Source organism: Mycobacterium sp. E3198 (genome assembly GCF_001667015.1).
In the GTDB taxonomy this organism is placed as follows: domain Bacteria; phylum Actinomycetota; class Actinomycetes; order Mycobacteriales; family Mycobacteriaceae; genus Mycobacterium.
Genome location: NZ_LZIS01000165.1, coordinates 1 through 54,163 on the forward strand (window position 1 = coordinate 1; position 54,163 = coordinate 54,163).

The 54,163-nt window shown below is 69.9% G+C and carries 58 protein-coding genes; 33 read left to right on the forward strand and 25 right to left on the reverse strand.

Going from position 1 to position 54,163, the window contains the following annotated elements; genetic code table 11:
* Nucleotides 1-1,176 (reverse strand): DUF349 domain-containing protein (locus A5673_RS18115; RefSeq protein ID WP_068235409.1); only part of this gene is annotated, 1,176 nt, incomplete at its 3' end.
* Nucleotides 1,177-1,625: 449 nt separating this feature from the next.
* Here A5673_RS18115 and A5673_RS18120 point away from each other — a divergent pair.
* From A5673_RS18120 to A5673_RS18150, 7 genes are all read left to right on the forward strand, one after another.
* Nucleotides 1,626-2,585: a DMT family transporter gene (locus A5673_RS18120; protein ID WP_082958821.1), complete on the forward strand. Its 960-nt coding sequence runs from the start codon at nucleotides 1,626-1,628 to the stop codon at nucleotides 2,583-2,585.
* 29 nt (nucleotides 2,586-2,614) lie between these two features.
* Entirely contained in the window at nucleotides 2,615-3,298 is a 684-nt protein-coding gene (locus A5673_RS18125) for a hypothetical protein (protein ID WP_068235246.1), read from the forward strand.
* Entirely contained in the window at nucleotides 3,295-4,209 is a 915-nt protein-coding gene (gene miaA, locus A5673_RS18130; protein WP_068235248.1) for a tRNA (adenosine(37)-N6)-dimethylallyltransferase MiaA, read from the forward strand. Before A5673_RS18125 ends, miaA begins: the two co-directional genes overlap by 4 nt.
* Before the next feature lie 4 nt (nucleotides 4,210-4,213).
* On the forward strand, nucleotides 4,214-5,086 hold the full coding sequence (dapF, locus tag A5673_RS18135) for a diaminopimelate epimerase (RefSeq protein WP_068235411.1): 873 nt from the start codon (nucleotides 4,214-4,216) through the stop codon (nucleotides 5,084-5,086).
* Between the two features lie 46 nt (nucleotides 5,087-5,132).
* Nucleotides 5,133-6,560 (forward strand): GTPase HflX, encoded by a 1,428-nt coding sequence (gene hflX / locus A5673_RS18140; RefSeq protein ID WP_068235252.1) that lies wholly within the window; start codon nucleotides 5,133-5,135, stop codon nucleotides 6,558-6,560.
* Nucleotides 6,561-6,653: 93 nt separating this feature from the next.
* Complete coding sequence (locus A5673_RS18145) at nucleotides 6,654-7,814, forward strand: acyl-CoA dehydrogenase family protein (RefSeq protein ID WP_068235254.1); 1,161 nt, start codon at nucleotides 6,654-6,656, stop codon at nucleotides 7,812-7,814.
* Nucleotides 7,815-8,258: 444 nt separating this feature from the next.
* Entirely contained in the window at nucleotides 8,259-10,418 is a 2,160-nt protein-coding gene (locus tag A5673_RS18150) for an LGFP repeat-containing protein (protein WP_068235257.1), read from the forward strand.
* A 6-nt stretch (nucleotides 10,419-10,424) separates the two neighbouring features.
* Here the strand turns inward: A5673_RS18150 and lexA are convergent, their stop codons facing one another.
* Nucleotides 10,425-11,114, reverse strand: a complete 690-nt coding sequence (gene lexA / locus A5673_RS18155; RefSeq protein WP_068235260.1) for a transcriptional repressor LexA — start codon at nucleotides 11,112-11,114, stop codon at nucleotides 10,425-10,427.
* Between the two features lie 302 nt (nucleotides 11,115-11,416).
* Here lexA and A5673_RS18160 point away from each other — a divergent pair, with 302 nt between their 5' ends.
* The 3 genes from A5673_RS18160 (at nucleotide 11,417) to A5673_RS18170 (ending at nucleotide 12,998) form a co-directional block, all read left to right on the forward strand.
* Nucleotides 11,417-11,914, forward strand: a complete 498-nt coding sequence (locus A5673_RS18160) for a LysM peptidoglycan-binding domain-containing protein (RefSeq protein WP_068235262.1) — start codon at nucleotides 11,417-11,419, stop codon at nucleotides 11,912-11,914.
* A gap of 100 nt (nucleotides 11,915-12,014) precedes the next feature.
* The gene (gene nrdR / locus A5673_RS18165; RefSeq protein WP_068235264.1) at nucleotides 12,015-12,494 is read left to right on the forward strand and encodes a transcriptional regulator NrdR; all 480 of its coding nucleotides are present in this window, start codon (nucleotides 12,015-12,017) and stop codon (nucleotides 12,492-12,494) included.
* Between the two features lie 9 nt (nucleotides 12,495-12,503).
* Nucleotides 12,504-12,998, forward strand: coding sequence for a peroxynitrite isomerase (locus A5673_RS18170; RefSeq protein ID WP_068235267.1), 495 nt, complete (start codon nucleotides 12,504-12,506; stop codon nucleotides 12,996-12,998).
* 7 nt (nucleotides 12,999-13,005) lie between these two features.
* On the opposite strand, the gene A5673_RS18175 is transcribed toward A5673_RS18170, so the two are convergent.
* From A5673_RS18175 to A5673_RS18185, 3 genes are read right to left on the reverse strand one after another with little or no spacing between them, the layout of a single operon-like run.
* Entirely contained in the window at nucleotides 13,006-13,701 is a 696-nt protein-coding gene (locus tag A5673_RS18175) for a PhzF family phenazine biosynthesis protein (protein ID WP_068235270.1), read from the reverse strand.
* Between the two features lie 33 nt (nucleotides 13,702-13,734).
* On the reverse strand, nucleotides 13,735-14,766 hold the full coding sequence (locus tag A5673_RS18180; RefSeq protein WP_068235273.1) for an alpha/beta fold hydrolase: 1,032 nt from the start codon (nucleotides 14,764-14,766) through the stop codon (nucleotides 13,735-13,737).
* 46 nt (nucleotides 14,767-14,812) lie between these two features.
* Nucleotides 14,813-15,787 carry a proteasome assembly chaperone family protein gene (locus A5673_RS18185; protein ID WP_068235275.1) on the reverse strand — a complete coding sequence of 325 codons (975 nt, stop codon included), beginning with the start codon at nucleotides 15,785-15,787 and terminating at the stop codon, nucleotides 14,813-14,815.
* A gap of 154 nt (nucleotides 15,788-15,941) precedes the next feature.
* Between A5673_RS18185 and A5673_RS18190 the strand changes: the two genes are divergently transcribed.
* Nucleotides 15,942-16,766, forward strand: a complete 825-nt coding sequence (locus tag A5673_RS18190; RefSeq protein WP_068235281.1) for a serine protease — start codon at nucleotides 15,942-15,944, stop codon at nucleotides 16,764-16,766.
* Between the two features lies 1 nt (nucleotide 16,767).
* Here A5673_RS18190 and sthA read toward each other — a convergent pair whose 3' ends face one another.
* Complete coding sequence (sthA, locus tag A5673_RS18195) at nucleotides 16,768-18,174, reverse strand: Si-specific NAD(P)(+) transhydrogenase (protein ID WP_156748362.1); 1,407 nt, start codon at nucleotides 18,172-18,174, stop codon at nucleotides 16,768-16,770.
* Between the two features lie 114 nt (nucleotides 18,175-18,288).
* Here sthA and A5673_RS18200 point away from each other — a divergent pair, with 114 nt between their 5' ends.
* Nucleotides 18,289-19,344: a DUF4192 domain-containing protein gene (locus A5673_RS18200; RefSeq protein ID WP_068235291.1), complete on the forward strand. Its 1,056-nt coding sequence runs from the start codon at nucleotides 18,289-18,291 to the stop codon at nucleotides 19,342-19,344.
* A 12-nt stretch (nucleotides 19,345-19,356) separates the two neighbouring features.
* Here the strand turns inward: A5673_RS18200 and A5673_RS18205 are convergent, their stop codons facing one another.
* The 3 genes from A5673_RS18205 to A5673_RS18215 form a co-directional block, all read right to left on the reverse strand.
* A complete protein-coding gene (locus tag A5673_RS18205; protein ID WP_068235295.1) occupies nucleotides 19,357-20,052 on the reverse strand; it encodes a metal-dependent transcriptional regulator in 696 nt (231 codons plus the stop codon).
* Between the two features lie 136 nt (nucleotides 20,053-20,188).
* A complete protein-coding gene (sigB, locus tag A5673_RS18210) occupies nucleotides 20,189-21,148 on the reverse strand; it encodes a sigma-70 family RNA polymerase sigma factor SigB (protein ID WP_066909888.1) in 960 nt (319 codons plus the stop codon).
* Nucleotides 21,149-21,297: 149 nt separating this feature from the next.
* Entirely contained in the window at nucleotides 21,298-21,726 is a 429-nt protein-coding gene (locus tag A5673_RS18215; protein WP_082958822.1) for a DUF3099 domain-containing protein, read from the reverse strand.
* A 45-nt stretch (nucleotides 21,727-21,771) separates the two neighbouring features.
* Here A5673_RS18215 and A5673_RS18220 point away from each other — a divergent pair, with 45 nt between their 5' ends.
* Entirely contained in the window at nucleotides 21,772-22,011 is a 240-nt protein-coding gene (locus tag A5673_RS18220) for a DUF3039 domain-containing protein (RefSeq protein ID WP_066909891.1), read from the forward strand.
* Here the strand turns inward: A5673_RS18220 and A5673_RS18225 are convergent, their stop codons facing one another.
* The gene (locus tag A5673_RS18225; protein ID WP_068235301.1) at nucleotides 22,012-22,995 is read right to left on the reverse strand and encodes a YihY/virulence factor BrkB family protein; all 984 of its coding nucleotides are present in this window, start codon (nucleotides 22,993-22,995) and stop codon (nucleotides 22,012-22,014) included.
* Nucleotides 22,996-23,060: 65 nt separating this feature from the next.
* Nucleotides 23,061-23,246, reverse strand: coding sequence for a hypothetical protein (locus A5673_RS18230; protein ID WP_068235416.1), 186 nt, complete (start codon nucleotides 23,244-23,246; stop codon nucleotides 23,061-23,063).
* Nucleotides 23,247-23,379: 133 nt separating this feature from the next.
* Here A5673_RS18230 and A5673_RS18235 point away from each other — a divergent pair, with 133 nt between their 5' ends.
* Complete coding sequence (locus A5673_RS18235) at nucleotides 23,380-23,745, forward strand: DUF952 domain-containing protein (RefSeq protein WP_068235305.1); 366 nt, start codon at nucleotides 23,380-23,382, stop codon at nucleotides 23,743-23,745.
* On the opposite strand, the gene A5673_RS18240 is transcribed toward A5673_RS18235, so the two are convergent.
* Nucleotides 23,691-24,107: a RidA family protein gene (locus A5673_RS18240; RefSeq protein WP_068235418.1), complete on the reverse strand. Its 417-nt coding sequence runs from the start codon at nucleotides 24,105-24,107 to the stop codon at nucleotides 23,691-23,693. The genes A5673_RS18235 and A5673_RS18240 overlap by 55 nt on opposite strands.
* A 91-nt stretch (nucleotides 24,108-24,198) precedes the next feature.
* Here A5673_RS18240 and A5673_RS18245 point away from each other — a divergent pair, with 91 nt between their 5' ends.
* Nucleotides 24,199-24,621, forward strand: coding sequence for a nuclear transport factor 2 family protein (locus A5673_RS18245; RefSeq protein WP_197518417.1), 423 nt, complete (start codon nucleotides 24,199-24,201; stop codon nucleotides 24,619-24,621).
* Between the two features lie 2 nt (nucleotides 24,622-24,623).
* Here A5673_RS18245 and A5673_RS18250 read toward each other — a convergent pair whose 3' ends face one another.
* Together A5673_RS18250 and ppgK are read right to left on the reverse strand one after the other, a co-directional pair.
* A complete protein-coding gene (locus tag A5673_RS18250; protein WP_082958825.1) occupies nucleotides 24,624-26,183 on the reverse strand; it encodes an RNA polymerase sigma factor in 1,560 nt (519 codons plus the stop codon).
* 178 nt (nucleotides 26,184-26,361) lie between these two features.
* Nucleotides 26,362-27,168 (reverse strand): polyphosphate--glucose phosphotransferase, encoded by an 807-nt coding sequence (ppgK, locus tag A5673_RS18255; RefSeq protein ID WP_068235320.1) that lies wholly within the window; start codon nucleotides 27,166-27,168, stop codon nucleotides 26,362-26,364.
* Nucleotides 27,169-27,271: 103 nt separating this feature from the next.
* Between ppgK and A5673_RS18260 the strand changes: the two genes are divergently transcribed.
* Entirely contained in the window at nucleotides 27,272-28,150 is an 879-nt protein-coding gene (locus A5673_RS18260) for an inositol monophosphatase family protein (protein ID WP_068235323.1), read from the forward strand.
* 7 nt (nucleotides 28,151-28,157) lie between these two features.
* Here A5673_RS18260 and cei read toward each other — a convergent pair whose 3' ends face one another.
* Nucleotides 28,158-28,808, reverse strand: a complete 651-nt coding sequence (gene cei, locus A5673_RS18265) for an envelope integrity protein Cei (RefSeq protein WP_068235328.1) — start codon at nucleotides 28,806-28,808, stop codon at nucleotides 28,158-28,160.
* A 183-nt stretch (nucleotides 28,809-28,991) separates the two neighbouring features.
* Here cei and A5673_RS18270 point away from each other — a divergent pair, with 183 nt between their 5' ends.
* Nucleotides 28,992-29,294 carry a DUF4193 domain-containing protein gene (locus tag A5673_RS18270; protein WP_007774871.1) on the forward strand — a complete coding sequence of 101 codons (303 nt, stop codon included), beginning with the start codon at nucleotides 28,992-28,994 and terminating at the stop codon, nucleotides 29,292-29,294.
* Between the two features lie 4 nt (nucleotides 29,295-29,298).
* On the opposite strand, the gene A5673_RS18275 is transcribed toward A5673_RS18270, so the two are convergent.
* A complete protein-coding gene (locus A5673_RS18275; protein WP_068235331.1) occupies nucleotides 29,299-29,784 on the reverse strand; it encodes a DUF3093 domain-containing protein in 486 nt (161 codons plus the stop codon).
* Between the two features lie 25 nt (nucleotides 29,785-29,809).
* Here A5673_RS18275 and dut point away from each other — a divergent pair, with 25 nt between their 5' ends.
* Together dut and A5673_RS18285 are read left to right on the forward strand one after the other, a co-directional pair.
* On the forward strand, nucleotides 29,810-30,274 hold the full coding sequence (dut, locus tag A5673_RS18280) for a dUTP diphosphatase (RefSeq protein ID WP_068235337.1): 465 nt from the start codon (nucleotides 29,810-29,812) through the stop codon (nucleotides 30,272-30,274).
* Nucleotides 30,274-31,017: a DUF3710 domain-containing protein gene (locus A5673_RS18285; protein ID WP_068235340.1), complete on the forward strand. Its 744-nt coding sequence runs from the start codon at nucleotides 30,274-30,276 to the stop codon at nucleotides 31,015-31,017. The genes dut and A5673_RS18285 overlap by 1 nt, the downstream gene beginning before the upstream one ends.
* A 3-nt stretch (nucleotides 31,018-31,020) precedes the next feature.
* Here the strand turns inward: A5673_RS18285 and A5673_RS18290 are convergent, their stop codons facing one another.
* Nucleotides 31,021-31,719: a hypothetical protein gene (locus A5673_RS18290; RefSeq protein WP_068235343.1), complete on the reverse strand. Its 699-nt coding sequence runs from the start codon at nucleotides 31,717-31,719 to the stop codon at nucleotides 31,021-31,023.
* A 136-nt stretch (nucleotides 31,720-31,855) separates the two neighbouring features.
* Between A5673_RS18290 and A5673_RS18295 the strand changes: the two genes are divergently transcribed.
* Complete coding sequence (locus tag A5673_RS18295) at nucleotides 31,856-32,224, forward strand: OB-fold nucleic acid binding domain-containing protein (protein WP_068235345.1); 369 nt, start codon at nucleotides 31,856-31,858, stop codon at nucleotides 32,222-32,224.
* A complete protein-coding gene (locus A5673_RS18300; protein ID WP_068235348.1) occupies nucleotides 32,221-32,856 on the forward strand; it encodes a DUF3159 domain-containing protein in 636 nt (211 codons plus the stop codon). Before A5673_RS18295 ends, A5673_RS18300 begins: the two co-directional genes overlap by 4 nt.
* A 3-nt stretch (nucleotides 32,857-32,859) precedes the next feature.
* Here A5673_RS18300 and A5673_RS18305 read toward each other — a convergent pair whose 3' ends face one another.
* Together A5673_RS18305 and A5673_RS18310 are read right to left on the reverse strand one after the other, a co-directional pair.
* On the reverse strand, nucleotides 32,860-33,534 hold the full coding sequence (locus A5673_RS18305; RefSeq protein ID WP_068235350.1) for a TrkA family potassium uptake protein: 675 nt from the start codon (nucleotides 33,532-33,534) through the stop codon (nucleotides 32,860-32,862).
* The gene (locus A5673_RS18310; RefSeq protein WP_068235352.1) at nucleotides 33,531-34,214 is read right to left on the reverse strand and encodes a TrkA family potassium uptake protein; all 684 of its coding nucleotides are present in this window, start codon (nucleotides 34,212-34,214) and stop codon (nucleotides 33,531-33,533) included. The genes A5673_RS18305 and A5673_RS18310 overlap by 4 nt, the downstream gene beginning before the upstream one ends.
* A 129-nt stretch (nucleotides 34,215-34,343) precedes the next feature.
* Between A5673_RS18310 and A5673_RS18315 the strand changes: the two genes are divergently transcribed.
* The 7 genes from A5673_RS18315 (at nucleotide 34,344) to dxs (ending at nucleotide 43,800) form a co-directional block, all read left to right on the forward strand.
* Nucleotides 34,344-36,338 (forward strand): APC family permease, encoded by a 1,995-nt coding sequence (locus A5673_RS18315; RefSeq protein WP_068235355.1) that lies wholly within the window; start codon nucleotides 34,344-34,346, stop codon nucleotides 36,336-36,338.
* Entirely contained in the window at nucleotides 36,335-37,525 is a 1,191-nt protein-coding gene (locus A5673_RS18320) for a class I SAM-dependent RNA methyltransferase (protein WP_068235357.1), read from the forward strand. The genes A5673_RS18315 and A5673_RS18320 overlap by 4 nt, the downstream gene beginning before the upstream one ends.
* 165 nt (nucleotides 37,526-37,690) lie before the next feature.
* A complete protein-coding gene (locus tag A5673_RS18325; protein WP_068235360.1) occupies nucleotides 37,691-38,587 on the forward strand; it encodes an ABC transporter ATP-binding protein in 897 nt (298 codons plus the stop codon).
* Nucleotides 38,584-39,294 carry an ABC transporter permease gene (locus tag A5673_RS18330; RefSeq protein ID WP_068235363.1) on the forward strand — a complete coding sequence of 237 codons (711 nt, stop codon included), beginning with the start codon at nucleotides 38,584-38,586 and terminating at the stop codon, nucleotides 39,292-39,294. Before A5673_RS18325 ends, A5673_RS18330 begins: the two co-directional genes overlap by 4 nt.
* Nucleotides 39,294-40,034 carry a fluoroquinolone transporter permease gene (locus tag A5673_RS18335; RefSeq protein WP_068235367.1) on the forward strand — a complete coding sequence of 247 codons (741 nt, stop codon included), beginning with the start codon at nucleotides 39,294-39,296 and terminating at the stop codon, nucleotides 40,032-40,034. Before A5673_RS18330 ends, A5673_RS18335 begins: the two co-directional genes overlap by 1 nt.
* A gap of 340 nt (nucleotides 40,035-40,374) precedes the next feature.
* On the forward strand, nucleotides 40,375-41,838 hold the full coding sequence (locus A5673_RS18340) for a cation:proton antiporter (protein ID WP_068235420.1): 1,464 nt from the start codon (nucleotides 40,375-40,377) through the stop codon (nucleotides 41,836-41,838).
* Between the two features lie 48 nt (nucleotides 41,839-41,886).
* A complete protein-coding gene (gene dxs / locus A5673_RS18345) occupies nucleotides 41,887-43,800 on the forward strand; it encodes a 1-deoxy-D-xylulose-5-phosphate synthase (RefSeq protein WP_068235370.1) in 1,914 nt (637 codons plus the stop codon).
* Between the two features lie 162 nt (nucleotides 43,801-43,962).
* Here the strand turns inward: dxs and A5673_RS18350 are convergent, their stop codons facing one another.
* The 3 genes from A5673_RS18350 to A5673_RS18360 form a co-directional block, all read right to left on the reverse strand.
* Nucleotides 43,963-45,240 (reverse strand): ribonuclease D, encoded by a 1,278-nt coding sequence (locus A5673_RS18350; RefSeq protein ID WP_068235372.1) that lies wholly within the window; start codon nucleotides 45,238-45,240, stop codon nucleotides 43,963-43,965.
* 1 nt (nucleotide 45,241) lies between these two features.
* Entirely contained in the window at nucleotides 45,242-45,778 is a 537-nt protein-coding gene (locus A5673_RS18355; protein WP_231971130.1) for a DUF3000 domain-containing protein, read from the reverse strand.
* 164 nt (nucleotides 45,779-45,942) lie between these two features.
* Nucleotides 45,943-46,749 (reverse strand): enoyl-CoA hydratase/isomerase family protein, encoded by an 807-nt coding sequence (locus A5673_RS18360; RefSeq protein ID WP_068235382.1) that lies wholly within the window; start codon nucleotides 46,747-46,749, stop codon nucleotides 45,943-45,945.
* Nucleotides 46,750-46,813: 64 nt separating this feature from the next.
* Between A5673_RS18360 and hemE the strand changes: the two genes are divergently transcribed.
* The 5 genes from hemE (at nucleotide 46,814) to A5673_RS18385 (ending at nucleotide 51,648) form a co-directional block, all read left to right on the forward strand.
* Nucleotides 46,814-47,887 (forward strand): uroporphyrinogen decarboxylase, encoded by a 1,074-nt coding sequence (hemE, locus tag A5673_RS18365; RefSeq protein WP_156748364.1) that lies wholly within the window; start codon nucleotides 46,814-46,816, stop codon nucleotides 47,885-47,887.
* Nucleotides 47,884-49,236, forward strand: coding sequence for a protoporphyrinogen oxidase (locus A5673_RS18370; RefSeq protein WP_068235392.1), 1,353 nt, complete (start codon nucleotides 47,884-47,886; stop codon nucleotides 49,234-49,236). Before hemE ends, A5673_RS18370 begins: the two co-directional genes overlap by 4 nt.
* 5 nt (nucleotides 49,237-49,241) lie before the next feature.
* Nucleotides 49,242-49,937, forward strand: a complete 696-nt coding sequence (gene hemQ, locus A5673_RS18375) for a hydrogen peroxide-dependent heme synthase (protein ID WP_068235397.1) — start codon at nucleotides 49,242-49,244, stop codon at nucleotides 49,935-49,937.
* A 44-nt stretch (nucleotides 49,938-49,981) separates the two neighbouring features.
* The gene (locus A5673_RS18380) at nucleotides 49,982-50,689 is read left to right on the forward strand and encodes a class I SAM-dependent methyltransferase (RefSeq protein WP_068235424.1); all 708 of its coding nucleotides are present in this window, start codon (nucleotides 49,982-49,984) and stop codon (nucleotides 50,687-50,689) included.
* 119 nt (nucleotides 50,690-50,808) lie between these two features.
* Nucleotides 50,809-51,648, forward strand: a complete 840-nt coding sequence (locus A5673_RS18385) for an endonuclease domain-containing protein (protein WP_369806498.1) — start codon at nucleotides 50,809-50,811, stop codon at nucleotides 51,646-51,648.
* 58 nt (nucleotides 51,649-51,706) lie between these two features.
* On the opposite strand, the gene msrB is transcribed toward A5673_RS18385, so the two are convergent.
* From msrB to A5673_RS18400, 3 genes are all read right to left on the reverse strand, one after another.
* Nucleotides 51,707-52,117, reverse strand: coding sequence for a peptide-methionine (R)-S-oxide reductase MsrB (msrB, locus tag A5673_RS18390; RefSeq protein WP_068235427.1), 411 nt, complete (start codon nucleotides 52,115-52,117; stop codon nucleotides 51,707-51,709).
* 10 nt (nucleotides 52,118-52,127) lie between these two features.
* Entirely contained in the window at nucleotides 52,128-53,411 is a 1,284-nt protein-coding gene (aftC, locus tag A5673_RS18395; protein ID WP_068235406.1) for an arabinofuranan 3-O-arabinosyltransferase, read from the reverse strand.
* 4 nt (nucleotides 53,412-53,415) lie between these two features.
* A partial coding sequence (locus A5673_RS18400; RefSeq protein WP_197518418.1) for an alpha/beta hydrolase occupies nucleotides 53,416-54,163 on the reverse strand: 748 nt, incomplete at its 5' end.

A 54,163-nucleotide genomic window follows, 5' to 3' on the forward strand; every position in this document is an offset into this window, starting at 1 on the left:
GGCCTGCGCCTGCGGGTCCGACCAGTCCGCTTCGCCGGCGTCGCGCACCCGTTTCTCGACCGCGCGCAGGCGCCGCTCCAGCTCGGCGGACCGTTCCCGCGGCACCTTTCCGATCGCGTCCCACTTGTCGGCGATGGACCGCAGCGCCGCGCGCGCCGCGTCGAGGTTGCCGGTGTCGAGCTTTTCCGCCTCGGCCAGCAGCGCCTCCTTGGCGGTGGCGTTGGCCGCGAACTCGGCGTCCTTCTCCGCCGCGGCGGCGTTGCGGGCCGTGAAGAAACGGTCCTGCGCGGCCTTGAAGCGGCGCCACAGCGCGTCGTCGACCTCCCGGGTCGCCCGCCCGGCGGCCTTCCACTCGGTGAGCAGCTTGCGGAATTCCGCGCTGGTGGCGGCCCAGTCGGTCGAATCGGACAACTCTTCGGCGCGCTCGCACAGCCGTTCCTTCGACTGCTTGACCCCCGAGCGCTCCCGGTCCAGATCGGCGAAGTGGGATCCCCGCCGCCGGTTGAACGCGTCCCGCGCGGCCGAATAGCGCTTCCACAACGCGTCGTCGACTTTTCGGTCCAGGCCGCTGATCGTCTTCCACTCGTCGAGGATCGCCCGCAGCCGGTCACCGGCGGCCTTCCATTGTGTGGAGTTGGCGCCGAGGTCCTCGGCCTCGGCGGCCAGCGCCTCCTTGCGGGCGGTCTGGGCGGCCCGGTGCTCCTCCCGTTTCGAGCGGCCCTCGGCGATGGCCGCCTCGGCGTGCTCGAGGAGGCCGGTCAACCGGGCGGACAGCGCATCGACGTCGCCCAGTACCGTCGCGGTCGGCAACGTTTCGGCCAGCGCGGAGGCGTTGGCCCGGATCTTGCGCGCGTCCCCGGTTCCGGAGGCCAGTCGCTCCTCCATCAGGGTGATCTCGGTGCTCAGGTCGTCGAATCGGCGGCCGAAGTGGGCGAAGGCGGCCTCACGATCGCCGGCCTGCCAGGAGCCGATGACCCGCTCGCCGCCGGAGCTGATCAGCCAGACCGTGCCGTCGTCGTCGACGCGCCCGAACCGGTGCGGGTCACTGGCGGGCTGCGTGGGCAGCGGGTGGGCGGTGGGCCGTGGCCCCGGGCTCATCGGGCGGGGACCGGGACGCGGTCCCGGGCGCGGCACCGGCCTCGGAGAAGCGGTGCCGCCTGGCTCGTCGGCCGTCATCCTCTCGTCACCACCCTTCTTCGCGCGGACAGTGTCTCGCGCGCCTGCCGCGCGTAGCGGCGCCTCATCAACCGGTTCCCACAGTATTCAAGCAGCTTGTCGGACGCCGCGCGCCTATCAGTTATCGGGGCCCGGCCACGGGCCGCGAGATGCATAACAGTTCGATTCCACCGCCGCTTCGCCCATTGGGCGCCGCGGCGCCGCCCGGTACCGTGGCGGAAGCGAGTGGAGTTTCTGGTGAGATGAGCGAGGTGCGATGCATGCCGCGGGCAGCCGTCGCTCGGCTGTACAACGGTTTGCTGCGGGCGCAGTATTGATGGACCGTCGGGGCCGCTGAGGCCTGAGCCCGGCGCCGTCGCACTACAGTGGTCGCTGAATTCTGATCGAACAGCGCGTGTACACGTAGCGTCGATGGGAATGCTGCTCGGGACGCCGGAAAGGGGGTTCGCATGACGAAAGTGGATGTCGCGGCGCTGATTGCGTTGTGCGCGGCGTTGGCTTCCGCCGTCGGCGACGTGATCCGGCAGCGCTCGGCGCAGGAGATCACCGACAAGGAGGTCGGGCACCTCGAGCTGTTCCGGATGTCGTTGCGGGACAAGCGGTGGTGGCTGGGCGGGCTCGCGGCGATCGTCAACTACAGCCTGCAGGCCGCCGCCCTCGCGTGGGGCTCGGTGGTCATGGTGACCGCGCTGCAGGTGACCGCGCTGCTGTTCGCGCTGCCGATCTATGCGCGGCTGACCAACTACCGGGTGACCCGCTGGGAGTGGGTGTGGGCGGTGGTGCTGGCCGCGGCGCTGGCGGTGGTGATCATCGTCGGCGACCCGCGCTCCGGCCAGGAGCGGGCCTCGCTGTCGACGTGGATGATCGTGGCCGCGGTGATGGGCCCGACGCTGGTGCTGTGTGTGCTGGGAGCCAGGATCTGGAAGGGCCGTCCGGTGGCGGCGATACTGCTCGCGGTGGTGGCGGGTTCGTCGCTGGCGCTGTTCGCGGTGCTGACGAAGGGCGTCGTCGAGGTGGCCGAACGGGGACCCGGGAGCGTGGTGCGCATGCCGGAGTTCGTTCCGTGGCTGCTGGTGGCGCTCTGCGGGATGGTTTTCCAGCAGTCCGCCTTCCGCGCGGGCGCGCTCACCGCGTCCCTGCCGACCATGACCGTGGCGAAGCCGGTGGTGGCGGGCGTCCTCGGGGTCGTCGTGCTCGACGAGACGCTTCGGGCCAGCGGACCGGCGGCGCTTGCGCTGGTCTCGTCGGTGGCGTTGGTCATCATCGCGACGGTGGCGCTGGCCCGGGGCGAGGCGGCCTCGATGGCGGCCGGGGTCGGGCGGGACCTGAGAAACGATTTGCTGTCCGGCGACCCGCCGCCCCAGGAATCCATCCCGGTTTCCCCGGACGCGAGCAAGACGATTACCTAGTCCGGTCCGCGCCCCGTTAGTTTTGTGGCGTGCTGAGCGCCATCGCGATCGTTCCGTCCGCGCCGGTGCTCGTTCCCGAGCTCGCCGGCGTGGCCGCCGCCGAGATCGCCGACCTCACCGCGGCCGTACTCGCGGCCGCGGCCCTGCTGCCGGCGCGCTGGGTGGCAGTCGGAACGGGCGTTGCTGACGACGTGCTGGAGCCCGAGTCCAGCGGTACTTTCGCCGGGTTCGGGGCCGATGTTTGGGTCGGGCTGTCGCCGCGGGCCGGCGCCCCCGGCGACCTTCCGGTGTGCGCGCTGCTGGCCGGGTGGGTGCGGGCGCAGGTGCGGCCCGACGCCGGCGTGCAGGTTCGCGTCTACCGCGGCGACCACGACGCCGACACCGCGTTGGCGCACGGCCGGTCCTTGCGCGCGGAGCTGGACCGGGCCCCGGACCCGATCGGTGTGCTCGTCGTGGCCGACGGCGCGAACACCCTGACGCCCGCCGCGCCCGGCGGTCACCATCCGGGCGACGCCGCCGCGCAAGCCACCCTGGACGATGCGCTGGCCGACGGCGACGTCGGCGCCCTGGCCGAGCTGCCGCCGCAGATCCTCGGGCGGGTCGCGTTTCAGGTGCTCGCCGGCCTGGCCGGGCCGGGGCCCCGATCGGCCAAGGAGCTCTACCGCGGAGCGCCCTTCGGCGTGGGCTACTTCGCCGGCGCCTGGCAACCATGAGACCGATCGCGATCATCGGGCCCACCGGCACGGGCAAGTCGGAGCTGGCGCTCGATCTCGCCGCGGCGCTGGGCGGGGAGATCGTCAACGCCGACGCGATGCAGCTGTATCGCGGGATGGACATCGGCACCGCCAAGCTGCCCGTCGAGGCGCGCCGCGGCATCCCCCATCATCAGCTCGACGTGCTCGACGTCACCGAGACGGCCAGCGTCGCCCGCTATCAGCAGGCCGCCGCGGCGGACGTCGAGGCGAGCGCGGCCCGCGGCGCGGTGCCGGTGGTCGTCGGCGGCTCGATGCTCTACCTCCAGTCCCTGCTCGACGACTGGTCGTTTCCCGCGACCGACCCCGCGGTGCGCGCCCGCTGGGAGCGGCGGCTTGCCGAGGTCGGGGTGGGCCGGCTGCACGCAGAGCTGGCCCGGCGCGACCCGGCGGCGGCCGCGGCGATCCGGCCGACCGACGGCCGGCGCACGGTGCGCGCGCTGGAGGTCGTCGAGCTCACCGGGCAGCCGTTCGCCACGTCGGCGCCCCGCATCGGCGCCCCGCGCTGGGACGCCGCCATCATCGGATTGGACTGCGACACCACGATTCTCGACGAGCGGTTGGCCCGGCGCACCGACGCGATGTTCGATCGGGGCCTGGTCGACGAGGTGCGCGGGCTGCTGGGTGAAGGGCTGCGCGACGGGGTCACCGCCTCGCGCGCCCTGGGCTACGCGCAGGTGCTGGCCGCGCTCGACGCGGGCGGCTCACCGGATCGGCTGCGCGACGCGCGCGAGCAGACGTACGTGGGCACCCGGCGCTACGTGCGACGGCAACGGTCGTGGTTCCGCCGCGATCACCGGGTGCACTGGCTGGACGCCGATGCCACCGGGCTCGTCGACGCCGCACTGCGAGCGTGGCGGCAAGTACCCTGAACTGGTGATCTTCGCCAAGGGCCACGGCACGCAGAACGACTTCGTGCTGCTGCCCGACCTCGACGCCGGGCTGACGCTGACCGCGGCCCGGGTGGCCGCGCTGTGCGACCGGCGCCGCGGCCTGGGCGCCGACGGGGTGCTGCGGATCACCACCGCGGGCGCCGCCGTGCGGGCGGGGGTGCTCGAACGCCTGCCCGACGGCGTCGGCGCGGGCGACTGGTACATGGACTACCGCAACGCCGACGGGTCCACCGCGCAGATGTGCGGCAACGGCGTGCGGGTCTTCGCGCACTACCTGCGGGCGGCCGGCCTGGAATCGCGCGACGAGTTCGTCGTCGGGTCGCTGGCCGGCCCGCGGCCGGTCACCCTGCACCACACCGGCGCGACCGACGCCGACGTCACCGTCGACATGGGCAAGGCCAACCGGATCGGCGAAGGGGAGGCCACGATCGGCGGCAGGCGGTTCACCGGCCTGGCGGTCGACGTCGGCAATCCCCACCTGGCCTGCGTCGACCCCCGGCTGGACGCCGGGGGGCTGGCGGCCCTGGACGTGGGAGCGCCCGTGCAGTTCGACCGCGCCCAGTTCCCGGACGGCGTCAACGTCGAGGTGCTCACTGCCCCGGTCGGGGGAATGGTCCGGATGCGGGTCCACGAGCGCGGCGTCGGCGAGACCCGCTCGTGCGGCACCGGAACGGTCGCGGCGGCAGTCGCCGCGCTGGCCGACGGCGGGGCCGACACCGGGACGCTGGCCGTGCGGGTGCCAGGCGGCGACGTCGTGGTGACCATCACCGACGCCACGAGCTACTTGCGGGGACCGTCGGTGCTGGTGGCCCGCGGCGAGATCAGCGAGGAATGGTGGCACGCCCAGGAGCGTTAAATCAGGTGCGCTGCACCGATTTAGCGTGCACTATTGCTAATTGCCTATGACACACCCCGAAACCCCCTTTCACGATCAGCCGGATCTCGAGCCCAGTGCGGGCGAACTCGCCCTCGAAGACCGATCGGCGCTGCGCCGGGTCGCCGGGCTGTCCACCGAACTCGCCGACGTCTCCGAGGTCGAGTACCGCCAGCTGCGTTTGGAGCGCGTGGTGCTGGTGGGCGTGTGGACCGAGGGCAGCGCCGCCGACAACCAGGCCAGCATGGCCGAACTCGCGGCCCTCGCCGAGACCGCCGGTTCGCAGGTGCTCGAGGGGCTGATCCAGCGCCGCGACCGGCCCGACCCGTCGACCTACATCGGCTCCGGCAAGGCCGCCGAGCTGCGCGAGGTGGTCCTGGCCACCGGCGCCGACACGGTCATCTGCGACGGGGAGCTATCCCCGGCGCAGCTGACCGCGCTGGAGAAGGCCGTCAAGGTCAAGGTCATCGACCGCACCGCGCTGATCCTGGACATCTTCGCCCAGCACGCCACCAGCCGGGAGGGCAAAGCGCAGGTGTCGCTGGCCCAGATGGAGTACATGCTGCCCCGGCTGCGCGGCTGGGGCGAGTCGATGTCGCGGCAGGCCGGCGGCCGCGCCGGCGGCAGCGGCGGTGGTGTGGGCCTGCGCGGTCCCGGTGAGACCAAGATCGAGACCGACCGTCGTCGCATCCGGGAGCGGATGGCCAAGCTGCGCCGCGAGATCAAGGACATGAAGCAGGCCCGCGACACCCAGCGCAGCCGCCGGCTGCACAGCGACGTCCCGTCGATCGCCATCGTCGGCTACACCAACGCGGGCAAATCCAGCCTGCTCAACGCGCTGACCGGGGCCGGGGTGCTGGTGCAGGACGCGTTGTTCGCCACCCTGGAACCCACCACCCGCCGCGCCGAACTCGCCGACGGCCGACCGGCCGTCCTCACCGACACCGTCGGCTTCGTCCGGCACCTACCCACCCAGCTGGTCGAGGCGTTCCGCTCCACGCTGGAGGAGGTCGTCGACGCCGACCTGCTGGTGCACGTGGTCGACGGCGCCGACGCCACTCCGATGGCCCAGATCAACGCGGTCCGCCGGGTGGTCTCCGAGGTGATCGCGGACCATGACGGCGCCCCGCCGCCCGAGCTCCTGGTGGTCAACAAGGTCGACGCCGCCAGCGACCTGACGCTGGCCAAGCTTCGGCACGGGCTGCCCGGCGCGGTGTTCGTCTCCGCGCACACCGGCGACGGCATCGACGAGCTGCGCCGGCGGATGACCGAGCTGGCCGCACCGACCGACACCGCCGTCGACGTGGTGATCCCGTACGACCGCGGCGACCTGGTCGCCCGGCTACACGCCGGCGGGCGCGTCCAACAGGAGGAGCACAACGCCGACGGCACCCGCATCCGGGCGCGCGTCCCGGTGGCGCTGGCGGCCAGCCTGCGCGAGTTCGCCGCCCCCTAGCCCGGCCCGGCCCGCCGACTGCCGACCAACCGGCTGGTTGGTATATGTTTGGGCGGCAGAGTCCCATTCGCCGAGGGTCAGCGGAGGTTATCCATGAGCGGCGCAGTCAAGTACCAGCGCACTCTTTTCGAGCCGGAGCACGAATTGTTCCGCGAGTCCTACCGCGGCTTCCTGGACCGGCACGTGGCGCCGTACCACGACGAGTGGGAGAAGGCCAAGATCGTCGACCGCGGCGTGTGGCTGGAGGCCGGCAAGCAGGGCTTCCTGGGCATGGCGGTGCCCGAGGAGTACGGCGGTGGCGGCAACCCCGACTTCCGCTACAACACGATCATCACCGAGGAGACCACCCGTGGCCGGTACAGCGGGATCGGCTTCGGCCTGCACAACGACATCATCGCGCCGTACCTGCTGTCGTTGGCCAACGACGAGCAGAAGCAGCGCTGGTTGCCCAAGTTCTGCAGCGGGGAGATCATCACCGCGATCGCGATGACCGAACCGGGCACCGGCAGCGATCTGCAGGGCATCAAGACGCGCGCGGTCAAGCAGGGTGATCATTACGTCCTCAACGGCGCAAAGACGTTCATCACCAACGGGATCAACTCCGACTTGGTCATCGTGGTCGCCCAGACGGATCCGGACAAAGGCGCTCAAGGCTTCTCGCTGCTGGTGGTCGAACGCGGCATGGACGGCTTCGAACGCGGCCGCCACTTGAACAAGATCGGCCTGGACGCGCAGGACACGGCCGAGCTGTCGTTCACCGACGTGCACGTTCCGGCCGAAAACCTGCTGGGCGAGGAGGGCATGGGGTTCATCTACCTGATGCAGAACCTGCCGCAGGAGCGGATCTCGATCGCGATCATGGCCGCAGCGGCGATGGAAGACGTGCTGGACCAGACCCTGCAATATGCGAAGGAGCGCAAGGCCTTCGGCAAGCCGATCGGCAGCTTCCAGAACAGCCGCTTCGTCCTCGCCGAACTGGCCACCGAGGCCACCGTGGTGCGGATGATGGTCGACGAGTTCGTGCGCCTGCACCTTGACCACAAGCTGACCGCCGAGCAGGCCGCCATGGCCAAGTGGTACTCCTCCGAAAAGCAGGTGCACCTGATCGACCGGTGCCTGCAGCTGCACGGCGGCTACGGCTACATGCGCGAATACCCCGTCGCCCGAGCCTATCTCGACGCCCGGGTGCAGACGATCTACGGCGGCACCACCGAGATCATGAAAGAGATCATCGGCCGCAGCCTCGGCGTCTAGGAATCATGTTGCGGCGCAACGCAATCGCGGATTCCCAAGCCGACAACACGCCGCGACACGCGCCCCGGCGGCTAGCTAGCCCGCCAAATAATGAATGGCCTAATCGGTCATTTCGTCGGGTAGTTCGCTGAGGAGCTAACGGCTTCGCGTACCGTCGGCGCATGTGTTTGGCGTATATCGACTGCGTAGTCACACATCGCCACGCCGGCGATCGCGGCGCAGGTGAGCGGGGTCGATTGCAATCCGTGCGCGTTCCGGCATCATTTCGACATCGGCGCGGTCTCCGTTTCCGTACTATTTCCAATTTGACTTCGCATTGCATGTCGGCCGGGGCAAAGTTGTGCGAGTCCGGCGATAATGCGGTTCGTCACGGGATTGGGTGCGGTCATGGCCGGGGATAGGGGGCTATCCATCGGAGGCTTGGTGAGCGGGCGGAGAGGTCGAATGCGCAAGCTGGTCGGGCGCGCGCTGGTTGGCATGGCGGTCACGGTGCTGGCCGGTGCGTTGCTGGCGCCCTCCGTTTCCGCGTCGCCGATCGGCGACGCCGAGGCCGCCATGATGGCCGCCTGGGAGAAGGCCGGGGGCGACACGTCGCCGCTCGGCGCCCGCAAGGGCGACGTCTACCCCGCCGGCGACGGATTCGCGCTGGACTTCGACGGCGGCAAGATGTTCTACACCACCGACACCGGAGCCAAGTTCGTCTACGGCCCCATCCTGGACAAATACGAGGCGTTGGGCGGTCCGGTCGGCAGCGATCTGGGGTTCCCGACGATCAACGAGGTTCCCGGCCTGGCGGGCCCCGACAGCCGGGTGGCCACCTTCTCGGCCAGCGACAAGCCGGTGATTTTCTGGACGCCCGACCACGGCGCCTTCGTGGTGCGCGGCGCGATGAACGCCGCCTGGGACAAGCTGGGCAGCTCGGGCGGGGTGCTCGGCGCGCCGGCCGGCGACGAAACCTACAACGGTGAGGTCACCTCTCAGAAGTTCAGCGGCGGCGAGATCTCCTGGAACCGCAAGACCAAGGAGTTCGCCACCACCCCTGCCTCGCTGGCCGACCAACTCAAGGGCCTGCAAGTGGCGATCGATCCGGCCGCCGCCATCAACATGGCGTGGCGGGCCGCGGGCGGGGCCACCGGTCCGCTGGGCGCCAAACAGGGCGGAACGTATCCGATCGGCGGCGACGGCATCGCCCAGAACTTCGCCGGCGGCAAGGTCTTCTTCAACCCGGCCACCGGCGCGAACGCCCTCGAGAGTGACATCCTCGCCAAGTACGAGTCGCTGGGCGGGGCGGCGGGTAGCGACCTCGGGTTCCCCACCGCCAACGAGTCCGACGGGGGCATCGGCCCGGCCAGCCGGATCGCCACCTTCGCGGCGGCCGACAAGCCGGTGATCTTCTGGACCCCCAACCACGGCGCATTCGTGGTGCGGGGCGCGATGAAGGCCGCGTGGGACAAGCTGCGCGGCCCCAACGGCAAGCTCGGCGCCCCGGTCGGCGATCAGGCCGTCGACGGCGATGTCGTCTCGCAGCAGTTCACCGGCGGCAAGATCTCGTGGAACCGGGCGAAGAACTCGTTCGCCACCGAGCCGTCGAACCTGGCTCCGTTGCTGTCCGGCCTGCAGGTGTCGGGGCAGAATCAGCCGAGCACCGCGGCGATGCCCTCCCACGGCAAAAAGTTCTCCTGGCAGCAGTGGTGGCTGCCGGTCGCCATTGCGGTGTTGGTGCTGATCCTGCTGTCGGCGTTGCTGACGTTCGGATTGCGCCGGCGGCGCGCCCGCCGCGGCGCCGGCGACATCGCCGCCGCCCCCGCCTACGAGCCCGAGCGCGACGTGCACGCCGGCTACGAGGCGCCGGCCGACGCGCGTTGGGGGCAGGACGACGCCGAACTCGCGACCGACCACTTCGCGGCCGGGGACCTGCGGCCGGCCGAAGGGCAGCCCGCGGCCGACGCCGAGCCCGCGGGGCGGGTCAGCTGGAGCCGGGGCTCCGAGGGCCGCGTTGCCGAGGAAGAAGACCCCGACGCGGTCGACACGGATTCCATCCCCCTCGTCTCGGCGGCGGCCCTGTCGGAGGCGGGCTATCCGGGCGTCGCCGACGACGGCGCCGACGACGGCGCCGACGAGGGCACCTACGAGGACGTCGCGTACGAGGACGTCGCCTACGAAAACGTCGGCTCCGAGGACGTCGGCTACGAGGACACGCGCTACGAGCAGGCCGGCTACGAGGAGCCCGGTTTTGAGCGGGCCGGCCATCCGGACGCCGCCGAAGACCCCGAGCTACCGGAGACGGTCGGGCCCGAGGCGGCGGAGGCCATCGCGGTGGGCGCCGAGTCCCGCGTCGGGCGACACCACGCGGCCGCGGACGACGAGGAACCGTCGGAGCACCCGGAAGCGGCCGGCGGGACCCCCGTTGCCGGTGGGCGCCCGACGATCCGCCTGCCGTTGGACGACCCCTATCAGGTGCCCGACGGCTATCCGATCAAAGCCAGCGCGAGCTTCGGCCTGTACTACACGCCCGAGAGCCCGCTCTATCACGACACCCTGGCCGAATTCTGGCTGACCAGCGAAGAAGTCGCCCAGGCCAATGGTTTCGTCAGGGCCGACTGAGCGGCGTTAGACCTTGCGGATCACCGTGACGACTTTGCCGAGCACGGTCGCGTCGTTGCCCGGGATCGGGTCGAACGCCGGGTTGTGCGGCATCAGCCACACCTGACCGCCCGCGCGCTTGAACGTCTTGACGGTGGCCTCGCCGTCGATCATGGCCGCGACGATGTCGCCGTTGTCGGCGACGTGCTGCTGGCGCACCACCACCCAGTCGCCGTCGCAGATCGCGGCCTCGACCATCGAGTCGCCCACCACCTTGAGCAGAAACAGCGTGCCCTCGCCGACCAGCTCGCGGGGCAGCGGGAAGACGTCCTCGACGGCCTCTTCGGCGAGGATCGGCCCGCCGGCGGCGATGCGGCCGAGCACCGGGACGTAACTGGGTTCGGGCAGGGCGTCGGACCCGGCGACCTCGGTGAGCGGCGCCGCGTCGCCGGCGTCCTCGGCGCCCCGGACGTCCACGGCCCGCGGGCGGTTCGGGTCGCGGCGCAGGTATCCCTTGCGCTCCAGCGTGCGCAGCTGGTGAGCCACCGACGACGTGGAGGTCAGGCCGACGGCGTCGCCGATCTCCCGGATGCTCGGCGGGTAACCGCGGCTGGTGACCGAGGCGCGGATGACGTTCAGAATGGTGCGCTGGCGTTCGGTCAGCGATGAGTCCACGGGGTGCGAGCTGCTTGATGGCGTGTCGTTGCTGTCGCTCATGCACCGAATGTAGCGGCACCGCGGCGAAGAATCAAACATGTGTTCGACTGGCGTGTCACGGCCGCGGAAATCCGGCCGCCAGCGGCCACCAGCCGCCGCTGAGCGGCCGAATAACAAAGGTGTAACTCTTCGATCGATCGGGTATCTCAACGCCATGTCAGTGGTCGCGCCCACAAAGTTGTCGGTGGGGTGCTCTACCGTTTTGCTCGTCCGACACGCTTCGCTCAAATGTTCGGGTATCGAACACACGAGCGATATAGTTCGAACACACGAGCGAGATTGAGTTGACCGGAGGAACGCAGATGACCATCATCCACACAGTCGCGCCGCGTACCGGCGGCGTTCGGCGCCCGGTCAACGGGCCGGTGCCGGGACTCCGCCACGGCCGGGACGGGCTGGCCCGTTCTCGCAGGCCCGGGCCCGCCCGGCCGGGGGGCGCGCCCCCGCGCTACCACGGCACCGGTGTCGCCATGTCCGTCGCGCCGCACCGCCCGCGCCGCCCCGTTACGCTGGCGACGACGGTGGGGCTGGCGCTGGTCGCCGGGATCATCACGCTGTGGCTGGGTCTGGTCGCCAACATCGGACAGGCGGTCAACGGCGATTCCCCGGGATCGGCCGCCGCGGTGCCGGATCGGCTCGCCGTCGTGCGGGTCGAACCCGGCGAGTCCCTGCAGGACATCGCCCACCGGGTGGCGCCGGACGCGCCGGCCCGCCAGGTGGCCCAGCGGATCCGCGAACTCAACGACCTGAACTCGCCCGCCGTCGCCGCGGGTCAGACGCTGATCGCGCCGGTCGGCTGACGCGCGAAGCGAGAGAACGTGGCGATGCCAAGCGGGGGAGCGCACGGGTACGCTCGGGGTGTTCTGCGACCCCGGATGTGAGCACGGCGAAGGAGCGGTCATGCACTGTCCGTTCTGCCGCCATCCCGATTCCCGGGTGATCGACTCGCGCGAAACCGACGAAGGCCAGGCCATCAGGCGCCGCCGGTCGTGCCCCGAGTGCGGGCGGCGCTTCAGCACCGTCGAAACAGCGGTGCTGGCCGTCGTCAAACGCAGCGGTGTCACCGAGCCCTTCAGCCGGGAAAAGGTCATCAGTGGAGTCCGGCGGGCCTGCCAGGGCCGCCAGGTCGACGACGACGCGCTGAATCTGCTTGCCCAGCAAGTGGAAGACACCGTGCGCGCCGCCGGGTCGCCCGAGGTGCCCAGCCACGAGGTCGGCCTGGCCATCCTGGGCCCCTTGCGCGACCTCGACGAGGTGGCCTACCTGCGGTTCGCCTCGGTCTACCGGTCGTTCTCCTCCGCGGAGGATTTCGAGCGCGAGATCGAGGCGCTGCGCGCGCACCGCAACGTGTCCACGGATCCGGAACCGGCCACTCGCTAAGCTGGCGTCATGCCGCCCGACCTGCATCCCGATCTCCAGGCGCTGGAGCCGTTGCTGGGGACCTGGACCGGTCGGGGTTCGGGCAAGTACCCGACGATCCCGCCCTTCGACTATGTCGAGGAAGTCGTGTTCACCCATGTGGGTAAGCCGTTTCTGGCCTACGCGCAAAAGACCAAGGCGGTCGCCGACGGCAAACCGCTGCACGCCGAGACGGGATTTCTGCGGGTGCCGCGCCCTGGCGAAGTCGAGCTGGTCTTGGCCCATCCGAGCGGCATCACCGAAATCGAAGTGGGCACCTACTCGGTGGCCGGCGACGTCATCGACGTCGAGATGTCGACGAGTTCCGGCGGGGCGATCGGGCTCACCCCGACCGCCAAAGAGGTGACCGCGCTTGGCCGTTCGCTGCGCATCGACGGCGACGAGCTGACCTACTCCGTGCGGATGGGCGCCGTGGGACAGCCCCTGCAGGATCACCTCGACGCGGTCCTGCACCGGCAGCGCTGAGCTTCGGTCAGTCCACCCGCCTGCCGCCGTCGCCCACGACGCGCCCCGCCACCGCGACCCAGCCCTCGGCGTTCCACGTGGTTTCGATGACCGACCCGTTGCCCTGTGTGATGTGCAGGTCGCGGCTGAGGTAGTCGGTGAGCCGCATCGCCGCGGACCCGGTGGCCTCGTCCTCCGGCACGCCGAGGTTCGCGAAGAACCCCCGCGCGCGCAGCAAGCCGGCCGATCGATCGACCCAGGCCCACAGGTAGTGCGCGACGTCGACGGGAAAGTCCGCGGGGTCGGCGCCCAAAACGTCGTCCGCGGAATCGAATTCGTGGATCGCCAGTTCCGGGGCCCATTCGGCGCGGGCGCTGATCCGGGTCCGCTCGCCCGGATAGCTCACCTGCACCAGCCCGGCCGGCACCTGCAGTGTCTTGATCGGCCAGCCGTTCTCGCGCAGCCACCACGCCGCACCGACGGTCGGGTGCCCCGCGAACGGAAGTTCGGTGCGGGGGGTGTGAATCTTCGCGTGCGCGGTGGTCGCGCCGGCGGCCGGAAGATCGATGAATACCGTTTCACTGTAACCCAATTGGGTCGCGAGCCGCTGCCGGTCCCCGGGCGCCATCCGGCCTGCTGGGCTTTCCGGGACCACGCCGAGCGGATTACCGAAATTGCCGTCCGCGTCGGTGAACACGCGGAGCACCGTCACGTCGATCCCCATGACCCGACTGTACGGGCCGGGCCAACGCAACGATCAGGTGGCGCTGCGCTCGTCGGAACCCATCGCGTTCAGCACGGCGACGCGGGTGTCGGCCGGGCCCGTGACGGTCTTCTCGCCGCCGCCGGTGCGCAACAGCTCGCGAAGGGCGGCCTGGTCGTATTCGGCGGGTTGGGTGCTGTCGATGAAACGCTGCACGACGTCGATGAAGCGGGCCGGGTCGTCGTGGAACGGGAAGTGGCCCGAGCCCTCGAAGATCTCCAGGCGCGAGCCGGGCATCGCGGCGTGCGCCATCCAGGCGTGCCGGACGGGGACCACCACATCCTTGGTGCCCCAGACGATCTGAACCGGGATGGCCTCGGTCAGATAACACCGGTCCAGCATCGTCACGATCTGCCCGCGCCAGTCCACCACCGCCCGCAGGGTCCGGCTGAACGCCGCCGAGGCCGTCGGCTCCGGCAGGTCGTCGAGGATGCGCAGCACGTTAGGCAGGTCGTGGCCCAGCGCGGTCGACCCGATCGCCAGCCCGGCCAGCTTCCCCGCCAGCTGAACCGCCGGCAGCACCAGCGGCAGCCGCAGCAGCGCCAGCGCCTCGCTGCCCATCGGCAACGAGGCCAGCCGGAAGACGACGTTGACGTCCTTGGTGACGCCGCCCGCGGCCACCAGGATCAGCCGGTCGACCAAATGCGGGAACTGGTAGGCGAATTGCATGGCCACCCCGCCGCCCAGCGAGTGGCCGATGATCGTCACCCGCTCGATGTCGAGCACGGACAGCAGGTCACGCATCCCGTTGGCGTAGGCGGCCGCCGAGTAGTCGGCGCGCGGCTTGTCGGATTTCCCGTGGCCCAGCAGGTCGGGGGCGATGACGGTGAACCGCTGGGCGAGCTTGGCCTGCACCGCATTCCAGGTGGTGGAGTTGTCGCCGATGCCGTGCAGCAGCAGGATCGCCGGGCCCGAACCCGCGATCCGGTAGGCGCGCCGGTAGCCGTGAATGGTGCGGAACTCGAGCGTGGGGGCCGTCACCTCGCGCACCGGGCGAAGGTTGCTCTTGCGCTTGCGCTCGGTCATCTCGCCAACCTTGGTGTCGGCCCGCGCTATGGGCGTTGTAAGAGTCTCAAGCCTGGTCGTCGTCGTTCTTCTTCTTCTCTGCCTGCTGGGCAAGGAATCGCTCGAATTCGGCGCCAAGCTCGTCGCCGCTCGGCAGATCCTCGTCGCGGGTTAGTAACGACCTGTTCTCCTGAGCGTCGATGAAGGCATCGTACTGGCGCTCGAGCGCGGCCACCACTTGAGCCACTTCCGAGCTCGCCTGGACCTGTTCATCGATTTTGGCCCGGATTTCCTCCGCGGCCTCGGCCAGTGCCGACAGCGGCAGCTCCAGGGATCCGCTCTTGGCGACCTGCTCGAGCAGGGCTTGGGCGGCGGCGGGGTAGTCGGTCTGGGTCAGGTAGTGCGGGACGTGCACGGTGAAGCCGACGACGTCGTGGCCGTGCTGGGCCATCCGGTATTCCAGCAGGTTGGACGCGCTGCCCGGAACCTGGATCTCCGAGATCCACGGCTGGAAGTCGGCGATGAGGTCCTTGTTGTTGGAATGCGCCGTCAGCGTGATCGGGCGGGTGTGCGGGACGGCCATCGGCACGGTGCCCAGGCCGATGGTGCGCCGCACGCCCAGCCGCTCGGCCAGCAGCCGCACCGCGGTGATGAAACGCTCCCACTTCAGGTCCGGCTCCATGCCGGCCAGCAGCAGAAACGGCGTGCCGACGCTGTCGCGCAGCGCGTACAGGCTCAGCTCCGGGTCGTCGTAGTGGGTGAAGTGGTCGGTCTTGAACGTCATCAGCGGCCGCCGGGAGCGGTAATCCAGCAGTTCGTCGATCGCGAACGACGCCACCAGCTCGGCGTCCAGCGCCGCCCTGAGGTGGGTGGCGGCCAGCCGGATCGCGTGACCCGCGTCGGAGAAGCCCTCCAGGGCGTGGACCAGCACCGGGCCCAGGCCGTCGGCCGTCGACAACTGGGGCGCCGGGAACTCGAGCTCGTACATGCCGGGCTGCCCTGGCTGATAGTCGTCGTCGTCAGGGCCTTGATGGCGCGCCATCGGGCTGCCTCCTCTCGCGAATCTCTCCAGGGTGCCCTAACAAGTGTCCCCCGAATCAACGGGCACCCCTAACGGAAACACCGAAGCGAGCGGAGCGCGTCCCGGCGGGTTCAACTCGGCCCGCGGACCCCTGGTCGGGCATGATGGACACGAAATGCGCATATCGACGGTGCTGCTGTACTCGGGGGTAGGCCTGGCGACGTTGCTGACGTCGTGCACCAGGCCCGCCGACCCCGCCGCGCGCCCGACCGTCTCCGCCGACGTGGCCACCGCGCCGGTGCAGCGGCTCAGCCAGCCCCAGCAGAAGGCCGTCGCGCGTCCCGTCGACCCGGACCGGCGCGTCGGTGCGATCTTCATCAACGACGGGCCGCTGCACGTCTGCACGGGCGCGGTGGTGCATTCGGCGGCCGGGGACATGGTGATGACGGCGGCGCACTGCCTGGCGGGAGCGGCCAAGATCACCTTCGTCCCCGGGTTCGTCGGTGACGCCACGCCGCCCCCCGCGGACGTCTGGAAGGCCGACGCCGTCTACCTCGATCCGCGCTGGACCGCCGGCAAGGACCCGCACGCGGATTACGCGATCGCCCGGGTCAGCAACGACGCCGGTGGTTCGGTCGAGTCGCACGTCGGGTTGGCGCTGACGCTGGGCGTCGCGCCGCCGCCGGGCAGCCACGTCACGGTGCTGGGGTACGCGGCCGGGGTGGGCGGCTCGCCCATCGGCTGCCAGGCCACCACGTCGGTCAACGACCGCGGCTTTCCGTCGCTGACGTGCGAGGGGCTCGTCGACGGCACCAGCGGCGCGCCCTGGGTCAGTGGCACCACGCTCACCGGGGTGATCGGCGGCTTCGAGCGGGGCGGGTGCGCCGCCAACGTGTCGTACTCGGCGCCGTTCGACGCCCAGACCGCGCAGTTGCTGGCCCGCGCCGAGGCCGGCGGTCCCGGCGACCCGGTGCCCAACGACCTCGACGACAGCTGCTGAGTCAGCGGCGGAACTGGGACAGCGCCCGCATCTTGTTGGTCACGTCCAGCGCGGCGACCTTGTAGGCCTCGGAGAAGGTCGGATAGTTGAACACCGCGTCGACCAGGTAGTCGACGGTGCCGCCACAGCCCATCACGGCCTGCCCGATGTGCACCATCTCGGTGGCGCTGGTGCCGAAGATGTGCACCCCGAGCAGCTTGCGATCCTCGGTGGACACCAGCAGCTTGAGCATCCCGTAGGAGTCGCCGGCGATCTGGCCGCGGGCCAGCTCCTTGTACCGCGCCACGCCCACCTCGTAGGGGACGGAGTTCTTGGTCAGTTCCACCTCGGTGGCCCCGACGTAGGAGATCTCGGGAATCGAATAGATGCCGATCGGCTGCAGGTCGGTGATGCCCTCGCAGGCTTCCCCGAACGCGTGGTAGGCGGCCAGCCGGCCCTGCTCCATCGAGGTCGCGGCCAGCGCCGGGAACCCGATGACGTCGCCGACGGCGTAGATGTGTTCGACCTTGGTCTGGAACTTGTCGTCCACCCAGATCCGCCCGCGCCCCTCGACCTCGAGGCCCGCGTTCTGCAAATCGAGGTGATCGGTCTGGCCCTGGCGCCCGGCGGAGTACATGACCGTCTCGGCGGGGATCTGCTTGCCGCTGGCCAGGGTGGTGACGGTGCCCGCGGAGCCGACGTCGACGGCGGTCACCTCCTCGCCGAACCGGAACGTCACCGCCAGGTCGCGCAGGTGGAACTTCAGCGCCTCGACGACCTCGGGGTCGCAGAAGTCCAGCATGTCGTCCCGCTTCTCCACCACGGTCACCTTGGTGCCCAGTGCGGCGAACATCGAGGCGTACTCGATGCCGATCACGCCGGCGCCCACGACGACCATCGAGGCCGGCAACGACTTGAGGTCGAGGATCCCGTCGGAGTCGAGCACCCGTTCCTCGTCGAACTCGACGCCGGACGGCCGGGCGGGCCGGGTTCCGGTGGCGATGACGATGTATTCGCCGGTGACCGTTGTCATCTCCCGGCGGCCCGGGTCCTCCACGACGACGGTGTGCGGGTCGATGAACCGGCCGTGGCCGATCAGCAGGTCGATTCGGTTGCGCATCAACTGATTGCGCACCACGTCGACTTCCTTGCCGATCACGTGCTGGGTCCGCGCCAGCAGGTCGGCCGGCGTGATCCGGTCCTTGACGCGGTAGCTGGCGCCGTAGAGCTCGCGCTGGTTCATCCCGGTGAGGTAAAGGACCGCCTCGCGCAACGTCTTTGACGGGATGGTGCCCGTGTTGACGCACACGCCGCCCAGCATCCGGCCGCGTTCGATGATGGCGACCGATTTGCCCAGCTTGGCCGAGGCGATGGCGGCCTTCTGGCCGCCCGGTCCCGAACCGATGACGACGATGTCGTACTCCTGCATCGAACCCATGAGATAGACGATAAGGCCCACAGTCCAGACTTTCTCCACAGACGAGCGGCCGGATCTCGTTGCGGGAGCACGGCCTGACGGTGCCGGCCGTCAGCGTTGGTGCCCATGACGACGCATCGAGCTGATTTCGAACTCAACCGCCCCGGGGCGCTGATCGCGGCGCTACCGGCCGTTCTCGGCTTCGTTCCGGAGAATTCATTGGTCCTGGTGTCGCTGGACGGCGGCGAAATGGGGTCCGTGCTGCGGGTCGACCTGTCCGAGGACGTGACCGACCGGGTGGGGCACCTGGCGGAGATCGCCGCGGCCGCCGAACCCGAGGCCGCGATCGCGGTGATCGTCGACGCCGCCGGCGCGCACTGCCCGGGGTGCAACGAGGAGCACCGGCTGCTGTGCGCGGCGCTCGCAGACGCGTTGGCGCAGCACGACATTCAGCTGTGGGCGGCGCACGTGGTGGACCGGGTGGCCCGCGGCGGCCGCTGGCATTGCGTGGACCGCTGCGGCGCCGGCGGCGCGATCGACGATCCCTCCGCGTCGCCGCTGGCCGCGGCGGCGGTGCTCGACGGCCGGCGGCTGTACGCGCGGCGGGCCGACCTGCAGGCCGTGATCGCCCTCGACGCGGCGCGCAGCGCGGGGCTGGCCGACGCGCTGCGGCGGCAGGCGGCGAGGCGGGAGGCGGCGCTGCGCGACGATCCCGTGGGTTGCGCCCGGCGCGACGTGCGGCGCGCGCTGTCCGTCGCGAAGCGCGTCGCCGCCGGCGAGACGCCGTCGACCACCCAGCTCGCGGCGCTCGGCTGCGCGCTGAGCGATGTGCAGGTGCGCGACACGCTGTACGCGCTGGCGGTCGGCGAGCGCGCCGGCGACGCCGAGTCGCTGTGGGCGCTGCTGGCGCGCTCGCTGCCCGAGCCGTGGCGGGTGGAGGCGCTGGTGTTGCTCGCGTTCAGTGCGTACGTCCGCGGCGACGGGCCGCTCGCGGGCGTGTCGCTGGACGCCGCGCTGCGCTGCGACCCCGAGCATCGGATGGCCGGGATGCTGGACCAGGCGTTGCAGTCCGGAGTGCGGCCCGAGCGCATCCGGGAGCTGGCGGGCACCGGCTACCGGCTGGCCAAGCGGCTGGGGGTGCGGCTGCCGCCGCGGCGGTCGTTCGGGCGTCGGGCCGGGTAGTGGCGCGAGCGGTCAGACCTTCTCGACCTTGACGGCGTGAGCCATCTCGTGCGGCAGGGTGACGTTCTCGTGGCCGGGGATGAGGATGGTGACGCCGCCCCCGCCCGGGCTGGTCTCGACGGTGACCCGCGCGTTGGGCACCACGCCGGCGTCCTTCAGCCGGGTGATCAGGTCGATGTCGCCCTGGACGTGTTCGGTGAGCTGGCGGACGACCACCGCCACCGGCGAGCCGGCGGGCAGCTCGGTCAGCCGGACCAGGTTGACCTCGTCGGAGCCGGAATCCGGGCCCACGCCGAGGTCCAACAGACCCGGAATCGGGTTCCCGAACGGGGACGTGGTCGGGTGGTTGAGCACCTTGACGAGCCGGCGTTCGACTTCCTCGCTCATCACGTGCTCCCACCGGCACGCCTCGGCGTGCACTTCCTCCCACGGCACCCCGATGACGTCGACGAGCAATCGTTCGGCCAGGCGGTGCTTGCGCATCACGGCGATGGCCAGCGCCCGGCCCTTGTCGGTGAGCTCCAGGTGGCGGTCCCCGGCGACGTGGAGGAGCCCGTCGCGTTCCATGCGGGACACGGTCTGACTGACGGTCGGACCGCTCTGCTCGAGCCGTTCGGCGATCCGGGCGCGCAGCGGCGTCACGCCCTCTTCCTCGAGGTCGTAGATGGTTCGCAGGTACATCTCGGTGGTATCAACCAGCTCGTTCATCCAGCACCCTCCATTGACGCCGAGTCTACTTGGCAAGCTGCGCGAACGGGTGTAACGCGTCCCCGGCAAGCAGTATGCCCGCCGCGTGACGCGGCGGGCATACCGTCTTGTTACTTGGCTCTACCTGATGCGGGCGTCAGCTCGCGTACGACCGCAGCCGGTCGGCGCGCTCGCCGTTGCGCAGCTTGGACATCACGTCGCGCTCGATCTGGCGGACCCGCTCGCGGGACAGCCCGAACAGCTTGCCGATCTGGTCCAGGGTGCGCGGCTGGCCGTCGTCCAGGCCGAAGCGCAGCCGGATCACCTGATGCTCGCGCTCGTCGAGAGTGGCCAGGACGCTGCGGATGTCGGTGTGCAGCAGCTCGGCGATCACCGCGTTCTCCGCGGACATCGCCTCGGCGTCCTCGATGAAGTCGCCCAGCGGGGCCTCTTCCTCCGAGCCGACGGGCATGTCGAGGCTCACCGGGTCGCGGCTGTGCTCCAGCAGGTCGTTGATCTTCTCGATCGGGATGCCCGATTCGGCGGCCAGTTCCTCGTCGGTCGCCTCACGCCCCAGGTTCTGGTGCATCTCGCGCTTGATCCGCGCCAGCTTGTTGACCTGCTCGACCAGGTGGACGGGCAGGCGGATGGTGCGGCTCTGGTCGGCCATCCCGCGGGTGATCGCCTGACGGATCCACCACGTCGCGTAGGTGGAGAACTTGAAACCCTTTGTGTAGTCGAACTTCTCCATCGCGCGGATCAGGCCCAGGTTGCCCTCCTGGATGAGGTCCAGCAGCGGCATGCCGCGGCCCGTGTAGCGCTTGGCCAGCGAAACCACCAGCCGCAGGTTCGCTTCCAGGAGGTGGCGGCGCGCTGCCTGGCCATCGCGCACGACGGCTTCGAGATCGCGTTTCCGGTTCTCGCCGAGGCGCTTACGAGTCTCGAGCAGATGCTCGGCATACAGACCGGCTTCGATGCGCTTGGCCAGTTCGACTTCGCCCGCCGCGTTGAGTAGCGCCGTCTTACCAATGCCATTGAGGTATACGCGCACTAGGTCCGCTGCGGGGCTTTGAGCATCAAGATCGCCGTCGATCCTGCTTGTGCCGGCATTCGCCATAGCGACCTCCCGTTCGGCTTTGTACTGTCAAGTCGTTCAACGACAGACCCAGCCTGGGAGTTCCCACCGCCTCGCGATCTCACACGCCTTGACGTGCAGAAATGTGCCGAGGACCTGAGAATGTCCTGAGAAGTGCGGCCAGCGGCCGCTTATCGGGAACCGTGTTCGTGGTGGTCCCAGGTCGGCGAGTGCGGTTGCGGCCCGCGGTCGCGGCGCGGTTCGAGCGCCCGCTGCTCGGCCCGCGGGAACAGGGGCGTCCGCCGGCGGGCCTCCTCGAAGCGCCGCGGCTCGTCGGAGCGGCGAGGTGGCCGGTCGTTGGCGATCAGCACCGCCATCCAGGGCAGCGGCACCGAGGCCGCCACGATCGCCAGGGAGATCAGGCCGTTGTGCCAGGCGCCGTACGCCACGGCCGCCAGGATGAGCGCCGGAATCCGAAACGCCATCAGGGTCAGGTACTTACGCACCCGCGCGCGGTGCTCCTCCTCGTACGAGGGGGCGGCGGAGGTGATCAGGACCGGGCGGCCCGCGTCGTCGAAACCCAGCTGTTCGCCGCGCTTCATACCTCCACTGTCCCACATGTAATCGATTCCGGTAACGGCGAGTCAGGAGGCACAATGTGAGGTATGCGCACCCAGACGATCGAACGCACCGAGACCGACGAACGCGTCGACGACGGGACCGGTAGCGATACCCCGAAGTACTTCCACTACGTCAAGAAGGACAAGATCGCCGAGAGCGCGGTGATGGGCAATCACGTGGTGGCGCTGTGCGGCGAGGTGTTTCCCGTCACCCGGGCGGCCAAACCGGGCTCACCGGTCTGCCCGGAGTGCAAGCGGATCTACGAGCACCTCAAAAAGGGCTGATCAGGCCGGCGGCTCCGCCGTCGCGACGGCGGTCGGCGCGGGGTTCGGCGGTGTGTCCGCCGCGCGCTCGGGGCCACGCGTGCGCTCCAGCACCCAGTTGCGCAGCCGGTGGGCGTGCGTCTTCGGCGCGGGAAACTCCTCCTGGATGGCCGCGTTGAGTTCGGCGCCGATCATGATCGCGAAACCGCCGAAGAACGCGAACAACAGGAACGCGATCGGCGTGGACAGCGCGCCATAGGTGTAGCCGGTGCTGGTAATCCACGTCAGGTAGAACCGCAGGCCCAGCGTGGCGATCACGAAGACCGCGGTCGCCAGGATCGCGCCGAAAATCAGCCGGTGCGACGGCAGCGGCACGGGCAGCGCGACCCTGTAGAGGATCATCACCCCGATCATCAGGCCGAGGATCAGCATCGGGTAGTACCCGTAGCGCAGCACGTTGGCCAGGCCGACGGGGATGTGTTCGGAGATCTTGCGCGGACCGACCACCACCAGCGGCGCGGTCGCCACCACGACCAGCAGCCCCACCACGTACAAAAACAGCGCGAAGAACCGCTGCCGCACGGGATGACGCAGTGGCGTCTGGTCGTGCGCCTCGACGACGGAATCGACGAACGCCGAGATCGCCGAGGACCCCGCCCACAGCGAGATCAAGAAACCCAGCGACACCACCTCACCGCGGGCGTGGCTGGCGATGTCCCTGATGGTCGGTTCGATGATCTCGTTGACGACGCTGGGGGAGAACACGCTGTGGGCCGTCGAAATCACCTGGTGCTCGATGCTGGGCAGCATGTCGGGCCCGAACAGCGGCGCCACGTAGGCCATCGTGCCCAGCATTCCCAGCAACAGCGGCGGCAGGGACAGCGCCGACCAGAACCCGGCCTGCGCCGACTCGGAGAAAATCGAGTCGTCCCAGCTTTTGGCCAGGGTCCTCAGACTGATTCGCCAGATGTGGTGGCGGGACGGCTTCGCGACCTGATCGCTCATACCCGTCCAGCATTACCGATGACTGCCCGCACCGGCCACATTGCCGATGGGTGAGTTCGAGGAAACTAGCTGGCGCTGGCCTCCAGCACGGCGTCCTGCTCGGTCAATTTCGCCTCGTGCTGGTTCGCGTGGTGCTGGCAGAAGAGAAGCTCAAGCCCTGAAGGCAGCTTGGCGCGGACGCGAGCCGCGGCACCGCAACGATCGCAGCGGTCCGCTCTGGTCAGCTCGGGACTGGTCAGAGTTGCATTCATGGCTTCTCCGTTCTCGTACATTCACTCTCTCAGACGTATGGGGTTTTCGCCTTGTTCCCCGATCGTTATCGGGTGTGTCGTTTCTCACGAGCCGCTGTGGTTTCTCCGGCGGGCCCGGCTAGGGTTGCCCACTGTGGCCTCCGCAACCGGCGTTTTGGTGCACTTATGCGGTCGTGAGGAGTGGTTCCGGGCCCGCGATCGCGGCGGAATCGACCCCGAACCGCCCGGTTCGGAGTTCATCCATCTGTCGGCGCCGGAGCAGGTCCACCTGCCGGCCAACCGGCTCTACCGCGGCCGTGACGACCTCGTTCTCCTGCGCATCGATCCGGCCCTGTTGGACTCGCCCGTGCGCTGGGAGCCCGGGGTGGCAACGGATCCGGACTCGATGTTGTTCCCGCATCTGTACGGCCCGCTGCCGGTGAGCGCCGTGGTGGGCGTCACCGCCTACCCGCCCGGACCCGACGGCACCTTCGGCCCGGTATCCGGGGCCGCGACGTAGGCGTCGGCCTCGATCTCCACCAGCAGCTCGGGTGCGATCAGCGCGGACACTTCCACCATGGTGGCCGCCGGCCGTATCTCGCCGAAGACGTCCGCGTGCACCGCGGCGACCTCCCGCCAGCGGGCGATGTCGGTGACATAGATGCGGGTACGCACCACATCGGTCAGCGCGGCGCCCGCCTGCGTGAGCGCAATCTCGATGCGGCGCAAGGCGTCTCGCGCCTGCGTGGCGATGTCCCCGGCGGGTCCCGCACCGGTGGTTCCGGCCACCGCCACGTGGGGGCCGACCCGCACCGTGCGCGAATAACCGACCGTCGACTCGTACTCGGACCCGGACGAGACCAGTGTTCGGTTGGCTGGCATGCGGTCACAGTACGACGGGAGCACCGTCGCGCGCACCCGAATTTGCCTCGACTTGGCTTGGGCACCAACACGTTCGGTTACCATGCTGTCGATGACCACGCCCGTCGTCTCGGAGCACGCGCTGCGCGCGCAGGAGGAGCGCTTCGCGCGGGCGTTCGCGGCCCGCGATCCGGCGCTGGCGCGCGACCTGTATGCGCCCGACGTGGTGTACGTCAGCCCCACGGTGCGGCTCTTCGACTGGCCCGACCGGATCGAGGGCATAGAGCGCACGCTCGAGTTCATCGCGCTCACCATCCGTGGCTGCGACGACATCCGCTACGAGGCGACCGATCTCGCCGTCACGCCGGGCGGCGACGCGGCGTTCGTGCGCGTGCGGTTCGACTGGTCCCGGGGCGGCCGCCGCCTGCGGTCGACCTACGTGGTGGCCTACCGCTATCGCGACGGCCGGATCGCCCACCAGGAGCTGTATTACGACCCGAGCGGACGGCTGGACGTGCTCGACGGCGAGGGCTGAACTCAGTCGAGGTAGTCGCGCAACACCTGAGAACGGCTGGGGTGGCGCAGCTTCGACATGGTCTTGGACTCGATCTGGCGGATGCGCTCGCGGGTCACGCCGTACACCTGCCCGATCTCGTCGAGGGTGCGGGGCTGGCCGTCGGTGAGCCCGAAGCGCAGCCGTACCACGCCGGCCTCGCGCTCCGACAGCGTCTCCAGCACGGACTGCAGCTGATCCTGCAGCAGGGTGAACGACACCGCGTCGACGGCGACCACCGCTTCGCTGTCTTCGATGAAGTCGCCGAGCTGGCTGTCACCCTCGTCGCCGATGGTCTGGTCCAGCGAGATCGGCTCGCGCGCGTATTGCTGGATCTCGAGGACCTTCTCCGGCGTGATGTCCATCTCCTTGGCCAGCTCCTCGGGCGTGGGCTCGCGGCCCAGATCCTGCAGCAGCTCGCGCTGGATGCGGCCCAGCTTGTTGATCACCTCGACCATGTGGACCGGGATGCGGATGGTGCGCGCCTGGTCGGCCATGGCCCGGGTGATGGCCTGGCGGATCCACCACGTGGCGTAGGTGGAGAACTTGTAACCCTTTGTGTAGTCGAACTTTTCGACCGCGCGGATCAGGCCCAGGTTGCCTTCCTGGATGAGGTCGAGGAACGCCATGCCGCGGCCCGTGTAGCGCTTGGCCAGCGAAACCACCAAGCGCAGATTGGCTTCCAGCAGATGGTTCTTGGCGCGGTCGCCGTCGCGGCAGATCCACATCATGTCGCGGCGCTGGGCGGCGGGCAGCTTGTCGCCGCGCTCGGCGTGCTCGCTCATCAGCTGGGTGGCGTACAGGCCGGCCTCGATCCGCTTCGCGAGTTCGACCTCTTCCTCCGCGTTGAGCAGCGCCACCTTGCCGATCTGCTTCAGGTACGCGCGAACGGAGTCGGCGGACGCGGTGAGCTCGGCGTCCTTGCGGGCCTGCCGCAGCGCCTCGGATTCATCCTCGTCCCAGACGAAATCGCCGGAGGCCTTGTCCTTTTCGGACGGCTCGCTGATGTCCTCGTCCTCTTCGGCCGGGGTGGCGGCCTTGGCGGCGGGCTTCGCCGCGGCGTCCTCCTCGCCGTCCTCGGCGTCGGCGGCCTCCAGCTCGGCGTCGTCGCCGTCGGCGGCCACGTCGTCTTCGAGGTCGTCGAGGTTGAGGTCGTCGGCGTCGATGTCGAGATCTTCGCCGGGCTCCACCTCGAGGTCGGGTTCGGCGTCGAGATCCTCGACCGCGCCGTCGGTGTCGATGGCTCCGAGGTTGGCGTCGGCGTCCTCTGGCGCCGCTTTCGCCGCCTTCGTGCCGCGGCCCGACGGCGCCTTGGCGCCCGCGGCCTTGGCCGGGGTGCGGGCCTTCTTGGTCTCGGCCGCGGCGGGGGCCTCGTGCGCCTTGGTGGCTTTGGCGGCCCGCGGCGCCGCCTTGGCGGCCCGTTTGGCGGGCGCGGCGCCGTTGGAGGCCTTCGCGGCCGGTCGCTTAGCGGGGGACGACGGAGACTTCGTGGCGGTGCGCTTCACCGGTTGGTCGGTTGCCGCACTTGCCTTGCTCGGTGCCACTTACACCCCTTCGTTTGGACGCACTCTCGGTGGGTATGGGCATGGGAAACCGAAAGTGTCTGCTATGTCGAATGTCGGCGTTGATATCGGCGTGTGTGTTTGCACGCTTTCTCCTCGGGCGGTCGCCGAACACCATTGTAACGACAGCGGCCGCCCGCACCCGGCTACCGGCCAAAATTCAGTGAGTCACATCCGAAGTGGCCGCCATCGCCGCGCCCACGATGCCGGCGGTGTTCTGCAAGGCGGCGGCCACCACCGGGGTCCGGTTTTCCAGCAGCGGGAGCCACTTGTCGGCCTTGCGGCTGATCCCGCCGCCCGCGATGAACAGGTCCGGCCAAATCGCGTTCTCGATCGCCACCAGCACCCGTGTGACCTGCTTGGTCCACTTTTCGTAGCTCCAGCCGTTGCGCTCCTTGACCGATGACGCCGCCCGCAGCTCGGCCTCCTTGCCGCCCACTTCGAGGTGCCCGAACTCAGTGTTGGGGATCAGCGTCCCGTTGTGGATGACCGCGGACCCGATCCCGGTGCCGAACGTCAGCAGCACCACCAGGCCGGACTGATTCCGGCCCGCGCCGTAGTGCTCCTCGGCGAGCCCGGCCGCGTCGGCGTCGTTGAGGATCACGACCTCCTGGCCGTCCAACTCGGCGCTGATGACGTCGCGCGCGTTGGTCCCGATCCAGGCCTTGTCGACGTTGGCGGCCGTCTGTACGACACCGTGGGTGACGACGCCGGGATAGGTCACCCCGAGCGGACCGGTCCAGTTGAACCCGCGGACGACCTCGGCGATGGTCTTGGCGACCGCGGACGGGGTGGCCGGTTGGGGGGTCAGCAGCTTGATCCGTTCGCCGATCAGCAGCCCGGTGTCCATGTCGACGATCCCGCCCTTGATGCCGCTGCCGCCGACGTCGATGCCGAACCCGCGCCGCTGCGGCTCGCCGCTGACCGCTATGGGTGGCGTGTCCGTGGTCGAGTCGGTGCTGGTCATCGAAACTCCTCGGCGAGACTTGGCCTGTCCGCCCACCTTAGCCCGGTGGCGAGGCCGGTCGCGGGTATCTGCGCCGCCGTGGCGTCTGTGATGCGATGGAGCGGTGACGCGACCCGACAACGACCCCGCACGGCTGCGTTCGGTGGCCGAGGAGCTGGCCGCCGAGGCCGCCGAGTTCGTGCGGCGCCGCCGCGCCGAGGTGTTCGGCGCCCGGGCGGCGAGCCTTTCGGGGGCGGGCAGCGGCGCGGTGCGCTCGAAGACCACCCGCACGGATCCGGTGACCGTGGTCGACACCGAGACCGAGCGGCTGTTGCGGGATCGGTTGGCCCAATTGCGGCCCGGCGATCCGATACTCGGCGAGGAGGGCGGGGGGCCCGCCGGGGCCGGCGCCGCCGGCGCGGTCACCTGGGTGCTCGATCCCATCGACGGCACAGTGAATTTCGTGTACGGCATCCCCGCCTACGCGGTGTCGGTGGGTGCTCAGGTCGACGGCGTCTCGGTGGCGGGCGCGGTCGCCGACGTCGTCGGCGACCGGGTGTACTCGGCCGCGACCGGTCTGGGCGCGCACGTCAGCGACGAGCGGGGGACGGAATCGTTGCGGTGCGCCGCGGTCGACGATCTGTCGATGGCGTTGCTGGGCACGGGTTTCGGCTACTCGCCGCGGCGCCGCGTGAGCCAGGCGGCGTTGGTGGCGCAGCTGCTGCCGGTGGTGCGCGACGTCCGTCGCATCGGGTCCGCGGCGCTGGACCTCTGCATGGTCGCCGCGGGCCGGCTGGACGCCTTCTACGAACACGGGCTGCAGGTGTGGGACCGCGCGGCGGGCGCGCTGATCGCCGCCGAGGCGGGGGCCCGCGTGGTGGTGACCGAGCCGGACGGCCCGTCGGGCAGCGCCGGGCTGGTGGTGGCCGCCGCCCCCGGGATCGCCGACGAGCTGTTGGCGGCCCTGGGTCGGTTCGACGGCCTGCGGCCGCTGCCCGAGTGAGCGGGTCTCAGCAGCTGCTGGAGTGAATCTTTTGCAGCAGCGCGGGATCCGACGGCTCGGTGGCGCCGGGCTTCAGGCTGGCGAGCACCGCGTCGACGTCGTCGTTGTGGGCCAGCGACGTGAACTCGGTGCCGACGGCGAGGTCGACGGAATCGTCGGCGCGGTTGTCGTTGAACAATTCCGTGCACGGCGCCACCAGCCAGACCGCGGCCGCGGTGGCCTGCCCGGCCGTGCCGAAGCGGATCTGCCCCTGGCAATTCAGCCTGGTGCCGGCGTAGACGGGGTCGTTGGCTGCGGTGGGCTGCGCGAAGCCCAGATCCTTCATGGCGCCCGCGACATCGCCGGCCTGACCGCCGCGACCGCTGGCGTTCAGCACGCGGACCTTGGTGTCGGCGAGCTTGGCGGGGGTGACGTCGGCCATGGCGCTGCGCGACACCTGCTCACCGAGTTGGGGCGCGGTCGACCCGGGCGGCTGCGGCGGCGGGTTGCACACAATGGCCTCGTGCACCTTCGCCGGTCGCGTCAGCGCCACCGTCCACACCACGCCGGTGGCCACCACCAGCAGGGCGAGCACCACGATCGCGGGCCGGGGATTGCGCCGCCTGAACGGCCTCCCGTGCTTGTCGAAAGCGGTACCTTCGGTAATCTGTGCGACCACACGTGCACTCTAAAGGCACTGTTTAAGACTCGAGGCAAGGGTCAATCCCGCGGTGTGACGCAAATCACACGTTAATGGCGCGTGATACGGGCACGAATCGTTTGGTGGATGCGTTCGACGCTGGTACAAAGCGTTGCTTGGGATAAACGAGGCCTGTTAGAGGGGATAGGGCAGGGGAGAGATATGCCGACCGACTACGACGCTCCGCGGCGTACCGAGACCGACGACGTCTCGGAAGACTCGCTGGAGGAGCTCAAAGCACGACGCAACGAGGCGGCCTCGGCCGTTGTCGACGTCGACGAATCCGAAACAGCTGAGAATTTCGAACTGCCCGGCGCCGACCTCTCCGGAGAAGAGCTGTCCGTACGCGTCATCCCGAAACAGGCCGACGAGTTCACCTGCTCGAGCTGCTTTTTGGTGCAACACCGCAGCCGGCTCGCCAGCGAGAAGAACGGCGTGATGATCTGTACCGACTGCGCGGCCTGATCGGTCAACTGCGCAATGCCGACAGCACCCGCTCCGGGTGACGGCAGCTCACCAGCCAGTACGGCGTCGGGTCGTCTGGGTCGTCGAGGACCAGCAGCACCATCGGGCCGACCCAGGCCCGGTGCAGCACGTAGGCGGCCGGGTCGAGCTGGCGGCCCAAGGCTGCCGACTTCGCCGTCGGCGCTATCTCGGCGGACCGGGCGATCACGTTGACCGGTAGGTGCGCCTCGCCGGCCCACAGCTCCACCCCGCCCGGGGCGGACGGATCTTCGGTGACGCGGATCTCGACCCGGCCCAGCCACAGCAGCGCGCCGGTGGCCACCACGAACAGCGTGGCGTACGGCAGCCAATCGGGCAGCGAGCGAACGCCGAGGTTGACTTCGAAGGCGATCAGCCCCGCCAGCCCGAAAGCCAGTGGCCACCACCACCATGGCACCCACAGTCGTTCGCGATATCGCACGCCGTGCGGCGCGACGCGCGTTGAAGACACGCGGTCAAGGGTAGTCTGTGGCCCCGTGTCGACCAGTCTGGCCATTGTCCGCCTCGATCCCGCACTACCGCTGCCCGCTCGAGCCCACGACGGCGACGCCGGGGTCGATCTTTTCAGCGCCGAAGACGTCAAGTTGGACCCGGGACGACGCGCGCTGGTGCGAACGGGCGTCGCGGTCGCCATCCCGTTCGGGATGGTGGGGCTGGTGCACCCGCGCTCGGGATTGGCCGCGCGCGTTGGGCTTTCGATCGTCAACAGCCCGGGCACCATCGACGCCGGCTACCGCGGCGAAATCAAGGTCGCGCTGATCAATCTCGACCCGGACGAGCCGATCGTGGTGCATCGCGGCGATCGGATCGCCCAATTGCTGGTGCAGCGGGTCGAGTTGGTGGAGCTGGTCGAGGTGTCGTCGTTCGACGAGGCCGGGCTGGCCGAAACATCCCGTGGCGATGGCGGTCACGGTTCCTCCGGAGGACATGCGAGTTTGTGATGGCGGCATTCGGTAAGCGCTCAGACAAAGACGACGGCGACCCGGTGGGCGACGTCGAGGCCCAGGCTTCCCCCGAGGAGCCCGACGAGCTCGAGGGCCCGTTCGACATCGACGACTTCGACGACCCCGCGGTCGCCGAGCTGGCGCGCCTCGACCTGGGGTCGGTGCTGATTCCCATGCCGGAGGCCGGGCAGCTGCAGGTCGAGCTGACCGAAACCGGTGTCCCCAGCGCGGTGTGGGTGGTCACGCCCAACGGACGCTTCACCATTGCCGCCTACGCCGCGCCCAAGACGGGTGGGCTGTGGCGCGAGGTGGCCGCCGAGCTCGCCGAGTCGCTGCGCAAGGACTCGGCCAAGGTCAGCGTCAAGGACGGCCCGTGGGGCCGCGAGGTGGTCGGCACCGCCACCGGCGTGGTGCGGTTCATCGGGGTCGACGGCTACCGCTGGATGATCCGCTGCGTCGTCAACGGCGCGCACGAAACCATGGAAGCGCTGGAGCAGGAGGCGCGGGCGGCCTTGTCGGACACCGTGGTTCGCCGGGGCGACACCCCGCTGCCGGTGCGGACGCCGCTGCCCGTGCAGCTGCCCGAGCCGATGGCCGAACAGCTGCGGGCGGCCGCGGCCGCGCAGCAGGCCCAGGCGCAGGGCGACCAGCCCCCGGGCGAACAGCCGCCTGAGCCGGCCGCGCGCCGCAGCGCCGAGGGGTCGGCCATGCAGCAGCTGCGCACCACGACCGGGGGTTAACTCCTAAAGCTCGGCCAGGGCGGCCAGGCAGGCCGCGCCCAGCGCGGCGGGGTCCGCGCCGAGCTGATCGAGCGTCACCGTGCGCAGCGCCGCCCGCGGCGCGGCGGTGACCCAGTCGAGGGCAACCTGCAAGGGGTGGATCGGATCGTCGACCGCGGCGGCCACCGCCAGCGGCGTGTCCAGCCCCGTCAGGTCCGCGCAGCTGGGGGCGACGTAGGCCGCCGCCTCCTCCATCGCGTCCGGCAGCTGCGGCCACTGCGCGCGCCACGACCGGGCCAGCTCGTCGGCCAGCCACGGCGGGCTGGTGGCCCGCATCTGCGTCGTCGTCGCCGCCAGGCCGTCGGCGCGCAGCCGGGCCGCCGAATACCGTGCCGCCAGTGCGGCGGGTGCGGTTCCGGGCGCGCCGGCCCAGGCGGGCAGCGCGGCCAGGACGGCGACGGCGCGGCCGGGGTGGGCCAGCGCCCACGCGGCCGCCACCGCCGCGCCGATCGACACGCCGCCGACGCCGATCGGGCCGTCGCGGGCCGCGTCGTCCAGCGCGGACAGGTAGCCCTCGATCAACCGGTCCGGCCGGGGTGCCGCGGCCACCAGCGTGGCGCCGGCCGCGCGCAGCGGGTGCGAAAACGCCCGGTAGACGTAGTCGTCGTCGGAGCCGGTGCCCGGCAGCAACACGGTCGCGACACCCCGCAGATCGACAGCCACCCCTCGATATTGCCCGGCCGTCGCGACCCGTCCAACATCACGTTTCGTTCGGTTGGCGCCGGGGAACCAACAGGTCTACGGTGTCCGTTGGCATGGAGGAAGCACCGAGGCTTTTACAGCACTGTCAGGAGTGGCCATGGGGGCCCAAGGATATTTGCGCCGGCTCACCCGTCGGTTGACGGAGGACCCGGAGCAGCTCGACTCCGAAGAATTGTCCGACGAAGTCGAAAGTGCCGGCGCGCAGCGTGCGATCGACTGCGAACGTGGCCAGGAGGTCACCATGGTCGGCACACTGCGCAGCGTGGAGACGAACGGCAAGGGTTGCTCCGGCGGGGTCCGCGCCGAGCTGTTCGACGGCACCGACACCGTCACCCTGGTGTGGTTGGGCCAGCGCCGCATTCCCGGCATCGATTCCGGCCGCACGCTGCGGGTCCGGGGCCGGCTGGGCAAGCTGGACAACGGCACCAAGGCGATCTACAACCCGCACTACGAAATTCAGCGGTGACCGCTCCGAGCGAACGCCTGCTGGAGCAGGTGGGTGGGATCAGCGGCGTCATCTACTCGTCGCTGCCCGTGGTGGTCTTCGTGGTGGTTTCCGGACTGTCCGGCCTGCTGCCGGCCATCGGCGCCGCGCTGGGCGCGGCGGCGCTGGTCTTGCTGTGGCGGCTGATCCGGCGGGAATCCACCCAGCCCGCGTTCTCCGGGTTCATCGGCGTCGCCGTCTGCGCCCTTATCGCGTATGTCGTCGGGCAGTCCAAGGGCTACTTCCTGCTGGGCATCTGGATGTCGCTGCTGTGGGCGGTGCTGTTCGGGGCGTCGGTGCTGATCCGCCGGCCCCTCGTCGGCTACGCCTGGAGCTGGGCCAGCGGGCGCGATCGCGCCTGGCGCGACGCGCCGCGGGCCGTCTACGCCTTCGACATCGCCACGCTGTGCTGGGTGCTGGTGTTCGGCGCCCGGTTCGTCGTCCAGCGCATCCTCTACGACGCCGGCCAGACCGGATGGCTGGGCGTGGCCCGCATATCGATGGGCTGGCCGCTGACGGTGCTGGCCGCCCTGGCGACGTTCGCGGCGATCAAGGCCGCGCAGCGCGCGATGTCCGCCGACGAGAACGCCGGCGCCGACACCCTCACGGAGTAGTCGTTACTCGCCGGGCTCGGCGTCCGGCAGCAGCAGCTTCTGTAGCTCCTCTTCCGCCTCGGCGACCGCCACGAACAGGAGCTCGTCGCCGCCTTCGAGCGGCTCGTCGGCCTCCGGCACGATGACGCGCGGGCCGCGCAGGATGGTCACCAGCGCCGCGTCCCGGGGCAGCTGCAGCCGGCGCACCGGCTTGCCGCCCCAGGGCGTGTCGTCGGGCAGGGTGATCTCGACCAGGTTGGCCTGACCGCGGCGGAATTCCATGAGCCGCACCAGATCACCGACGGCGACGGCCTCCTCGATGAGCGAGGCCAGCATGCGCGGCGTGGACACCGCCACGTCCACCCCCCACGCGTCGGTGAACAGCCACTCGTTGCGCGGATCGTTGACCCGGGCCACCACCCGCGGCACCGCGAACTCCGTCTTGGCCAGCAGGCTGAGCACCACGTTGGCCTTGTCGTCGCCGGTCGCGGCGACCACCACGTCGAAGCCCTCCAGGTGCACCGACTGCAGCAGGCTCAGTTCGCAGGCGTCGCCGAGGCGCCAGTGCGCCGCCGGGATGGCGTCGACGTCGACGTGTTCGGGGTTGCGCTCGATCAGCGTCACGTCGTGGCCGTTGCCGACGAGTTCTCGGGTGACCGATCGGCCGACGGCGCCGGCCCCGGCGACAGCTACCTTCATTTGCGCGGTCCCGACTCGATGTCCTCAGCCGGCGGCAGCGCCGCGATGGCGACCGCCTCGGCGGCGCGGCCGGATATTGCCGCGATGTAGACCTTATCGCCGGCCTGGATCACGGTCTTCGGTTCGGGCAACACTCCGGTGCCGAACCGGATCAAAAACGCCACCCGCGCGCCGGTGGCCTGCTCCAGGTCGGTGGCCCGGCGGCCCACCCAGTCCTCGTGCAGGTCGACCTCGGCCACCGCGACGGTGCCGGTCGGATCGCGCCACTTGGCGGTCTCGCTTTCCCGGGTGAGGGTGTTGAGCAGGCGGTCGGTGGTCCAGGGGACCGTGGCGATCGTCGGGATGCCGAGGCGCTCGTAGACCTCGGCGCGCTTGGCGTCGTAGATCCGGGCGACGACGCGCTGCACGCCGAAGGTCTCCCGCGCCAGCCGGGCCGAGATGATGTTCGAGTTGTCCCCCGACGACACCGCGGCGAACGCATCGGCCTCCTCGATGCCGGCGCTGAGCAGCACGTCGCGGTCGAACCCCTGTCCCAGCACCCGCTCGCCGGAGAACTCCGGGCTCAGCCGGTTGAACGCGGTGCTGTCGCGGTCGATGACGGCCACGTCGTGGCCGATGCGGGAGAGCGCGTCGGCCAGCGAGGAGCCCACCCGGCCGCAACCCATCACAACCACGCGCACTTGGGGTCCTCTCGGGTGCGTCCTGCGGTGTTCAATCGGCAACCCGGGCTGGCCAGCCGATTCGGTCCGTCCGCAACATTCTTGCCTACGAAACGCTAGCAAGCGCGGGTGGGCTTACTCTTGGCTCTCGTGTCCAAACTTTCGACCGCTGCGCGCCGGTTGCTCATCGGCCGGCCGCAACGCAGCGACCGGCTGAGTCACACCCTGCTGCCCAAACGGGTCGCCCTGCCGGTGTTCGCCTCCGACGCGCTGTCCTCGGTGGCCTATGCGCCCGAGGAGATCTTCCTGATGCTGTCCGTGGCCGGGGTGGCCGCGTACGCGATGGCGCCCTGGATCGGTCTGGCCGTGGCCGCGGTCTTGCTGGTCGTGGTGGCCAGCTACCGGCAGAACGTGCACGCCTACCCGTCGGGCGGCGGCGACTTCGAGGTGGTCACCACCAACCTCGGTGACACGGCGGGCCTTGTCGTCGCCAGTGCCCTGATGGTGGATTACGTTCTCACCGTGGCCGTTTCGACGGCATCGGCGATGTCGAACATCGGGTCGGCGATCCCGATCGTTGCCCAGCACAAGGTGTTGTTCTGCGTGGCGGCCATCGTGCTGGTGATGGCGATGAACCTGCGCGGTGTCCGCGAGTCCGGGGTGGCATTCGCCATCCCCACCTACGCGTTCATCGCCGGGTTGACCATCATGATCGGCTGGGGGCTGTTCCGGGCCTTCGTGCTCGGGGATCCGCTGCGTGCCGAATCCGCCGGGTTCCAGATGCACGCCGAACACGGAAAGGTTCTGGGCTTCGCGTTGGCATTCCTGGTGGCGCGGTCCTTCTCCTCGGGGTGCGCGGCGCTGACCGGCGTGGAGGCGATCAGCAACGGGGTGCCGGCGTTTCAGAAACCCAAGTCGCGCAACGCCGCGACCACGCTGCTGATGCTGGGCGCCATCGCGGTGACGCTGTTCATGGGGATGATCCTGCTCGCCAAGAAGACCGGGGTCCAAGTCGTCGACGACCCTGCGACCCAGCTGGGCGGTACGCCGCCGCACTACTACCAGAAGACTCTTGTCGCGCAGCTCGCGCAGGTGGTGTTCGGCAGCTTCCACCTCGGCTTCCTGCTGATCGCCATCGTGACCGCGCTGATCCTGGTGCTGGCGGCCAATACCGCGTTCAACGGGTTCCCCGTGCTGGGATCGGTGCTCGCACAGCACAGTTACCTGCCGCGGCAACTGCACACCCGCGGAGACCGATTGGCCTATTCCAACGGAATCCTGTTCCTTTCCGGGGCTGCGCTCCTGGCGATCATCGCGTTCCGCGCCGAGCTCAGCGCGCTGATCCAGCTGTACATCGTCGGCGTGTTCATTTCGTTCACGTTGAGCCAGATCGGCATGGTCCGGCACTGGACGCGGTTGCTGCGGACCGAGACCGATCCGCGGACGCGGGGCAAGATGATGCGCTCGCGGGTGGTGAACACGGTCGGGTTGCTGTCCACCGGCGCGGTGTTGGTGGTCGTCATGGTCACCAAGTTCGTCGCCGGGGCGTGGATCGCCCTGTTCGCGATGAGCTTGCTGTTCATCATCATGAAGATGATTCACCGGCACTACCGCACCGTGAGCCGGGAACTGGAGGAGCAGGAGGCGGCCCAGCACGACGTCGTGTTGCCCAGCCGCAACCATGCCTTGGTGCTGGTGTCCAAGCTGCACCTGCCGACCCTGCGCGCGCTGGCCTACGCGCGGGCCACCCGTCCCGATACGCTCGAGGCCCTCACGGTCAGCGTCGATGACGCCGAAACCCGCGACCTGGTGCACAAGTGGGAGGAAAGCGATATCAGTGTGCCGCTCAAGGTCATTGCGTCGCCGTATCGTGAGATCACCCGCCCCATACTCGATTACGTCAAACGAGTCAGCAAGGAGTCCCCGCGCACCGTGGTGACGGTGTTCATCCCCGAGTATGTGGTGGGCCATTGGTGGGAGCAGGTGCTGCACAACCAAAGCGCGCTGCGGCTGAAGGGCAGGCTGCTGTTCATGCCCAATGTGATGGTGACTTCGGTTCCCTGGCAATTGAATTCGTCGGAACGACTCAAGGCCTTCCACCCGCACGCGGCGCCCGGCGACGCCCGTCGCGGCATCTTCGATTGAGCACCGAGCTGACGCTGGTCACCGGCCCCCCGGCGAACGGGGGGAGCTGCGTGGCGCACCACGAGGGCCGGGTCGTGTTCGTCCGCTACGCGCTGCCCGGCGAGCGGGTGCGGGTGCGGGTCACCTCCGAGCGCGATTCCTATTGGCACGCCGAGGTTGTCGAGGTGCTCGAACCGTCGGACGACCGCGTCGCCTCGCTCTGCCCGATCGCCGGGGCCGACGGCGCGGGATGTTGCGATTTGGCGTTCGTCGCCCCGGAGGCGGCCCGGGCGCTCAAGGCCCACGTCGTCGCCAACCAGCTGTCCCGGCTGGGCGGGCATGACTGGAGCGGCGAGGCGGACCCGCTGTCCGACGCCGGGCCCGCCGGTTGGCGCACCCGGGTCCGGCTGGAGGTGGGCGGGGACCGTCGGCCCGGCTTCCACCGCTACCACAGCGACGAGTTGGTCACCGACCTGCGCTGCGCGCAGCTGCCGCCCGGAATGCTGGATGGGATTTCCGACGGCGAATGGCCGCCGCAGGCGCAGCTGCACGTCGCCGTCGACGACGACGGCGAGCGCCACGTCGTGTGCGCTGTGCGGCACGGCCGGCATACGGAAACCACGGTGGTCGAAGGCAGCTATGAGGCCGTGCAACGGGTGGGCGCGCGCAGCTGGCTGGTGCCGGTCACGGCGTTCTGGCAGGCGCACCGGGACGCGGCGCGCGTTTACGGCGACCTGGTGGTCGACTGGGCGCAACCGAGCCCCGGCATGACCGTGTGGGATCTCTACGGCGGCGCGGGGGTTTTCGCCGCCGCGCTCGGTGCCGCGGTGGGGACGTCGGGGCGGGTGCTGACCGTCGACACCTCGCGCTCGGCGACGCGGGCCGCGCGCGCCGCGCTGGCCGACTTGCCTCAGGTGGATGTCGTCACCGACTCGGTCCGGCGGGCGCTGACGGCGCAGCGCGCCGGCGCAGCGAAAGCCGATGTCGCGGTGCTGGATCCGCCGCGGGCCGGCGCCGGGCGCGAGATCATCGACCTGCTGGCCGCGGCCGAGGTGCCGCGCGTGGTCCACATCGGTTGCGAGGCGGCGTCTTTCGCGCGCGACATCGGCCTTTATCGTGCGCACGGCTACGCCGTCGACAAGATCAAGGTGTTCGACGCGTTCCCGCTGACCCATCACACCGAATCCGTCGCGCTGCTCACTCGTTAGGTCCCGTCCGCCGAGACTGCGCTCAGAGTGTGTGTCACGGCGTTTCGGGCGCTCTGGACGCAGGCTCGAGCGATCGCGGACCACATTGTGGTTATGCTGGCGACGGCGCTCCGGGAAGTCTGGTCGGAAGTGGAACCTGCACCGCTCACCGGGAGGCATCGCGCCATGCGGCAACTCGCGTCGGCACACACTGGAAACGGCGAGGTGATCGCTGTCCGCGGGCTCGGCTTCACCTATCCGAAGGCATCGAGGGCGGCGGTGCGCGGCATGGACTTCACCGTGGGCCGCGGCGAGATCTTCGGGTTCCTCGGGCCCAGCGGCGCCGGGAAGTCGACCACCCAGAAGCTGCTGATCGGTCTGCTTCGGGGACATCGCGGCGAGGCGGCGGTGTGGGGCCGCGATCCGTCGGACTGGGGACGCGAGTACTACGAGCGCATCGGCGTGTCCTTCGAGCTGCCCAACCACTACCAGAAACTCACCGGGCTGGAAAACCTGCGCTTCTTCGCGTCGCTCTACCGTGGGCCGACGGCCGACGCGGCACAGCTGCTGGGCGCCCTCGGCCTGGCGGATGAGGCTCACACCCGGGTCGGCGACTACTCCAAGGGCATGCAGATGCGGCTGACCTTCGCCCGGTCCCTGATCAACAATCCCGAGCTGTTGTTTCTCGACGAGCCGACGTCGGGCCTGGATCCGGTGAATGCGCGCACGGTCAAGGACATGATCCTGGACCTGAAGGCGCGCGGGCGCACCGTGTTCCTGACGACGCACGACATGGCCACCGCCGACGAGCTGTGCGACCGGGTGGCTTTCGTCGTCGACGGAATGATCGTCGCCCTGGACACGCCGGCCGAACTGAAGATCGCCCGCAGCAAGCGCACCGTCCGCGTCGAATATCGGGGGGAAGGGGGCGGTCTCGAGGCCGCCGAATTCGGCATGGACCACCTCGCCGACGATCCGCGGTTCCACGCCCTGCTGCGCGAGCGGCGCATCGAGACCATCCACAGCGGGGAGGCCACCCTCGACGACGTCTTCGTCGAGATCACCGGCAGGCGACTCCAGTGACCCGGTTTGCCAGTGCCGTCCGACTCGAGCTGATTCTGCAAGTCCGCCAACGGTTCTTGCACGCCGCCGTCTTCTCCGGGCTGATCTGGTTGGCGGTGTTGCTGCCGATGCCGCCCGGTCTGCGCCGAGCCGCGGAGCCCTACGTCCTGTCGGGCGACACCACCATCATCGGGTTCTTCTTCATCGCCGGTACGGTGTTTTTCGAAAAGCAGGAGCGCACGCTGGGCGCCGTCATCGCCACGCCGCTGCGGTTCGCCGAATACCTGGCGGCGAAACTGCTTGTGCTGGTTGCGGTCTCGGTCTCCGTCGCGGTGGCGGTCGCCACGATCGCGCACGGGACCGCCTATCGGCTGGCGCCGATGGTGGGCGGGGTGGTGCTGGGAACCGTGCTGATGCTGCTGGTCGGTTTCAGCACCTCGCTGCCGTTCGCCTCGATCAGCGACTGGTTTCTGGCGTCCACCGTCCCGCTGGCGGTGATGAACCTGCCGATCCTGTATCTGTCCGGCGTGTGGCCGAACCCGGCGCTGTACCTGCTGCCGACCCAGGGGCCGCTGTTGCTGCTGGGCAGCGCCTTCGACCAGGTCAATCTGGCGCCGTGGCAGGTCGGGTACGCGATCGTATATCCGGTGCTGTGCGTGGCGGGACTGTGGTGGACCGCGAAGGTCTTGTTCGGTCGCTATGTCGTCGCTTTGTCCGGTGGCGCGTGATGGTGACGGTACGTGCGTTGGCCGCGTTCGGGCGCAACGATATTCGCGGGACCTATCGCGATCCCTTGCTCGTCATGGTCGTTGTCGCTCCGGTCATCTGGACCACCGGGGTCGCGGTGCTGACGCCGCGCGTGACCGCGCTCCTGGCGCGTCGCAACGGGTTTGACCTGGTTCCGTACTACCCATTGGTCCTCACAGCGTTCTTGCTGCTGACCAGCATCATCATCGTCGGCGCGCTGGCGGCCTTCCTGGTTCTGGACGAGGTCGACGCCGGAACGTTGACCGCGCTGCGGGTCACCCCCGTGCCGCTGTCAGCTTTTTTCGCCTATCGGGCGGCCACGGTGCTGGTCGTGACAACAGTGTATGTGGTCGCGACGATGTCGTTCAGCGGTCTGCTGAAACCCGGCCTGGTCCCGGCGCTGATCCCGATCGGACTGCTCGCCGGGCTGTCGTCGGTGGTGACATTGCTGCTCGTCATCGCGATGGCCAGCAACAAGATTCAGGGCTTGGCCATGGTCCGCGCCCTGGGCATGCTGATCGCCGGCCTGCCCTGCCTGCCATGGTTCGTCCACTCCGCCTGGAACCTCGCCTTCGGTGTTCTACCGCCCTATTGGGCCGCCAAGGCGTTCTGGGCGGCAAGCGATCAGGGCACCTGGTGGCCGTATCTCGTTGCGGGCGTTGTCTACAACATGGCGATCGCCTGGGCACTGTTTCGTCGCTTCCGCGCCAAGCACACGTGAATGCCGTCAGCGCACCACGATGTGAGCAGCCCCCCGGCCCGGCCGGCGTGTCGAAACCGCGGTGGTCGAAGGCGGGGTGCCGCACGTGGTCCACATCGGTGAGGCGCGTCTTTCGCGCGCGGCATCGGCCTTCATCGTGCGCACGGCTGCGCCGTCGAGACCCAACACACCGAATCCGTCGCGCCGCTCACTCGCTAGGTTGATATCCGCGGGAGCGGTTAGACTCCGTCGCGGTGTGCCGGGAAGTCTGGTCGGCGATGTCCTTGATGTCTTTGTCGACCAACCGAAAGGCTCGGGTGCCTACCACCACAGTGCTCAGCCGTACCCGCTCGCGGCGATCATGAACGAAACCCTCGGTTACGCGCTGATCGTCTTGTTTTCCAGCGCGCTCGGTTTGATCGCCGTCCTGGCGAACCGTCTTACCGAGCGGGTCAAGGTCCCGGTGCCCCTGCTCGTGCTCGTCGGAGCCGCCGTGGCGGTGCGTGCGGTGCCGGTGGTGCAGCCGCCGTCCGAGCGGACCGTCGAACGGGTGATCACCATCGCGCTGGTGTTGGTGTTGTTCGACGGCGGCATGCACATCGGGCCGGCGCGCTTCCGCGCGGCGGCCGCCCCGATCCTGTCGCTGGGCGTCGTGGGAACCGCGCTGACCGCCGCCGGCGCGGCACTGATGGTGCACTACGTCTGCGGGATCGACTGGTTTCCGGCGGTGCTCGTGGCCACCGCCGTGGCTCCCACCGATCCGGCCGTGGTTTTCTCGGTCCTGGGCAAACGTGAGATCAGGGGCCGCAGCAGCACCATCCTGGAGGGCGAGTCCGGCGCCAACGATCCGGTCGGCATCTCGTTGATGTCCAGCCTCATCGCGGCCGGAGGTCTCACCGCAGCCGGATTCGCCAGCGTGGGAACCCAATTCGTGCTGCAGATGGCGATCGGCCTGGGCGTCGGGGTGATCGGCGGCCGCGCCCTGCTCGTCTTCATGCGCCGCGTGGCACTACCCAGCGAAGGCCTCTACCCCCTGCGGACGCTGGCGTCCTGTCTGATGCTGTACGGCATCGCCACGCTTGCGCACGGCTCGGGATTTCTGGCGGTGTTCGTCGCCGGCATCGTGATCGGCGACGCCCGCGCGCCCTACAAGCCGGAGATCAAGCGATTCCACGCCGCCCTGGCCGGTCTGGCGGAAATCCTTGCGTTCGCCGTGCTGGGACTCACCGTCGACCTCAATGTGCTCACCCATCCCGACGTGTGGATCCCCGGGGTCGCCCTCGGCGCGGCCCTGACGTTGGTGATTCGTCCGTTGGCGGTGGGCTCCTGCCTGGTTCCCGTTCAACTCCGGCGCAACGAACGCGTCTTCGTCCTCTTCGCCGGGCTCAAGGGCGCGGTGCCGATCCTCCTCGGCGAATTGCTGCGGGCCGCCCACGTCGCCGACGCCGAGCGGCTGTACGGCATCGTGGTCGTCGTCGTCATCTTCTCGGTGCTGGTGCAGGGCAGCTCGGTACCCGGCGTCGCCAGACTGCTGCAGCTGCCGATGCGCACCGTCGAGACCCGGCCATGGGAAATCGGCGTCCGGCTCGCGGACGAACCGGAGGGTGTCCATCGCTTCAGCGTCGCGCGCGGGTCTGCCGCCGAGGGGTGCACCGTCGAGGGGCTCAGTGACCGTGTCGGTGACATCTGGGTGAGCATCGTGGTCCGGACCACGGGCCTGGTGTCCGTGCGTGGCGACACCGAACTTCAGGCCCGCGACGAGGTCGTCGTGCTGGCCGATCCCGAGCTGCACGACACCCTGGCCGAACTCTTCGGCCAGCCGTAGACCAGCCGCTTCCCTGGTGCGCCCGCGGCCGCTGCGTAGACTAACGGGATGCTGGAACAGATCCGCGGGCCCGCTGATCTGCAGTACCTCTCCCAACAGCAGCTCCGCGATCTGGCGGCCGAGATTCGCGAGTTCCTGATCCACAAGGTTGCTGCCACCGGGGGGCACCTGGGGCCCAACCTGGGCGTCGTCGAACTGACGCTCGCGCTGCACCGCGTGTTCGATTCGCCGCACGACCCGATCATCTTCGACACCGGGCATCAGGCCTACGTCCACAAGATGCTGACGGGCCGCTCCCATGACTTCGAGAGCCTGCGCAAAAAGGGCGGCCTGTCGGGGTATCCGTCGCGCGCGGAGAGCGAACACGACTGGGTCGAGTCCAGCCACGCCAGCGCGGCGCTGTCGTACGCCGACGGCCTGGCCAAGGCGTTCGAGCTGAGCGGGCACCGCAACCGGCACGTGGTCGCCGTCGTCGGCGACGGCGCGCTCACCGGCGGCATGTGCTGGGAGGCGCTGAACAACATCGCCGCCTCGCGCCGGCCGGTGATCATCGTCGTCAACGACAACGGCCGCAGCTACGCGCCCACCATCGGCGGGGTCGCCGACCACCTGGCCACGCTGCGGCTGCAGCCGGCCTACGAGCACATGCTGGAACGGGGCCGCGACGCGGTGCGCTCGCTGCCCCTGGTCGGCCAGCTCGCCTACCGGTTCATGCACAGCGTCAAGGCCGGTATCAAGGACTCGCTCTCGCCGCAGCTGTTGTTCACCGACCTCGGCCTGAAGTACGTGGGCCCGGTCGACGGCCACGACGAGCGCGCGGTCGAGGCCGCGCTGCGCCACGCCCGCGGCTTCGGGCGCCCGGTGATCGTGCACGTCGTCACCCGCAAGGGCATGGGCTACGCGCCGGCCGAGGACGACGAGGCCGAGCAGATGCATTCCTGCGGCGTCATCGACCCGGCCACCGGCCTGGCCACCAAGATCCCCGGCCCCGGCTGGACGGCGACCTTCTCCGACGCGCTCATCGCCTACGCGCGCAAGCGCCGCGACATCGTGGCGATCACCGCCGCCATGCCCGGCCCCACCGGGCTGACCGCGTTCGGGCAACAGTTCCCGGACCGCCTGTTCGACGTCGGCATCGCCGAGCAACACGCGATGACGTCGGCGGCCGGGCTGGCGATGGGTGGCATGCATCCGGTGGTGGCGATCTATTCGACGTTCCTCAACCGGGCCTTCGACCAGATCATGATGGACGTGGCGCTGCACCGCTTGCCCGTCACCATGGTGCTGGACCGGGCCGGGGTCACCGGTTCCGACGGGGCCAGCCACAACGGGATGTGGGACCTGTCGATGCTGAACATCGTGCCCGGGATCCGGGTGGCCGCGCCCCGCGACGCGGCCCGGCTGCGCGAGGAGCTCGGCGAGGCGCTCGACATCGACGACGGCCCGACGGCGATCCGGTTCCCCAAAGGCGATGTGGGCGAGGACATTCCGGCCCTCGAGCGGCGCGGGGATGTCGACGTGCTGGCGGTGCCCGCCGACGGGCTGAACCACGACGTGTTGCTGGTCGCGGTCGGCGCGTTCGCGCCGATGGCCCTCGCGGTGGCCAAGCGGCTGCACAACCAGGGCATCGGGGTGACGGTGATCGACCCCCGCTGGGTGTTGCCGGTGGCCGACGGCGTGCTCGACATGGCCGCGCAGCACAAGCTGGTCGTCACGCTCGAGGACAACGGCGTCAACGGCGGGGTGGGCTCGGCGGTGTCGGCGGCGCTGCGGCGCGCGGAGATCGACACGCCGTGCCGCGACGTCGGGCTGCCGCAGCGGTTCTACGACCACGCGTCACGCGGTGAGGTGCTCGCCGATCTGGGCCTGACCGACCAGGACGTGGCCCGCCGTGTCACCGGCTGGGTCGCGGCGCTGGGCTCGCCGGTTCCCGAGCCCGAAGTCCGGGAGCCCCTCGACTAGTTGCCGGCTTCCGGCGTCCGCCGGCGGCTGCAGGTCTTTGGATGTGAATTCTGGGTTTTGGGTGTGAGCTGGTGGCGGGATCCGGGCGACTTTCCCGCCCAGGATGCACACCCAAAGCCGAGGATTCACGCTGAACGCCCACGGCCCCGAGCGGCGGGCCTGCTAGTCGCCGGTTTCGGCGTCCTCCGGCGGCTGCAACGCCCGGGCCAGCACCGGGTCCACCAGCTGTCGCTGCCACGCCCGCGCCTGCCCGGCGCGCAGGAAGTCGTCGACAGCCGCGTCGGGGTCCGGCACGGCCTCCCAGTCCCAGCACAGCCGTCGCACCAGGTCGGGCGAGACCAGGTTCTCCGTCGGGACTTTCACCCGCTCCGACACTTCGCCCAGCGCCGAGCGGGCCGCCTCCAGCCGCGCCGCGGCCTCCGGTTTGCGCCTGCTCCACCGCGCCGGCGGCGGCGGCCCGTTGGGCGGCTCGGCGTCCTCCGGCGGGTCCTGGCTTTGCCGGGCCGCTTCCAGCGCCCCCAGCCACACCGCGGCGCTGCGGCGCTGGTTGCGCCCGCCGAACACCGGCAGCTTGACCAGCTCCTCGACAGTCTTCGGGTCGGCCAGGGCGGCGTCGATGATCGCCGAATCCGGCAGGACGCGCCGCGGCGCGATGTCGCGGCGCTGCGCGATGCGGTCGCGCGCCGACCACAGCTCGCGCACCGCGGCCAAGCCGCGCCGGTCGCGCACCCGATGGATCCCCGACGTGCGGCGCCAGCGGTCCCGCCGCGCGGCCGGGGGCAGCTCCCGCGCGCCCGCGGTGCGCAGGTAGTCGAATTCCTCTGCGGCCCAACCGGTTTTGCCCTGGCCGGCCAGCACCTCGGAGATCGCCGCGCGCAGCTCGATCAGCAATTCCACGTCCAGGGCGGCGTAGTTGAGCCACTCGGCGGGCAGCGGGCGTTTGGACCAGTCGGCCGCGCCGTGGCCCTTGGTCAACCCGAACCCCAGCAGCCGCTCGACCATGGTGGCCAGGTTCACCCGGTCGAACCCGGCCAGCCGCCCGGCGAGCTCGGTGTCGTACAGGGCGGGTGGCCGCATGCCGACCTCGGCCAGGCACGGCAGGTCTTGATCGGCCGAGTGCAGGATCCACTCGTCGGAGCCCAGCACCTCGGCGACCGGCCGCAGCGCCGTCAGGGGGTCGGCGCCGTGGCTGACCGGGTCGATGAGCACCGTGCCCGCCCCCGCCCGCCGGATCTGAATCAGGTAGGCCCGGTTGGAGTAGCGAAAACCCGACGCCCGCTCGGCGTCCACGGCGAAGGGTCCGCGCCCGCGGTCCAGGAGTCGCGCGGCCGCCTCGATCTCCCGCACGCTCACGGCGAGGTCCGGGACTCCGTCGGCCGGCTGGGGGAGCGGGGTGGCTTCGGGTGGCGTGCCGGGCTCGGGGGTCGCCGGTTCGCCCATCTCAGGCGCGTGACCGGGAGCTCAGGTCGGTGACCCCGGTCGGCGGGAGGCCCGCGGCGTGCTCCAGCACCTCGCAGAACGCCTCGACGTGCGCGCCGACGTCGGGGGTGGTCGCCGTCCAGGACGCCCGCAGCTCCAGCTGGTGGGCGCGGGGCGGCCCGGAGATGTCGCCGTAGCGCACCGACGTGGTGGCGGTGACGGTGCCGCCCAGCGCGGTGGTGTGCTCGAGGCGCGATTCCAGCGCGTCGACCAGCCAGCTCCACGCCACCTCCGGCAGCAGGGGGTCGACGGCCTCGGTGGGGTCGAGGTCGGCCTGGATGTAGGCGACCAGGCGGATGGTGCCGTCCCAGGCGTCGGCGCCGTCGGGGTCGTACAGGAGGATCAGCCGGCCGAACGCGTCGCCCTCCGAGCGCTCCGGGACGATCTCGAGGTCCGGGTGTTTGACCTCGGCCCCGAGCGCGTAGCTGAAGGGCGCCAGGCGCTGCGGCGGACGGATCGGGCCCAGCTCGATCTCCGGCCGCACGGTGACGGCGTTCATCGCCGCTACCGCCTCGCGGAAGGGTGCCGGCTCTGCTGACGTCACAGCGTTCGACGCTAGACCCATCACCCGACACGCCGAAACAGGCGCGCCGAGTTTCGCGGCCGTCGCGACCAAGCCGTTACCAGCGCCGATCGGGGCCTCGGGAAGGGCGTATTGGCTGCTCAGGGGGCGGTTCCCCCGTCGAATCGGGCGGGGCGCTTCTCCCGGTGCGCGGCCAGGCCTTCCCGGACGTCGGGCCCGCCGAAGCTCAGGAATTCCAGGCCGAGCGACGTTTCGAAGGTGGGGCCGAACATCCGGTACCAGTAGTTGAGGCTGTGCTTGGTCCAGCGGATGGCGTTCTGCGCGCCCTGCGCCAGGTTCTCGGCGATGCGGGTGGCCGTCTCCAGCACATCGTCGTCGTCGACGCAGGTGGAAACCAGGCCGATGCGTTCGGCCTCCTCGCCCAGCAGGGTTTCGCAGGTGAGCAGGTAGTACTTGGCCTTGGCCATGCCGACCAGCAGCGGCCAGCAGATCGCGGCGTGGTCACCCGCGGCCACCCCGAGCTTGGTGTGACCGTCGATGAACCGCGCGGTGCGCCCCGCGACCGAGATGTCGGCGAGCAGCGCCACCACCAGGCCGGCGCCGACCGCGGGACCCCGGATCGCCGAGACCACGGGCTTGTCGAAGTTGACCATGTTGAGTACCAGGTCGCGGGCCTCGCGCATGATGCGGATCCGGCCCTCGAAGTCGCCGATGGTTTCGTCGATCAACTCGAAGCTGCCGCCGGAGGAAAAGGCCTTGCCTTCGCCGCGGACCAGGACGACGCGCACGGCGGGGTCGCGATCGAGCACCGGCCAGACGTCGGCGAGGTCGCGGTGCATCTGCGGCCCGACCGAGTTCAGCCCGGGGGAGTCGAGGACCAAGGTCAGCACGCCGTTGTCGGCGGGTTCGAAGCGAAGGCTGGGAAACTCGTCGTAGCTGATCGGCACGGGGTCGATGTTACGCAAGCGCCGATCGGCGCTCGTGGCAGCATTGAGGCTGATGAACACCCCTGTGCGCGCCCGCCGTGACCTGCCCGAGTCGCCGTATCTGGCCGCCGTCGGCGGGCGCAAGCCCGGCCGCGTGCCGGTGTGGTTCATGCGACAGGCCGGGCGCTCGCTGCCCGAGTACCGGGCGCTGCGCGAGCGGCACAGCATGCTGGCGGCCTGCTTCGAGCCCGAGGTGGCCTGCGAGATCACGCTGCAGCCGGTGCGCCGGCACGGCGTCGACGCGGCGATCCTGTTCTCCGACATCGTGGTGCCGCTGCGCGCCGCGGGCATCGAACTGGACATCGTCGCCGACGTCGGGCCGGTCATCGCGCACCCGGTGCGCACCGACGCCGACATCGATGCGATGAAACCCCTTGAGCCGCAGGCGATTGCACCAATCAGCCGGGCGGTTTCGCTGCTCGTGGACGCGCTGGGCGACGTCCCTCTGATCGGTTTCGCCGGTGCGCCGTTCACCCTGGCGTCCTACCTCGTCGAGGGCGGCCCCAGCCGCAACCACGCCCGCACCAAGGCAATGATGCTCGCCGAGCCGCACAGCTGGCATGCGCTGATGGACAAGCTGACCGACCTCACCGTCGCGTTCCTGCAGGGGCAGATCGAGGCCGGGGTGGACGCGATCCAGGTCTTCGACTCGTGGGCGGGCACGCTGTCGCTGGCCGACTACCGCCACTACGTGCTGCCGCACAGCTCGCGGGTGTTCGCCACGCTGTCCGACTACGGCGTGCCCATGACGCACTTCGGGGTGGGGACGGCCGAGCTGCTGGGCGCGATGTCGTCGGCGCTGAAGTGCGGCATGAAGCCGCGCCAGGCCACCGCCGTCGGGGTGGACTGGCGCACCTCGCTGGCCGACGCCGCCGCCCGGGTCGAGCCCGGCACCGCGCTGCAGGGCAACCTCGACCCGGTGGTGCTGCTGGCGGGCTGGCCGGTGGTCGAACACGCCGCGCGGGCCGTCATCGACGACGGGCGCCGGGCGGTCGACGCCGGCGCGACCGGCCACGTGTTCAACCTGGGCCACGGGGTGCTGCCCGAGACCGACCCCGGCGTCCTGACCGACCTGGTCGCGCTGGTCCACTCGCTATGACCCGCTCCTATTGCGTTGTGGGCGGCGGCATCTCGGGGCTCACGGCGGCATACCGGCTGCGCGCGGCCGCCGGTGACGACGCGACGATCACTCTCTTCGAGCCCGCCGACCGGCTCGGCGGCATCCTGCGCACCGAGCGGGTCGGCGGGCAGGCGCTGGACGTGGGCGCCGAGGCGTTCGTGCTGCGCCGGCCCGAGATGCCGGCGCTGCTGGCCGAGCTGGGCCTGGCGGATCGGCAACTGGCCACCACCGGCGCCCGGCCGCTGATCTACAGCCAGCGGCGGTTGCACCCGCTGCCCACCGGAACCGTCGTCGGGATCCCGGCGTCGTCCGCGGCGGTGGCCGGATTGGTCGACGCGGCGACGCTGGCGCGCATCGACGCCGAACCCGGGCGCCCGCTCGACTGGCGGCCCGGCGGCGATCCCGCCGTCGCGGAGCTGGTCGGCGACCGGTTCGGCCCGCAGGTGGTGGCCCGGTCGGTGGACCCGCTGCTGAGCGGGGTGTACGCGGGCTCCGCGGCGACGATCGGCCTGCGCGCGGCGGCCCCCGGCGTCGCGGCGGCCCTCGACCGCGGCGCCGCCAGCCTGACCGAGGCCGTCGCCGACGGGCTGCCCCCGGTCACCGGCGCGCCGGTGTTCGGGGCGATCGACGGCGGCTACCAGGTGCTGGTCGACGAGCTCGTCGCGTGCGGCCGGCCGAACTGGGTGCGCGCCGCGGTGCAACGGCTCGAACCCGCCGAGCCCGGCTGGGCGCTGCTCGACGACGCCGGCGCCCGCTGGCACGCCGATGCGGTGGTGTTGGCCGTTCCCGCCCCGCGGCTGGCGGCGCTGGTCGCCGGCGTGGCGCCGCGCACCTGCGCCGCCGCGCGCCGCATCCAGAGCGCGTCGTCGGCGGTGGTGGCGCTCGCGGTGCCCGCCGGCACCGAGTTCCCGCAGAGCTCGGGTGTGCTGGTGGCCAGCGGGGAACCGTTGCGCGCCAAGGCGATCACGCTGTCGTCGCGCAAATGGGGCGCGCGCGGCGACACCCAGCTGCTGCGGCTGTCGTTCGGGCGCTTCGGCGACGACGTGGCCGCCGCCACCCCCGACGACGAACTGCTGGGCTGGGCGCTCAGCGACCTGGTCGACGTGTTCGGGCTGACCGTCGACCTTGTCGACGCACGGGTCCAGCGCTGGATCGACGCGATGCCGCAGTACGGTCCCGGCCACGCCGGCGTGGTCGCCGAACTGCGGGCCGGGCTGCCGCCGGGGCTCGCGGTGGCCGGCAGCTACCTCGACGGGATCGGCGTCCCGGCGTGCGTCGGGGCGGCCACCCGGGCGGCCGAGGCACTGCAGGCGGAAGTGGCACGATAGGAGCCATGGCCAAACTCGATTTCGACGCCCTGAACTCGCAGTTGCGCTACCTGATGTTCTCGGTGTTCTCCGTGCGGCCCGGCGAACTCGGTGATCAGCGCGATGCCGTGATCGACGATGCCGCGAGGTTTTTCAAGGAGCAGGAGGCGCGCGGCGTCGTGGTGCGCGGCCTCTACGACGTGGCGGGGCTGCGCGCCGACGCCGACTTCATGATCTGGACCCACGCCGAACGCATCGAATTGCTGCAGGCGACCTACGCCGACTTCCGGCGCACCACCGCCCTGGGTCGGGCCAGCGCGCCGGTGTGGAGCAGCGTCGCGCTGCACCGGCCCGCCGAGTTCAACAAGAGCCACATCCCGGCGTTTCTGGCCGGCGAGGAGCCCGGCAACTACATCTGCGTGTATCCCTTTGTGCGGTCTTACGAGTGGTATCTGCTGCCCGACGAGGAACGCCGCCGCATGCTCGCCGAGCACGGCATGGCCGCGCGCGAATACAAGGACGTCCGCGCCAACACCGTCCCGGCGTTCGCGCTGGGCGATTACGAATGGATCCTGGCCTTCGAGGCCCCCGAGCTGGACCGCATCGTCGACCTGATGCGCGAGCTGCGCGCCACCGACGCGCGCCGGCACACCCGGGCCGAGACGCCGTTCTTCACCGGGCCGCGGGTGCCCGTCGAGCAGTTGGTGGCGGCGCTGCCGTGACGACAGCACCGTTCGACCCGACCGATCCGGCCCGCTTCGAGGAGATGTACCGCGACGACCGGACGTCGCACGGCCTGCCCGCCGCCACGCCGTGGGACATCGGCGGTCCGCAGCCGGTGGTGCAGCGGCTGGTCGCGCTGGGCGCCATCAAGGGCGAGGTGCTCGACCCGGGCACCGGCCCCGGCCACCACGCCATCTATTACGCCTCGAAGGGCTACTCGGCGACCGGCATCGACGGGTCGGCGGCTGCCGTGGAGCGGGCCCGGGAAAATGCCCAAAAGGCCGGTGTGTCAGTGAATTTCGAGCTGGCCGACGCCGCCAAGCTGGAGGGCTACGACAACCGGTTCGACACCGTCGTCGATTGCGCCTTCTACCACACCTTCAGCACCGACCAGGACATGCAGCACGCGTACGTGGAGGCGCTGCGCCGGGCGACCAAGCCCGGGGCGCGGCTGTACATGTTCGAATTCGGCGAGCACGACGTCAACGGCTTCAAGATGATGCGGTCGTTGTCCGAGGACGACTTTCGTGACGTGCTGCCCGGCGCCGGGTGGGAGATCACCTACCTCGGCCCGACGACCTACCTGGTCAACATGAGCACCCAGACGATCGAGTTGATGGCCGCGCGCAACCCCGACATGGCCGATCAGGTGCAGGCGCTCCTGGACCGATTTCGGGCGATGGAGCCGTGGCTGGAGGGCGGTCGGGTGCACGCCCCGTTCTGGGAGGTGCACGCCACCCGGGCGGACTAGCGCCACCCGGGCTCGTCGCGACACATAACCAGTTGCGACGACACGCCGAGATGTGTCGCATTGGTTTATATCTGGGGATCCCGTCGCTCGGCATTGACATCTCACCGTTTGTGGGCGAGGTGTTTATCGGCAGCGAAGCCGTGAGGCATGGGCGGCTAAGTCCTCACCAATTGCGCACCAGGTTTCGGGCGATCTACCCCGACGTGTACCTGCCGGTACACGCCGCGCCGTCGCTGCGGACGCGTTCGGTTGCGGCGTGGCTGTGGTCGGGCCGACGCGGCGTCGTTGCCGGCCTCGCCGCGGCGGCGCTGCACGGCGCGCGCTGGATCGACGACGACGTGCCCGTCGAGTTGATCTGGCGCAACCAGCACGCTCCGATCGGCGTGATCACCCGTAATCGGCGGATTCAGCCGGACGAGATCACCCGCGTCGCGGGTCTGCCGGTGACCACTCTCGCGCGCACGGCGTACGACCTGGCGACGCGGCTGCCCACCGGCGAGGCGGTGGCGCGGCTCGACGCCCTGATGCGGGCGACGCCATTTTGCGTCGAGGAGGTGTTGCTGTTGGCCAAGCGGTACCCCCGTGCGCGCGGCCTGCGACGGCTCCGCACGGCGCTTCCGCTCGTCGATGCGGGCGCCGCATCTCCGAAGGAGACGTGGCTACGACTCTTGCTGATCGCTGCCGGACTGCCGGCTCCCGAGACACAGATACCGGTGAATGAGAACTGGCGAACCGTCGGCGTGCTCGATATGGGCTGGGAGAGCTACAAAGTCGCCGCCGAGTACGACGGCGACCAGCACCGCAGCGACCGCCGGCAATACGCCCATGACCAGTGGCGGATGCGCAAGCTGGAAACACTGGGCTGGATCGTCGTGCGGGTGATCGCCGAGGACAAGCCGGGGGAGGTCGTGCGACGCGTGCGCGACGCACTCGTGGGCCGCGGATGCCGCGAGATATAAGCGGTTGCGACGCGCGTCGGCGTGTCGTCGCAACTGGTTATGTGTCGCGGAAAATGGGCTACGAGCCGCTCGGCACGAGCCGCAACGAGATCGAGTTGATGCAGTAGCGCTGGTCGGTCGGGGTGGGGTACCCCTCGCCGGCGAACACGTGGCCCAGGTGGCTGTGGCAGTTCGCGCACAGCACCTCGGTGCGGGTCGTCCCCATCGAGTGGTCGGGGCGCAGAATCACCGCGTCGGAGTTCGCCGGGTCGAAGAACGACGGCCAGCCACAGTGCGACTCGAATTTCTCTGTGCTGCGGAACAATTCGGCCCCGCAGGCCCGGCACTGGTACACGCCCTCGGTCTTGGTGTCGGTGTACTCGCCGGTGAACGGCCGCTCGGTGCCGGCGCGGCGCAGCACCTCGAACTCCTGCGGGTTGAGCTTTCGGCGCCACTCGTCGTCGGACAATTGCACCTTCGGACTGGTCATGTGTTCCACGCTAGCGCTTAGCCGGCAGCCACGCCGGATCGATGCCCTCGTCCAGCCGGTCCTCGGCCTTGGCGTCCAGATAGCGGAAGCACAGGACGACGAACACCACGATCAGCAGCAGCGACCAGCCGTAGGTGATCTTCAGGTAGTGCAGGGCGCGGCCATATCTCATGTATCGGTAGATCAGCCAGTCGTCCAGCGTCAGGAATCCGTAGACCCCCAGCCACGCCGGCCAGTTGCGGATCAGCGAGTTCCGCAGCACGACGGTCATCAGGAACGGGAACAGCATCATCGAGTAGTAGCCCTGGGCCAGCGGCAGCGCCAGCCACGACCACAGCAGCAGCACGCCCGTCGAGTTGGTGAACCAGAACAGCGGATCGCGGGTGCGGTAGTAGCGGTACAGCAGCCACAACGCGGCGATCGCCAGCACGGTGAAGAGGATCCGCAGGAACACGATCAGCCAGGTGGGCAGCCCGAAGTACACGCCGTTGCCCTCGATCGAGCTGTTGAAGTAGTCGCGGACGCCCCCGATGTAGGGCAGCGTGCGGGTGACGAAGTCCATCGGGTCGCTGACCAACGGCCACGCGGCGGCGTTGATGACGATCGGGACGACGAACGCGGGCACCAGGGCCCGCCACTGGCGGTTGAGCAGCGGCAGCAACAGCAGCGGCCCGAGCACCGGTTTGAGCGTCAGCGTGAGCCCGATGACGAGGCCGGCCCACCATTGATGACCGACTTTCCCGTCGAGCAGCCAGCGCAAGAACAGCACCTCGGCCAGCAGCACGCAGCCGTTGATGTTGGTGAAGACCAGCGTGCTGGTGACGCTTTCGGTGCAGAACATGGCCAGCAGCAGCGCGGGGGCGGCCACCGAGGACAGCGTGTAGTTGAACAGCCGCAGCAACAGGTACCAGGCGATCAGGATGGCCACGGTGTTGATCAAAATGAACAGGTAGCGCGACGGCGTGAAGGACAGATAGCCGAACGGCGCCATCAGCAGCGTGCCGCCGGGCGGGTACAGGTAGTGCGGGTCGACGTAGTCGAAGTGCTCGTTGTAGATGTCCCAGCCGTGCCGGAAGTTCAGCACCGCGCGGTACACCGGCTTGAAGTCGTCGGTGATGTTGCCGTTGAGAGTGAGCACGATGCTGCGGTGCAGCACCGACATGATGGCCACCGGCCAGAGCACCGATCGCAGTATCGTCGCGGCACCCGGGGCGGCGGTGCGGGGACGAAAGGCGGCCAGTATCCCGTCGCGCAGGCCGGTTCGGGTCGAGTCAGCTGCGGTCACGAACCGCAAAGTATCAGGCGGGACAGTAGGTGTCGGTCCCGGGCAGCTTGCCGCCGCCCAGGTAGCCGATCAGCGGCGGGAGGGCACAGGGCGAATAGATGCTGGCGCCGTGACCGATGCCCTGCCACATCACCCGCTTGCTGGCCGCGTTGGCGTTGATGATGGTGGCCGCCGTCTGGGCCACCCCCTCGGTGCCGACGATCGGGTCGTTCTGCACGCCCGCCAACAGGACGTCGACCTTGAGGTTCTTCGGCGGGGCCGGCGGCGGAATCGTGGGCCAGTGCACGCATTTGACCAAGTTCAGCGCGGCGACGGTGCCGAACTGGGGATAGAGCTTGGCCCAGGCCACGACGAGCTCGCGCACCCGGTCGGGGGTGGGGCGGTTGATGGCGTCGCTGCAGGAGCTGACGAACTGGCCGTCCGAGTCGGTGACGGCGTACGCGTGGTTGATCAGGTTGTTCAGCTGGTTGGCGTCGCCGGAGCGGGCGGCGGCCAGCGCGTTGGCCAGGCTGGTGGTGGCGCCGACGCGGCCGCCGGACGGGAAGCCCAACGCGACCGTGATGGCGTTGGCGATCGCGGCCACCGGCGCGCCGCCGGGTCCCTTGCCGCCGCGCGCGTCGGCCAGCAGCGCGCTCACGGCGCCCTTCGGGTCGGGGCCCAGCGCGCAGTTGACGGCGACGCACTGCGCGGCGAAGGCGTCGAGCGCGGCCTGCTGGCCCTTGACCTGTTGCTCGGCGGCCGCCTCGGCGTTGACGCCCAGG

What these genes read in the sequence shown, in the direction of transcription:
- A5673_RS18120 (WP_082958821.1), top strand. Translation starts at nt 1,626, where the DNA reads ATGACGAAAGTGGATGTCGCGGCGCTGATTGCGTTGTGCGCGGCGTTG.
- miaA (WP_068235248.1), top strand. Translation starts at nt 3,295, where the DNA reads ATGAGACCGATCGCGATCATCGGGCCCACCGGCACGGGCAAGTCGGAG.
- hflX (WP_068235252.1), top strand. Translation starts at nt 5,133, where the DNA reads ATGACACACCCCGAAACCCCCTTTCACGATCAGCCGGATCTCGAGCCC.
- A5673_RS18145 (WP_068235254.1), top strand. Translation starts at nt 6,654, where the DNA reads ATGAGCGGCGCAGTCAAGTACCAGCGCACTCTTTTCGAGCCGGAGCAC.
- A5673_RS18150 (WP_068235257.1), top strand. Translation starts at nt 8,259, where the DNA reads ATGCGCAAGCTGGTCGGGCGCGCGCTGGTTGGCATGGCGGTCACGGTG.
- lexA (WP_068235260.1), bottom strand. Translation starts at nt 11,114, where the DNA reads ATGAGCGACAGCAACGACACGCCATCAAGCAGCTCGCACCCCGTGGAC.
- A5673_RS18160 (WP_068235262.1), top strand. Translation starts at nt 11,417, where the DNA reads ATGACCATCATCCACACAGTCGCGCCGCGTACCGGCGGCGTTCGGCGC.
- nrdR (WP_068235264.1), top strand. Translation starts at nt 12,015, where the DNA reads ATGCACTGTCCGTTCTGCCGCCATCCCGATTCCCGGGTGATCGACTCG.
- A5673_RS18170 (WP_068235267.1), top strand. Translation starts at nt 12,504, where the DNA reads ATGCCGCCCGACCTGCATCCCGATCTCCAGGCGCTGGAGCCGTTGCTG.
- A5673_RS18175 (WP_068235270.1), bottom strand. Translation starts at nt 13,701, where the DNA reads ATGGGGATCGACGTGACGGTGCTCCGCGTGTTCACCGACGCGGACGGC.
- A5673_RS18180 (WP_068235273.1), bottom strand. Translation starts at nt 14,766, where the DNA reads ATGACCGAGCGCAAGCGCAAGAGCAACCTTCGCCCGGTGCGCGAGGTG.
- A5673_RS18185 (WP_068235275.1), bottom strand. Translation starts at nt 15,787, where the DNA reads ATGGCGCGCCATCAAGGCCCTGACGACGACGACTATCAGCCAGGGCAG.
- A5673_RS18190 (WP_068235281.1), top strand. Translation starts at nt 15,942, where the DNA reads ATGCGCATATCGACGGTGCTGCTGTACTCGGGGGTAGGCCTGGCGACG.
- sthA (WP_156748362.1), bottom strand. Translation starts at nt 18,174, where the DNA reads ATGCAGGAGTACGACATCGTCGTCATCGGTTCGGGACCGGGCGGCCAG.
- A5673_RS18200 (WP_068235291.1), top strand. Translation starts at nt 18,289, where the DNA reads ATGACGACGCATCGAGCTGATTTCGAACTCAACCGCCCCGGGGCGCTG.
- A5673_RS18205 (WP_068235295.1), bottom strand. Translation starts at nt 20,052, where the DNA reads ATGAACGAGCTGGTTGATACCACCGAGATGTACCTGCGAACCATCTAC.
- sigB (WP_066909888.1), bottom strand. Translation starts at nt 21,148, where the DNA reads ATGGCGAATGCCGGCACAAGCAGGATCGACGGCGATCTTGATGCTCAA.
- A5673_RS18215 (WP_082958822.1), bottom strand. Translation starts at nt 21,726, where the DNA reads ATGTGGGACAGTGGAGGTATGAAGCGCGGCGAACAGCTGGGTTTCGAC.
- A5673_RS18220 (WP_066909891.1), top strand. Translation starts at nt 21,772, where the DNA reads ATGCGCACCCAGACGATCGAACGCACCGAGACCGACGAACGCGTCGAC.
- A5673_RS18225 (WP_068235301.1), bottom strand. Translation starts at nt 22,995, where the DNA reads ATGAGCGATCAGGTCGCGAAGCCGTCCCGCCACCACATCTGGCGAATC.
- A5673_RS18230 (WP_068235416.1), bottom strand. Translation starts at nt 23,246, where the DNA reads ATGAATGCAACTCTGACCAGTCCCGAGCTGACCAGAGCGGACCGCTGC.
- A5673_RS18240 (WP_068235418.1), bottom strand. Translation starts at nt 24,107, where the DNA reads ATGCCAGCCAACCGAACACTGGTCTCGTCCGGGTCCGAGTACGAGTCG.
- A5673_RS18245 (WP_197518417.1), top strand. Translation starts at nt 24,199, where the DNA reads ATGACCACGCCCGTCGTCTCGGAGCACGCGCTGCGCGCGCAGGAGGAG.
- ppgK (WP_068235320.1), bottom strand. Translation starts at nt 27,168, where the DNA reads ATGACCAGCACCGACTCGACCACGGACACGCCACCCATAGCGGTCAGC.
- A5673_RS18270 (WP_007774871.1), top strand. Translation starts at nt 28,992, where the DNA reads ATGCCGACCGACTACGACGCTCCGCGGCGTACCGAGACCGACGACGTC.
- A5673_RS18285 (WP_068235340.1), top strand. Translation starts at nt 30,274, where the DNA reads ATGGCGGCATTCGGTAAGCGCTCAGACAAAGACGACGGCGACCCGGTG.
- A5673_RS18295 (WP_068235345.1), top strand. Translation starts at nt 31,856, where the DNA reads ATGGGGGCCCAAGGATATTTGCGCCGGCTCACCCGTCGGTTGACGGAG.
- A5673_RS18305 (WP_068235350.1), bottom strand. Translation starts at nt 33,534, where the DNA reads ATGAAGGTAGCTGTCGCCGGGGCCGGCGCCGTCGGCCGATCGGTCACC.
- A5673_RS18325 (WP_068235360.1), top strand. Translation starts at nt 37,691, where the DNA reads ATGCGGCAACTCGCGTCGGCACACACTGGAAACGGCGAGGTGATCGCT.
- A5673_RS18335 (WP_068235367.1), top strand. Translation starts at nt 39,294, where the DNA reads ATGGTGACGGTACGTGCGTTGGCCGCGTTCGGGCGCAACGATATTCGC.
- A5673_RS18340 (WP_068235420.1), top strand. Translation starts at nt 40,375, where the DNA reads ATGAACGAAACCCTCGGTTACGCGCTGATCGTCTTGTTTTCCAGCGCG.
- dxs (WP_068235370.1), top strand. Translation starts at nt 41,887, where the DNA reads ATGCTGGAACAGATCCGCGGGCCCGCTGATCTGCAGTACCTCTCCCAA.
- A5673_RS18350 (WP_068235372.1), bottom strand. Translation starts at nt 45,240, where the DNA reads ATGGGCGAACCGGCGACCCCCGAGCCCGGCACGCCACCCGAAGCCACC.
- A5673_RS18355 (WP_231971130.1), bottom strand. Translation starts at nt 45,778, where the DNA reads ATGAACGCCGTCACCGTGCGGCCGGAGATCGAGCTGGGCCCGATCCGT.
- A5673_RS18370 (WP_068235392.1), top strand. Translation starts at nt 47,884, where the DNA reads ATGACCCGCTCCTATTGCGTTGTGGGCGGCGGCATCTCGGGGCTCACG.
- hemQ (WP_068235397.1), top strand. Translation starts at nt 49,242, where the DNA reads ATGGCCAAACTCGATTTCGACGCCCTGAACTCGCAGTTGCGCTACCTG.
- A5673_RS18380 (WP_068235424.1), top strand. Translation starts at nt 49,982, where the DNA reads ATGTACCGCGACGACCGGACGTCGCACGGCCTGCCCGCCGCCACGCCG.
- msrB (WP_068235427.1), bottom strand. Translation starts at nt 52,117, where the DNA reads ATGACCAGTCCGAAGGTGCAATTGTCCGACGACGAGTGGCGCCGAAAG.